At 50.7% G+C, this 57,671-nt stretch carries 47 protein-coding genes, 1 tRNA gene and 2 pseudogenes (2 of these 50 running past the window's edge); 27 read left to right on the top strand and 23 right to left on the bottom strand.

All coding sequences use genetic code 11. The features are described 5' to 3' along the window. Both copA and GC090_RS15335 read right to left on the bottom strand, forming a co-directional pair. On the bottom strand, nt 1–487 hold the beginning of the coding sequence (gene copA, locus GC090_RS15340; RefSeq protein WP_324020312.1) for a copper-exporting P-type ATPase CopA. It extends 2,030 nt beyond the left edge of the window; only the first 487 of its 2,517 coding nucleotides appear in the window; its start codon is at nt 485–487; the stop codon falls past the left edge of the window. 429 nt (nt 488–916) lie between these two features. Beyond that, on the bottom strand, nt 917–1,249 hold the full coding sequence (locus GC090_RS15335; RefSeq protein ID WP_033738713.1) for a seryl-tRNA synthetase class IIa: 333 nt from the start codon (nt 1,247–1,249) through the stop codon (nt 917–919). Nucleotides 1,250–1,649: 400 nt separating this feature from the next. Between GC090_RS15335 and cueR the strand changes: the two genes are divergently transcribed. After that, a complete protein-coding gene (gene cueR / locus GC090_RS15330; protein ID WP_006117867.1) occupies nt 1,650–2,066 on the top strand; it encodes a Cu(I)-responsive transcriptional regulator in 417 nt (138 codons plus the stop codon). Here cueR and GC090_RS15325 read toward each other — a convergent pair. The 5 genes from GC090_RS15325 to tesA form a co-directional block, all read right to left on the bottom strand. Next, nucleotides 2,042–2,500, bottom strand: coding sequence for an NfeD family protein (locus tag GC090_RS15325; RefSeq protein ID WP_324020309.1), 459 nt, complete (start codon nt 2,498–2,500; stop codon nt 2,042–2,044). The genes cueR and GC090_RS15325 overlap by 25 nt on opposite strands. Beyond that, nucleotides 2,500–3,414 carry an SPFH domain-containing protein gene (locus GC090_RS15320; protein WP_006117865.1) on the bottom strand — a complete coding sequence of 305 codons (915 nt, stop codon included), beginning with the start codon at nt 3,412–3,414 and terminating at the stop codon, nt 2,500–2,502. Before GC090_RS15320 ends, GC090_RS15325 begins: the two co-directional genes overlap by 1 nt. A gap of 58 nt (nt 3,415–3,472) precedes the next feature. After that, a complete protein-coding gene (locus tag GC090_RS15315; protein WP_324020307.1) occupies nt 3,473–4,330 on the bottom strand; it encodes a co-chaperone YbbN in 858 nt (285 codons plus the stop codon). A gap of 79 nt (nt 4,331–4,409) precedes the next feature. Next, nucleotides 4,410–5,183, bottom strand: a complete 774-nt coding sequence (locus tag GC090_RS15310) for an SDR family oxidoreductase (protein ID WP_033738720.1) — start codon at nt 5,181–5,183, stop codon at nt 4,410–4,412. 20 nt (nt 5,184–5,203) lie between these two features. Continuing rightward, nucleotides 5,204–5,827, bottom strand: a complete 624-nt coding sequence (gene tesA, locus GC090_RS15305) for a multifunctional acyl-CoA thioesterase I/protease I/lysophospholipase L1 (RefSeq protein WP_174250603.1) — start codon at nt 5,825–5,827, stop codon at nt 5,204–5,206. Between tesA and ybbA the strand changes: the two genes are divergently transcribed. Then, on the top strand, nt 5,795–6,481 hold the full coding sequence (gene ybbA / locus GC090_RS15300) for a putative ABC transporter ATP-binding protein YbbA (RefSeq protein ID WP_324020305.1): 687 nt from the start codon (nt 5,795–5,797) through the stop codon (nt 6,479–6,481). The genes tesA and ybbA overlap by 33 nt on opposite strands. Further along, entirely contained in the window at nt 6,478–8,895 is a 2,418-nt protein-coding gene (ybbP, locus tag GC090_RS15295) for a putative ABC transporter permease subunit YbbP (protein ID WP_324021610.1), read from the top strand. Before ybbA ends, ybbP begins: the two co-directional genes overlap by 4 nt. A 43-nt stretch (nt 8,896–8,938) precedes the next feature. Here ybbP and purK read toward each other — a convergent pair. From purK to ppiB, 4 genes and pseudogenes are all read right to left on the bottom strand, one after another. Continuing rightward, nucleotides 8,939–10,002 (bottom strand): annotated as a pseudogene (purK, locus tag GC090_RS15290) (5-(carboxyamino)imidazole ribonucleotide synthase). Then, nucleotides 9,999–10,508, bottom strand: coding sequence for a 5-(carboxyamino)imidazole ribonucleotide mutase (gene purE, locus GC090_RS15285; RefSeq protein ID WP_006117858.1), 510 nt, complete (start codon nt 10,506–10,508; stop codon nt 9,999–10,001). The pseudogene purK and the gene purE overlap by 4 nt, the downstream one beginning before the upstream one ends. Nucleotides 10,509–10,820: 312 nt before the next feature. Next, nucleotides 10,821–11,537 carry a UDP-2,3-diacylglucosamine diphosphatase gene (lpxH, locus tag GC090_RS15280; protein WP_164483032.1) on the bottom strand — a complete coding sequence of 239 codons (717 nt, stop codon included), beginning with the start codon at nt 11,535–11,537 and terminating at the stop codon, nt 10,821–10,823. Next, on the bottom strand, nt 11,537–12,031 hold the full coding sequence (gene ppiB / locus GC090_RS15275) for a peptidylprolyl isomerase B (RefSeq protein ID WP_006117856.1): 495 nt from the start codon (nt 12,029–12,031) through the stop codon (nt 11,537–11,539). The genes lpxH and ppiB overlap by 1 nt, the downstream gene beginning before the upstream one ends. Nucleotides 12,032–12,246: 215 nt before the next feature. Here ppiB and cysS point away from each other — a divergent pair, with 215 nt between their 5' ends. Together cysS and GC090_RS15265 are read left to right on the top strand one after the other, a co-directional pair. Further along, a complete protein-coding gene (gene cysS / locus GC090_RS15270; RefSeq protein ID WP_054634387.1) occupies nt 12,247–13,632 on the top strand; it encodes a cysteine--tRNA ligase in 1,386 nt (461 codons plus the stop codon). A 42-nt stretch (nt 13,633–13,674) separates the two neighbouring features. Beyond that, a complete protein-coding gene (locus GC090_RS15265; RefSeq protein ID WP_324021608.1) occupies nt 13,675–14,781 on the top strand; it encodes an AAA family ATPase in 1,107 nt (368 codons plus the stop codon). A 26-nt stretch (nt 14,782–14,807) separates the two neighbouring features. Here the strand turns inward: GC090_RS15265 and ybcJ are convergent, their stop codons facing one another. Both ybcJ and folD read right to left on the bottom strand, forming a co-directional pair. Continuing rightward, nucleotides 14,808–15,020 carry a ribosome-associated protein YbcJ gene (ybcJ, locus tag GC090_RS15260; RefSeq protein ID WP_039338457.1) on the bottom strand — a complete coding sequence of 71 codons (213 nt, stop codon included), beginning with the start codon at nt 15,018–15,020 and terminating at the stop codon, nt 14,808–14,810. Beyond that, nucleotides 15,020–15,886, bottom strand: coding sequence for a bifunctional methylenetetrahydrofolate dehydrogenase/methenyltetrahydrofolate cyclohydrolase FolD (gene folD / locus GC090_RS15255; protein WP_006117852.1), 867 nt, complete (start codon nt 15,884–15,886; stop codon nt 15,020–15,022). The genes ybcJ and folD overlap by 1 nt, the downstream gene beginning before the upstream one ends. 174 nt (nt 15,887–16,060) lie before the next feature. On the opposite strand from folD, the gene GC090_RS15250 reads away from it, so the two are divergent. The 4 genes and pseudogenes from GC090_RS15250 (at nt 16,061) to GC090_RS15235 (ending at nt 18,155) form a co-directional block, all read left to right on the top strand. Further along, nucleotides 16,061–16,564 carry a DUF1198 family protein gene (locus tag GC090_RS15250; RefSeq protein WP_054634384.1) on the top strand — a complete coding sequence of 168 codons (504 nt, stop codon included), beginning with the start codon at nt 16,061–16,063 and terminating at the stop codon, nt 16,562–16,564. A 94-nt stretch (nt 16,565–16,658) separates the two neighbouring features. Next, nucleotides 16,659–16,735: transfer RNA gene (locus tag GC090_RS15245), tRNA-Arg, on the top strand. A 164-nt stretch (nt 16,736–16,899) separates the two neighbouring features. After that, nucleotides 16,900–17,007 (top strand): annotated as a pseudogene (locus GC090_RS15240) (Arm DNA-binding domain-containing protein); the annotation flags it as partial. A gap of 701 nt (nt 17,008–17,708) precedes the next feature. Beyond that, nucleotides 17,709–18,155: a hypothetical protein gene (locus GC090_RS15235; protein ID WP_324020302.1), complete on the top strand. Its 447-nt coding sequence runs from the start codon at nt 17,709–17,711 to the stop codon at nt 18,153–18,155. 1,762 nt (nt 18,156–19,917) lie between these two features. On the opposite strand, the gene GC090_RS15230 is transcribed toward GC090_RS15235, so the two are convergent. From GC090_RS15230 to GC090_RS15215, 4 genes are all read right to left on the bottom strand, one after another. After that, nucleotides 19,918–20,127 (bottom strand): hypothetical protein, encoded by a 210-nt coding sequence (locus GC090_RS15230; RefSeq protein WP_033738740.1) that lies wholly within the window; start codon nt 20,125–20,127, stop codon nt 19,918–19,920. 1,062 nt (nt 20,128–21,189) lie between these two features. Then, nucleotides 21,190–22,638, bottom strand: coding sequence for a glucosyltransferase domain-containing protein (locus GC090_RS15225; protein ID WP_324020300.1), 1,449 nt, complete (start codon nt 22,636–22,638; stop codon nt 21,190–21,192). Nucleotides 22,639–22,650: 12 nt separating this feature from the next. After that, the gene (locus GC090_RS15220) at nt 22,651–23,562 is read right to left on the bottom strand and encodes a glycosyltransferase family 2 protein (RefSeq protein WP_262959937.1); all 912 of its coding nucleotides are present in this window, start codon (nt 23,560–23,562) and stop codon (nt 22,651–22,653) included. Continuing rightward, nucleotides 23,559–23,918 (bottom strand): GtrA family protein, encoded by a 360-nt coding sequence (locus tag GC090_RS15215; protein WP_262960084.1) that lies wholly within the window; start codon nt 23,916–23,918, stop codon nt 23,559–23,561. The genes GC090_RS15220 and GC090_RS15215 overlap by 4 nt, the downstream gene beginning before the upstream one ends. A gap of 857 nt (nt 23,919–24,775) precedes the next feature. On the opposite strand from GC090_RS15215, the gene GC090_RS15210 reads away from it, so the two are divergent. Then, nucleotides 24,776–26,377 (top strand): ArnT family glycosyltransferase, encoded by a 1,602-nt coding sequence (locus tag GC090_RS15210; protein WP_324020298.1) that lies wholly within the window; start codon nt 24,776–24,778, stop codon nt 26,375–26,377. Nucleotides 26,378–26,407: 30 nt separating this feature from the next. Here the strand turns inward: GC090_RS15210 and GC090_RS15205 are convergent, their stop codons facing one another. Continuing rightward, a complete protein-coding gene (locus GC090_RS15205) occupies nt 26,408–26,851 on the bottom strand; it encodes an ECs1072 family phage-associated protein (protein WP_039342951.1) in 444 nt (147 codons plus the stop codon). A 1,333-nt stretch (nt 26,852–28,184) separates the two neighbouring features. Between GC090_RS15205 and GC090_RS15200 the strand changes: the two genes are divergently transcribed. The 5 genes from GC090_RS15200 (at nt 28,185) to GC090_RS15180 (ending at nt 41,749) form a co-directional block, all read left to right on the top strand. Next, entirely contained in the window at nt 28,185–29,840 is a 1,656-nt protein-coding gene (locus GC090_RS15200) for a ShlB/FhaC/HecB family hemolysin secretion/activation protein (RefSeq protein WP_324020296.1), read from the top strand. A 54-nt stretch (nt 29,841–29,894) separates the two neighbouring features. Beyond that, nucleotides 29,895–40,373 (top strand): hemagglutinin repeat-containing protein, encoded by a 10,479-nt coding sequence (locus tag GC090_RS15195; protein ID WP_324020294.1) that lies wholly within the window; start codon nt 29,895–29,897, stop codon nt 40,371–40,373. Beyond that, nucleotides 40,360–40,821 carry a hypothetical protein gene (locus GC090_RS15190; protein WP_324020292.1) on the top strand — a complete coding sequence of 154 codons (462 nt, stop codon included), beginning with the start codon at nt 40,360–40,362 and terminating at the stop codon, nt 40,819–40,821. Before GC090_RS15195 ends, GC090_RS15190 begins: the two co-directional genes overlap by 14 nt. Further along, a complete protein-coding gene (locus GC090_RS15185; RefSeq protein ID WP_324020290.1) occupies nt 40,802–41,143 on the top strand; it encodes a VENN motif pre-toxin domain-containing protein in 342 nt (113 codons plus the stop codon). The genes GC090_RS15190 and GC090_RS15185 overlap by 20 nt, the downstream gene beginning before the upstream one ends. 84 nt (nt 41,144–41,227) lie before the next feature. After that, entirely contained in the window at nt 41,228–41,749 is a 522-nt protein-coding gene (locus GC090_RS15180) for a hypothetical protein (RefSeq protein ID WP_324020288.1), read from the top strand. 503 nt (nt 41,750–42,252) lie between these two features. Here GC090_RS15180 and GC090_RS15175 read toward each other — a convergent pair. After that, on the bottom strand, nt 42,253–42,423 hold the full coding sequence (locus GC090_RS15175) for a SymE family type I addiction module toxin (protein WP_324020287.1): 171 nt from the start codon (nt 42,421–42,423) through the stop codon (nt 42,253–42,255). Nucleotides 42,424–42,558: 135 nt separating this feature from the next. On the opposite strand from GC090_RS15175, the gene GC090_RS15170 reads away from it, so the two are divergent. Further along, on the top strand, nt 42,559–42,957 hold the full coding sequence (locus tag GC090_RS15170; RefSeq protein ID WP_289366137.1) for a hypothetical protein: 399 nt from the start codon (nt 42,559–42,561) through the stop codon (nt 42,955–42,957). 15 nt (nt 42,958–42,972) lie between these two features. Next, on the top strand, nt 42,973–43,365 hold the full coding sequence (locus tag GC090_RS15165) for a hypothetical protein (RefSeq protein WP_324020285.1): 393 nt from the start codon (nt 42,973–42,975) through the stop codon (nt 43,363–43,365). A 178-nt stretch (nt 43,366–43,543) separates the two neighbouring features. Here the strand turns inward: GC090_RS15165 and GC090_RS15160 are convergent, their stop codons facing one another. Continuing rightward, entirely contained in the window at nt 43,544–43,699 is a 156-nt protein-coding gene (locus GC090_RS15160; protein WP_162835481.1) for a hypothetical protein, read from the bottom strand. 282 nt (nt 43,700–43,981) lie between these two features. Between GC090_RS15160 and GC090_RS15155 the strand changes: the two genes are divergently transcribed. After that, the gene (locus tag GC090_RS15155) at nt 43,982–45,610 is read left to right on the top strand and encodes an ABC transporter substrate-binding protein (RefSeq protein WP_324020282.1); all 1,629 of its coding nucleotides are present in this window, start codon (nt 43,982–43,984) and stop codon (nt 45,608–45,610) included. A gap of 269 nt (nt 45,611–45,879) precedes the next feature. Here the strand turns inward: GC090_RS15155 and GC090_RS15150 are convergent, their stop codons facing one another. Both GC090_RS15150 and GC090_RS15145 read right to left on the bottom strand, forming a co-directional pair. Beyond that, a complete protein-coding gene (locus GC090_RS15150) occupies nt 45,880–47,424 on the bottom strand; it encodes a methyl-accepting chemotaxis protein (protein ID WP_324020280.1) in 1,545 nt (514 codons plus the stop codon). Between the two features lie 12 nt (nt 47,425–47,436). Continuing rightward, a complete protein-coding gene (locus GC090_RS15145) occupies nt 47,437–47,706 on the bottom strand; it encodes a hypothetical protein (protein WP_324020278.1) in 270 nt (89 codons plus the stop codon). Between the two features lie 138 nt (nt 47,707–47,844). Here GC090_RS15145 and GC090_RS15140 point away from each other — a divergent pair, with 138 nt between their 5' ends. Then, nucleotides 47,845–48,552 (top strand): DUF1868 domain-containing protein, encoded by a 708-nt coding sequence (locus GC090_RS15140; protein ID WP_324020277.1) that lies wholly within the window; start codon nt 47,845–47,847, stop codon nt 48,550–48,552. Between the two features lie 356 nt (nt 48,553–48,908). On the opposite strand, the gene GC090_RS15135 is transcribed toward GC090_RS15140, so the two are convergent. Continuing rightward, a complete protein-coding gene (locus GC090_RS15135; protein ID WP_033738761.1) occupies nt 48,909–49,079 on the bottom strand; it encodes a hypothetical protein in 171 nt (56 codons plus the stop codon). Between the two features lie 216 nt (nt 49,080–49,295). On the opposite strand from GC090_RS15135, the gene GC090_RS15130 reads away from it, so the two are divergent. The 8 genes from GC090_RS15130 to GC090_RS15095 form a co-directional block, all read left to right on the top strand. Further along, nucleotides 49,296–49,430, top strand: a complete 135-nt coding sequence (locus GC090_RS15130) for a hypothetical protein (protein WP_255421286.1) — start codon at nt 49,296–49,298, stop codon at nt 49,428–49,430. A gap of 118 nt (nt 49,431–49,548) precedes the next feature. Beyond that, nucleotides 49,549–50,241, top strand: a complete 693-nt coding sequence (locus GC090_RS15125; protein WP_324020275.1) for a hypothetical protein — start codon at nt 49,549–49,551, stop codon at nt 50,239–50,241. Nucleotides 50,242–51,108: 867 nt separating this feature from the next. Continuing rightward, nucleotides 51,109–52,539 (top strand): sugar porter family MFS transporter, encoded by a 1,431-nt coding sequence (locus tag GC090_RS15120; RefSeq protein ID WP_162286321.1) that lies wholly within the window; start codon nt 51,109–51,111, stop codon nt 52,537–52,539. A 582-nt stretch (nt 52,540–53,121) separates the two neighbouring features. Next, nucleotides 53,122–53,706: a fimbrial protein gene (locus tag GC090_RS15115; protein WP_185199683.1), complete on the top strand. Its 585-nt coding sequence runs from the start codon at nt 53,122–53,124 to the stop codon at nt 53,704–53,706. A 64-nt stretch (nt 53,707–53,770) separates the two neighbouring features. Next, nucleotides 53,771–54,307 carry a fimbrial protein gene (locus tag GC090_RS15110; RefSeq protein ID WP_162286319.1) on the top strand — a complete coding sequence of 179 codons (537 nt, stop codon included), beginning with the start codon at nt 53,771–53,773 and terminating at the stop codon, nt 54,305–54,307. Nucleotides 54,308–54,370: 63 nt separating this feature from the next. After that, a complete protein-coding gene (locus tag GC090_RS15105) occupies nt 54,371–56,860 on the top strand; it encodes a fimbria/pilus outer membrane usher protein (protein WP_324020272.1) in 2,490 nt (829 codons plus the stop codon). A gap of 52 nt (nt 56,861–56,912) precedes the next feature. Next, nucleotides 56,913–57,650 carry a fimbria/pilus periplasmic chaperone gene (locus GC090_RS15100; protein ID WP_324020270.1) on the top strand — a complete coding sequence of 246 codons (738 nt, stop codon included), beginning with the start codon at nt 56,913–56,915 and terminating at the stop codon, nt 57,648–57,650. Nucleotides 57,651–57,665: 15 nt separating this feature from the next. Next, nucleotides 57,666–57,671, top strand: the beginning of a protein-coding gene (locus tag GC090_RS15095; protein ID WP_324020269.1) for a fimbrial protein. Its footprint extends 600 nt past the window's final position; only the first 6 of its 606 coding nucleotides appear in the window; it begins with the start codon at nt 57,666–57,668; its stop codon lies beyond the right edge, outside the window.

The raw sequence follows: 57,671 nt of genomic DNA, 5'->3' as shown, positions 1-57,671 counted from the left end.
CACCGTAACCGGCCGCATCCACGGCAGCGACCAGCTGCTGTGGCTCAACATGGCCCATGACCAGCGCGCTTCGCTCGGCAAGGTTAACGCGTGCCTGCTGTACACCGGCAACCTGTTCAAGGGCTTTTTCAACCCGGCTGACGCAACTGGCACAGCTCATGCCGTCAATAAGCAGGACGTGAGCAGGCAATGCTTCGGTTGCCGGCAGAGAAGAGGACTCCGTTGTCAGCGCCTCCGGCGGCGGCTCTGATGCTGTCAACGGCTCAGGCTTTGGGCGCGCGCCTTCAGGTTTCAGCGTTGCATGATAGCCCGCCTGTTCGACAGTGGCGATGAGCGAAGTGACCTCGGCGCTGCCAGAAATGCTGGCTTCCTGTTGGGTGACCTCGGCCTGTTCAACATCGTCGCGCTGCTCAAGCGCCTCTTTTACGCGTTTAACGCAATGGCCGCAGGATAATCCTTCCAGTGCCAGAATAACCGTATTTGACATCGTTGACTCCTTGGTTGGTGTGGCGGAGTGAGTAGTCAGAAGTGACTGTGACTAAGGATAAACCTTCCATCAAGGGGAAGGTCAAATACAGGCTGTTAAAAGGGACAGAATGCCAGAATGGGTGGGTAAAAAATGTGCAGCCTGTGTCGCGGGTGGGGGTGGAAAAGCAAAAGCCCCGGGTTATCCGCGGGGCTTTTATGCATCGTTTCGGCGTCAGACGAGCTGTGTGACAACTAACCCGAATCGGATTATCTGAGCGGCGAGCCTTAGCCGGAATTACGCAGCAGGGCGCCTTCAGGGCCTGTCCGCTTCACTGTCAGACTTAATCGTTAATGATGGTCACGATACAGGGTTTTTTACGCGTTATCGCGGGGTGACGCACTGGCGCATTTAACGCAAAAATACTCTACAACACCGCTGTGACGTCCATCATCCCTTCGGTCTTGTGAAGAGGACCAGTATGCCCAGAATAATGTCGCCAATCACCCAAATGCCGCCAATAGCCATGACACCTAAACCGGCACCGATCGCAGCACCCGCTCTTTCCGCATCAGAAGCCGCGTTGTTGACCACCTCGCCGCTTCCACTTAATCCGGCAACAAGGCAGTAGATCATGAGAATGTTGAACAGGATGAAAGCCCATTTGATGACTTTGCCAAAGAACGAACGGCGTGGTTTTCTGAGCTGTTTGGCACATGACGGACAACGTAATGCTGAATCACTTACTTCCTTATGACACTCCGGGCAGCTGACTAAAGCCATAATCACTCCTTAATTTATGTGATTAACAGTTACAAATGGGCGGCATTTTATAAGATTTATACGCATTGACAAGATTTATGTGGCTGTTTTTTATGGCGTTGCTTTGAGAGCCGTGTTTGTGCACGGTCGGTCTGGAGCAGGGGAAGTGCTGCCAACGTAAGCAACATAAGGGAAACAGGAATCAACGCGCGGTCTCTGAAGCCTGATGATGAGCAGGCTCAGACCTCAGAAACGGGGTGATGTGCGCTATAGTTTCTCAGGAAAGCGGGTCAACATAGTGAAATGAAACCAGGGTGATAAGGCAGAGGCTAAACAGGTAAACTGAGCATTAAGCCAGCAGCGTGCGAACGTTGTTTTCATCATCCCGCTAACTGTTAAGGGGAAGGGCAGGGAATCCATTATGAATATTAGTGCCGTAGCGAAAAAGACCGGACTGACCAGCAAGGCTATTCGTTTTTATGAGGAGAAGGGCGTCGTGACGCCCCCGTTGCGCGGGGATAATGGTTACCGGCATTACAATACGCATCATCTTGATGAGCTGAATCTACTGCGCCAGGCGCGCCAGGTTGGCTTTACGCTGGATGAATGCCGCGAACTGGTTGCGCTGTTTAACGATCCTGAGCGTCACAGCGCCGATGTGAAGGCGCGTACGCTGCAAAAAGCCGATGAGATTGCTGCGCATATTGAAGAGTTGCACGCCATGCGCGCACGTTTGCTGGCGCTGGCGGCAGCCTGTCCGGGCAACGACAGTGCAGACTGCCCCATCATTAATGACCTGGCAGGTTGCTGCCGTCAGGCTGACGGCAAACGTGGCTGAATACGTAGCGTGATGCTTTCAACGGCCACGATGACCACTTCGGTTCCGGCAGGCAAATTGTGTTCGGCCTGAACGCGCCAGCTGCTGTCACCGATGCGCACATGTCCGATACCGTTTTGCAGCGTCTGTTCCAGCGTCAGGTGTAAACCAATCATCTGACTGCCGCGCTGATTCAGTGAACTGGGCTGCTGCTGACGTTCGCGGTAGCGCAGCCAGCGAGACCATAAAAATACGCTGACCAGTGTGAACAGGGCAAACAGCATCCCTTGTGCGGCCCAGTTCATGGGGAGAAACCAGACTACAAGGCCAACCAGCATGGCGGCCAGCCCGCTCCAGAGCAGATAACCACTGGTACCCAGCATCTCAGCCGCCAGCAGTAAGCCGCCCAGCGTCAGCCAGAATCCGTGCGGATGCGCCACAATTTCGCTGAGCATCAGCGCGTTGACTCGCTACGGGTTTCTTTTAACAACTCACTGATACCGCCAACGGCGCCCATCAGGCTGCTGGCATCCAGCGGCATCATCACCACTTTACTGTTGCTGGATTCGCCAATTTTTTGCAGCGCGTCGGTATATTTCTGCGCCACAAAGTAGTTCACGGCCTGGATATTGCCTGAGGCAATGGCGTCCGACACCATTTTTGTCGCACGGGCTTCCGCTTCGGCCTGGCGCTCACGCGCTTCTGCCTGAAGGAAAGCTGACGTTCTTTCCCCTTCCGCTTTCAAAATCTGGGCCTGTTTTTCTCCCTCCGCGCGCAAAATCTCTGCCTGACGCACGCCCTCCGCCGTTAAAATATCGGCACGTTTGGTGCGTTCGGCCTTCATTTGCGCATTCATAGCACCGATCAGCTCCTGCGGCGGCCGGACATCGCGGATTTCGATACGGGTGATTTTTACGCCCCAGGGATTGGTGGCTTCGTCCAGAATATGCAGCAGGCGCGTATTAATGCTGTCACGCTGGGACAGCATCTCGTCAAGTTCCATGCTGCCCAGCACGGTGCGCATATTGGTCATAGTGAGATTGAGGATAGCCAGTTCAAGATTACTGACTTCATAGGCAGCCCGCGCCGGATCGATAGCCTGAACAAAACAGACGGCGTCGATGGTCACGTTCGCATTATCTTTGGAGATGATCTCCTGGGAGGGAATATCCAGCACCCGTTCCATCATGTTGATCTTATGCCCGATACGATCCATGAAAGGCACGACCAGACTCAGGCCGGGCTGCAGTGTACGGGTATAACGACCAAAGCGTTCAACTGTCCACTGGTAACCTTGCGGCACAATTTTCACGCCGGACCAGACAATGACCAGTGCGACCAGAATAAGAACGGGAATAACCGTGAACATATAACCTCCGGGTTGTCAGCGTGACGGGCCAAGTCGTTCGGCCCGTTTTCTGCTTACCTCAGTAAAGCAGGGAGTAAAGCTGGCGGCGGTAGCGTGCAGCGAGGGCGTCGCCGGTGCCTAATGCAGCCAGAATCTCCTGCAACATTTTACGCGCCTGGCCATCTGCAGCATTCAGATCGCGTTTGATAAAACTAAATAACAGTTCCAGCGCTTCTTCATTGCGTCCGACCTGATGCAGCTGAAGCGACAGTTTGGTTGCCAGTTCGGCGTTGTCCGGATCACTTTCCAGCTGCGACTGCAACTGCTGAATTTCTGGCGTGTCAGCGGCCTGTTTCAGCAGGTCGATCTGCGCGACCAGGCTTTGATAACGGGTGTCCTGATCCTGCAGGGGAACGGCCTTTAATACGGTTTCAGCTTCGTCGCTACGATTTAACGTAATCAGCACTTCTGCCAGCAGAAAGCCGATTTCGCTGTCTTTATTACTGAGCTGCCAGGCGTCTTTCAGCAGCGGCAGCGCGTCCAGCGGTTTGCCTTCCTGCACCAGCGCCATCGCCTGTTGGGCTTTTAGCTCTTCTTCGCGCGGCAGCACTTTTTCCAGCAGGGCGCGCACGGCCTCTTCTGGCTGCGGCCCCTGGAAGCCATCGACGGGCTGGCCATTCTGGAACAGGTAAACCGTGGGAATGGAGCGTAACCCAAACTGTGAGGCAACCCGTTGTTCCTTGTCACAATCCAGTCTGGCAAGAATAAACTGGCCTGCATATTCCTGCGCCAGGCGTTCCAGCAGTGGCGTCAGTTCCTGACAGTGTTGGCTGCGATCCGACCAAAAGTAGAACAGCACCGGAATCTGCATTGACTGCTCAAGGGTCTGATGCAGGTTGGATTCGTTAATGTCGATAATCGAAGCGTGTGGTGACATGACTAAGTCTCTTTGCAGAAAATGTTTAAAGAATATGGGGCCGACCGACCCGGCTTCAAGTTGTATTCGCGGATTCGCCTCACTGACTGCGAATTATGCGATCCAGTATCCAGCCAGGCAGCAGACGTTTCAACAGGCTCATGATATGCGCGACCAGCGTCACCGGATAACGCAGGCGAGGATGGTTGCTCTCCAGTGCGTGGCGCAGTTTGGGTAAAATGGCCTCAGGTGGTAATGTAAAACGTGCCGCAAGGCCCGGATTTTGCACCGGATTATCCTGCTCACCCTGAGTAACATTATCCGTGAAGCGGGTATGAATGGGGCCCGGTTCGATTAAACTGACACGCACGCCACTGGTATGCAGTTCCATACGTAACGCGTCGCTCCAGGCTTCCAGCGCGTATTTACTGGCCGCATAAGCGCCACGGCCCGGCGTCGAAATAATGCCCAGCACCGAGCTGGTATTAATGATTCGGGCATTGCCCCAGGCCTTTAAGGCCGGGAGCAGGCGCAGGGTGAGCTGATGAGTGCCGAACACATTGCTGGAAAACTGCTTTTCCAGTTGCTGGCGCGTCAGGGTATTTAAGGGACCATAGGTGCCAAATCCCGCATTGTTAAACAGCGCAAACAGTCGGCCATGCGTCAGCGCCAGTACCCTGTCGGCAGCGCGATCAACGCTGTCAGGATCGTCCAGATCCAGCTGCAGCCCTGTGAATCCCAGGCTGTCCATCCGTGCAACATCGTCGGCTTTACGACAGGCTGCGATGACGTGATAGCCGCGTGCCAGCAGATCTTTGGCGGCGACCAGACCAATCCCGCTGGAGCAGCCCGTTATCAAAATGGTTTTTTGCATGCATTACCTTTTTTGCACAACTACTGCTTAACTAAGGGAGCCAGCTCTTTTGCCATCAGGTCGGCGATAAACGGTTGGGCATCAGGATTGGGGTGAATCCCATCCTGCTGCATCCATTCCGGTTTCAAATAAACCTGCTCCATAAAAAAGGGCACTAAAGCAATGTCGTACTGTTTTGCCAGTTGCGGATAAATATCGCGGAAGGCATCAGTATAACGGCGGCCATAGTTCGCGGGTAAACGTATCTGCATCAGAATCGGTTTTGCCTTTGCGGCTTTCACCTGATCGATGATGGTGCCCAGCGTTTGCGCCACGTCTTTGGGAGGAAAGCCGCGCAGACCGTCATTACCGCCCAGTTCGATTAACACCCACTGCGGCTGATGTTGTTTTAATAGGGCAGGTAAGCGTGCCAGCCCTTGTGCGGCGGTATCACCGCTGATACTGGCATTCACGACGCTGGGCTGCTGCTGCCACTGTTTATTCAGCAGGCTGGGCCAGGCCTGACTGGCTGACATTTGATAGCCTGCGCTCAGGCTGTCACCCAGCACCAGCAACGTATCGGCCGCAGCAAGACGGGACACCAACAGACAGCACAATAACAGGAAAGGATAATGCCAGCGGAAAACATTCTTGAAGTTCATCATCTTACTAAGTCCGTGGGTCAGGGAGAGCATCAGTTAACCATCCTTACCGGAGTTGAGTTAGTTGTCAAACCAGCAGAAACGATAGCCCTGATTGGCGAGTCAGGATCCGGTAAATCTACCTTGCTGGGCATTCTGGCCGGGCTGGATGACGGCAGCGAAGGTGAAGTGCATCTGTTGGGGCAGCCGTTACATCACATGAACGAAGAACAGCGTGCCGCGTTGCGCGCGAAGCAGGTCGGGTTCGTGTTCCAGTCATTTATGCTGGTGCCCACGCTCAACGCGCTGGAAAACGTCCAGTTACCTGCACTGCTGCGCGGTGAGAGCGATCGGCAGAGTCGCGACCAGGCGCGCGATCTCCTGACGCAGTTAGGCCTGGCCGGGCGTTTGCAGCATCTTCCTGCGCAGTTATCCGGCGGCGAACAACAACGCGTTGCGCTGGCGCGGGCGTTCAGCGGCCGTCCGGGGCTGCTGTTTGCCGATGAACCCACAGGCAATCTGGATCGCCACACCGGCCATCGCATTGCCGACCTGTTATTTTCCCTCAATCGCGATTTTGCCACGACGTTAATTCTGGTTACCCACGATGCGCAGCTGGCGGCGCGTTGTGACCGCCGTTTGCGTCTGCGCGAGGGAAAATTATGGGAGGAAAAATGATCTGGCGGTGGTTCTGGCGTGAGTGGCGCTCGCCCTCATTATTGATCGTCTGGCTGGCGTTAACGCTGGCTGTCGCCTGTGTGCTGGCGCTGGGATCGATTAGCGATCGCATGGAAAAGGGGCTGAGCCAGCAGAGCCGGGATTTTATGGCGGGCGATCGCACGTTGCGCAGCAGCACGGCTGCGCCGGCGGCATGGCTGGATAAAGCCCGCGAAACGGGGTTGTCAGTCAGCCGACAGTTAAGCTTTATGACCATGACTTTTGCCGGTCAGACACCGCAGTTGGCTGCGGTGAAAGCCGTAGAAAACACTTATCCGATGTTTGGTGAGCTGAAAACGCAGCCGCCAGGCCTGAAGCCCCAGCCCGGTACCGCGCTGGCCGCGCCGCGTTTAATGGCACTGCTTAATCTGCACGTCGGCGATGAACTGGATGTGGGCGATACCACGCTACGTATTACGGGTGAGATTATCCAGGAGCCAGATGGCGGTTTTAATCCGTTTGAGATGGCCCCGCGTTTACTGATTAACCTGGCTGACGCGGATAAAACCGGTGCCATCCAGCCCGGCAGTCGCCTCACCTGGCGCTATAAATTCGCAGGCAAGCCTCAGCAACTGGACACGTATGACCGCTGGATAACGCCACAGATTAAAACCGGGCAGCGCTGGATCAGTATTGAAAATTCGGAAGACGCGCTGGGCCGCTCCATGCAGCGTGCCCAGCAGTTTTTGCTGTTATCTGCTCTGTTAACGCTGATGCTCGCCATTGCCGCGGTGGCGGTCGCCATGAGTCACTACTGCCGCAGCCGCTACGATCTGGTGGCCGTGCTGAAAACGCTGGGTGCCACGCGCGGCGCGTTACAACGATTGATCATCGGTCAGTGGCTGGCGGTGTTGCTGCTGGCCGCCCTGGCCGGTGGCGCAGTCGGTCAGGTGGTTGAAGCCATCCTGATGGCGATGTTGAAACCGGTGCTGCCGGCGTCTCTGCCAGCGGCCAGCCTGTGGCCGTGGGTGTGGGCGATCGGTTCGCTGTTTATGATTTCCCTGCTGGTGGGATTACGTCCTTACCGCTTGCTGCTGGCGACACAGCCGTTACGCGTGTTGCGACGCGATGCCGTTGCCGCCGTCTGGCCGCTGAAAATCTATCTGCCCGCGATGGGCTTACTGGTGGTGGCGCTGCTGGCGGTACTGGTCGGCGGCAGCAAAATGCTCTGGGCACTGCTGGCGGGCGTAATGGTGCTGGCAGGGCTGCTGGCCCTGCTCGGCTGGGGCACATTACTGCTTCTGCGTCGTTTGTCCGTACGTAATCTGGCGCTGCGGCTTGCCATTAATCGTTTACTGCGTCAGCCTGCTATGACGCTGAGTCAGCTTGCCGCCTTTTCCCTGTCGTTTATGTTACTGGCGTTGCTGCTGGTGATGCGGGGTGATCTGCTGGATCGCTGGCAGCAGCAGTTGCCCGCAGACAGCCCGAACTTTTTCCTGCTCAACATCACGGCGGAGCAGATTCCGCAGGTGCGTGAGTTTCTGCAGTCGCATCAGGTTAAACCTGAAACCTTTTACCCGATTGCGCGCATGCGCCTGAGTGAGATTAACGGTCAGCCTGCCGATCCCGCACGGGACAACGCGCTGAACCGCGAACTGAATCTGACTGCGCTGGCAACGCTTCCCGATCATAATCCGCTTGTCGCGGGGAGCTGGCCGCCGAAAGCCGGAGAAGTGTCCATGGAGGTGGCGCTGGCCGATCGCCTGGGGGTAAAACCGGGCGACAGTTTGACCTTTGAGGGCGATACGCAGCGGTTCAGCGCCAAAATCACCAGTCTGCGAAAAGTGGACTGGGAAAGCCTGCGCCCCAATTTCTTCTTTATTTTTCCCCCCGGCGCGCTGGACAGCCAGCCGCTGACCTGGCTGACCAGTTTCCGTCTGGACAACCGTGCCGCATTACTGGCGCAGCTTAACCGCACATTTCCCACGCTGAGTCTGCTGGATATCGGCAGTATCCTGCGTCAGATTGGACAGGTTCTGACCCAGGTCAGCCAGGCACTGGAAATCATGGTGGTGCTGGTCACGGCCTGCGGTGTATTACTGCTCATGGCGCAGATTCAGGTGGGGATGCGCCAGCGCCGACAGGAGCTGGTCGTCTATCGCACGCTGGGCGCGGGCAAACGTCTGCTGCGCACTACGTTGTGGTGTGAATTTGCGCTGATTGGCGTCGTCTCGGGCATTGCGGCGGCGCTCGGTGCTGAGGCCGCACTCTGGGCATTGCAGCGTAAAATCTTTGATTTTCCGTGGCAACCCGACTGGACATTGTGGCTGGCCTTACCGCTGGGCGGCGCGCTCTTACTGTCGCTCTGTGGTGGCTGGCTGGGCGTGCGTTTGTTGAAAGGCAATGCGTTGTTCAGGACGTTTGACGCGACGTAAAACCGACCGGGCGCGATGATACTGCGCCCGGTCGTGAACAGATTTACAGCTTGGCTGCTGCCCAGCGAATACCGCTGGCATACCCGGCAGGTAACAGCGGCAACAAGGCCTGCAAGGCGGCAGCGAGACGGCTCTGGTCGCTGTCGGTCAGGTTGAGGTGACCGACTTTGCGTCCTTCACGCACCGCTTTGTCGTACCAGTGCAAATGCACCAGCGGCTGCTGGAGCCAGTCAGTATTTAACGCTGTGCCAATCAGGTTAACCATCACTGAGGGCGCAATGACCACGGGCTGTGGCAGAGCCAGACCCAGAATAGCGCGCAGGTGAAGTTCAAACTGACTGATTGAGGCCCCGTTCTGAGTCCAGTGCCCGCTGTTGTGAACGCGAGGTGCCAGTTCGTTAATCAGCAATCCCTGCGGCGTGACAAAGCATTCCATGGCCATGACGCCGACGTAGTTCAGCTCGTGCAGGATGGCGCTTAACATCGCCTCAGCCTGCTGTTGCTGCGCGGCATCTGCCTGCGGGAACGCAACGCTGGTACGCAGAATGCCTTCTTCATGCAGATTATGTGTCAGCGGATAAAATACGGTGCTGCCATCATGGCCGCGCGCGCCGACCAGCGACACTTCCCCGAGAAGTTAATGCCTTGTTCGACAATGCATTCACCATAACAGTCGTCGGGTAACGTATCGGTTTCACCGGCACGTAACCGCCATTGACCACGACCGTCATAACCGCCCGTGCGGCGCTTAACAATAGCCAGTTCGCCCAACGTTTTGAAAACGTGCGGCCATTCACCTTTATCCGCCAGCAGTTGCCAGGGGGCAGTCGCCAGACTGAGCTGATCCAGCAGCTGTTTTTGCGTCAGACGGTCGGCCAGCCGCGGGAAAATATCGCGATTCACAAAGGCCGGGTGGCTCGCGAGTTCGCGCGTCAGTGCCGTCTCGGGCCAGCGTTCGATCTCAGCCGTAATCACGCTCCCGGCGATAGGCAGGGCAGCAGGGTCGGCATCCAGGCCAACCGGATGCACGGCAATGCCCATAGGCTCGCCCGCCTGACGTAACATACGGCCAAGCTGTCCGTTACCCAGTACGCAAACCGGCTTCATGCTTCCTCCCGCGGGTCCGGATTGTCCAGTACCTCATCGGTCTGTGACTGACGCCAGGCGGCCAGACGTGACGCCAGCGCGCTGTCATGAATCGCCAGAATCTGCGCCGCCAGCAGGGCTGCGTTAGCGGCGCCCGCTTTGCCAATGGCCAGCGTGCCGACCGGAATGCCGCGTGGCATTTGCACAATCGAGTAGAGGCTGTCGACGCCGCTCAGCGCGGCGCTCTGTACCGGCACACCGAGTACCGGCAGCAGGGTCTTGGCAGCCAGCATCCCTGGCAAATGCGCCGCGCCACCGGCACCGGCAATAATCACCTGAAAACCGTTGTCCGCTGCGGTTTCCGCAAAGCTAAACAGTTTATCCGGGGTACGGTGCGCTGACACCACTTCCACATGGAAGGGCACGTCCAGGCTGGTAAGGATTTCCGCAGCGAACTGCATGGTGGACCAGTCACTTTTGGAACCCATAACAACTGCGATGCGGGCCGGGGCGGCATTCGACGACATGCGGTCAACTCCTGTGAATAAAAACACACCTGACCAGGCGGACAGGTTTTGAAGGGCACAGAGAATACCATGAGAAAGGCGGAAGGAAAACGGTTGCGTCGGGCGGGTTAGCGTCAGACGATAAGCTTATCGCATCAGGAATGCATACGGCCTGAGTGAGACAACTCAGCTCACCGCAGGGCGGGGAAGGCAGGCGGCAGGGCGTGAACGCGTTTCACTATGCTGGCCTGCCGCCCGTTCGCACAGTCCCCGGGTACCTTGCGCCGCTCGACGGGCCTCAGCGCAGGTGTGCAACGCGATGTCACCGGACGACTAAAAATCGAAGTCGATGAGCTGGATGCCGTTTGCATCCAGTTGGATCATTGATCCCCGGCTGTGCCAGGCACCCAATACCGCGCGCTGTGCGGGGGCTCCGTTCAGCGACACATCATGGATGGCGGGGCGGTGCGTATGACCATGAATCAGTAAAGGCACCTGCTGACGTACCATCGCATCGACCACGGCCTGTTGATTGACATCCATAATCTCCAGCGACTTATGCTGGTTGGCCTGTTTACTGTTGGCGCGCATCCGTGCCGCAATCCGTTTACGAATAAACAGCGGCAGCGTCAGGAACAGACGTTGAATCCAGAGATTATGCACTTTCGCCCGGAACTGCAGATAACCCGCATCGTCGGTGCACAACGTATCGCCATGCATAATCAGAAGTCGGTGACCATAAAGCGTCAGAACCTGCTCCTCGGGCAATAAGGTCATGCCGCTGGCGCGGGCAAAGCGTTTGCCGATCAGAAAATCGCGGTTGCCGTGAATAAAAAAGACCGGCACGGGCAGGGCATGAAGGGCGCTGGCAACCTGTTGATGCAGCGGATTCGGATCGTCATCACCGATCCAGGCTTCGAACAGATCGCCCAGAATATAAAGCGCGTCGCAGTGAGGCGCTTCGCGCTGCAAAAAATGCAGAAAACCGGCGGTAATCGCCGGTTCTTCCTGACACAGATGGAGATCTGCGATAAACAGCGTGCGCGACATTACTCGCTAACGGTCACTTTCTGAATGATGACGTCATCTTTCGGTACGTCCTGATGCATACCGCTGCGACCAGTTGAAACCGCTTTGATTTTCTCTACCACGTCCATCCCTTCAACTACTTCAGCAAATACACAGTAACCCCAGCCCTGCAGGCTTTCGTCACGGAAGTTCAGGAAGTCGTTGTCTGCCACGTTGATGAAGAACTGTGCGGTCGCAGAGTGCGGCGCAGAGGTACGGGCCATGGCCAGCGTGCCTTTGGTGTTTTTCAGACCGTTGTTGGCTTCGTTACGGATCTCTTCTTTGGTGGCTTTCTGCTTCATGCCAGGCTCAAAACCGCCGCCCTGAATCATAAAGCCGTTAATCACACGGTGGAAAATGGTGTTGTCGTAGAAACCTTCACGGCAGTAATCCAGGAAGTTCTTTACGGTTGCGGGCGCTTTGTCATCGAAGGTCTTGATCACGATATCGCCATGGTTAGTCTGGAAAGTTACCATTTTTTTCGTCCTGTAAAGGTTGTCGTCAGTAGCATAGGGTGTGCTTTTAAGCGCACACGCCTTTTTCTCGAACGTTCTTATATCATAATTTCCGATAATACGTCAGCCAGGCAGCGCAGTTGGCTTGCTTTGCGTCGCGTGACAGATAAAAATACGGCACAATAACAGGATACTCAAAACGGTGCGTTACGCACGCCTCACTACGGAAACCCCCAATGCTGAAGATTTACAACACCCTGAGTCGACAAAAAGAGGAATTCACCCCTATTCATGCTGGCAAAATCGGCATGTATGTCTGCGGCATCACGGTGTATGACCTCTGTCACATTGGGCACGGGCGCACGTTTGTGGCCTTCGACGTGGTTTCGCGCTATCTGCGCTACGTCGGTTATGACGTCAATTATGTGCGCAACATTACCGACATTGATGACAAAATCATCAAACGAGCCAATGAGAACGGCGAGAGCATCGAAACGCTGACCAACCGTATGATCGGCGAAATGCACAGCGACTTCGATGCGCTGGGGATTTTACCGCCGGATGTGGAGCCGCGTGCCACGCGCCATATTCCTGACATCATTGCGCTGGTGGAAACGCTGATTGCCCGCGGTCACGCCTATGTCGCGGATAACGGCGATGTCATGTTTGATGTCCTGAGCGATGTTGATTATGGCGCACTGTCGCGTCAGGATCTGGAGCAGCTACAGGCAGGTGCGCGTGTAGAGGTTGCCGACGTGAAACGTAACCCGATGGATTTCGTGCTGTGGAAAATGTCCAAAGCGGACGAACCTTCATGGCCATCGCCGTGGGGCAACGGTCGTCCGGGCTGGCACATTGAATGTTCGGCGATGAACTGCAAACAGCTGGGTGCGCACTTTGATATTCACGGTGGCGGTTCTGATCTGATGTTTCCCCATCATGAAAACGAAATCGCCCAGTCGACCTGTGCCCACGATGGTCCGTATGTGAATTACTGGATGCATTCCGGCATGGTGATGATTGACCGTGAAAAGATGTCGAAGTCACTGAACAACTTTTTCACCGTGCGCGATGTGCTACAGCATTATGATGCCGAAACCGTGCGTTACTTTCTGATGTCGGGCCACTATCGCAGCCAGCTAAATTATGGTGAAGATAACCTGAACCAGGCACGCGCCGCGCTGGAACGCCTTTACACCGCGCTGCGTCATACTGACCGCACCGTAGCAGCCAGCGGTGGCGAGGCGTTCGAAGCCCGTTTCCGCGAAGCAATGAACGACGATTTCAACACGCCAGAAGCCTATTCGGTGCTGTTTGATATGGCGCGTGAAGTGAATCGTCTGAAAAGTGAAGACATGACGGCCGCCAGTGCGCTGGCAGCAAAACTGCGTGAAATCGCCAATGTATTGGGGATTCTGCAACAGGAGCCGGAAGTGTTTTTGCAAAGCAGTGCCCAAGGCAATGACGATGAAGTGGCTGAAATTGAACACTGGGTCAAAGCCCGCGCCGATGCGCGTGCGGCGAAAGACTGGGCGCAGGCGGATGTGGCACGCGATAAGCTTAATGCGCTGGGCGTGATTGTGGAAGACGGCCCGCAGGGTTCCACCTGGCGACGTAAATAACACGCAACACAGGAGAGGGCGAGCAATCGCCCTTTTTTGTCGATGACGATAAAGCAGATTCACATTCGCGGTTTCCGTTCGGTACGCGATCTCATGCTTCCGCTGCACCCGCTCAACGTGGTGAGCGGTCCCAACGGCTGTGGTAAATCCAATCTTTATAAAGCGGTGCGGCTGCTACACGAGGCGGCTAACGGACGGCTTGCGCTGGCGCTGGCCGAAGAGGGCGGGGTGCAAAAAGTGATGTGGGCGGGCGGATTGCGCCGTGGCGACCGCCGACATGATCCTAAGCGGCTCATCCTGGCCGTGACGATGGATGATATGGATTACCAGCTGGAAACCGGTTTTCCTGAACCGCTATCAACCAGCCTGTTTAACCTGGATCCGCTGGTTAAAGAAGAACGCATCTGGCTGAGTGGCCAGCAGCGCCGACCGTCTTCCTGCATTATGCAGCGCACTAATCAGACCGCCTTTCTGCATAACATCGACGGAGAGCGCGTCAGTTATGCTGGCGTACTGCATCCTGAAGAATCCCTGTTTGGACAGCTGGGTGAGCCGCACCGCTATCCCGAACTTTCCCGGATGCGTGAACGCCTGAAAGCATGGCGCTTTTATCATGAGTTTGCCGTCTGGCCAGGTTCACCGATTCGTTCGCCGCAGATTGGCGTGCGCGCACCCGTTCTGGCCCATGATGGCAGTAATCTTGCCGCAGCATGGGCAACGATAGTGGAACGTGGGCATCATGAACTGTTGTATAAAGTGATGAAAACAGCCTTCCCGGACACTGAGTTTCAGGTGGATGTGCAGAACGGACGTTTTCAGATGCTGATGCAGCGCCAGGGCATTTTGCGCCCGCTGGAAAGCGCCGAATTTTCCGATGGTACGCTGCGCTTCCTGTGCCTGGTCGTGGCGCTGCTCAGCCCGCGCCCGCCTGCCTTTATGGCGCTGAACGAGCCTGAAAACAGCCTGCATGAGGATTTACTGCCTGCCCTTGCCGCCCTGATTGCCGAGGCCAGTCAGTTCAGTCAGTTATGGATCACCAGCCATTCACCCCGGCTGGCAACGCTGATTGCACAACATGCAGAGGTCAGTCACATTGCGCTGGAGCTGGTTAACGGTGAGACGCGGATAGTGGGAGAGGCGCGGATTTAAGGTGCCCCGCCAGGGGCACCAGCGGATCAGGCAACAACGGTAACGCGCTGCCCGGCAAACTCGACCGTTTGCCCCTGAAAGATTTTGCAGCGCTTACGGGTTTCGACTTCGCCATCGACCCGCACGTCGCCGTCACCGATCGCCACTTTAGCCTGTGCACCGCTTTCTACCCAGCCTTCAAGTTTCAGCAGATCGCAGAGATCAACGTGGGGAAATTTCCCCAAAGAAAACGTAGCCATTATGCCTGCTCCCCATCATGAAACGCTTCGCATGCCTGCAAGGTATTTTGAATAAGTGTCGCCACGGTCATTGGCCCTACGCCACCCGGAACCGGGGTGATATAAGAAGCACGTTCAAAGGCAGCCTCATAATCCACATCCCCGACCACTTTGCCGCTTTCAAGACGGTTAATACCGACATCGATGACGATTGCGCCCGGTTTAATCCAGTCGCCCGGAATAAAATGGGGTTTACCGACCGCGACAATCAGCAGATCGGCGTGTTCAACATGGTGGCGCAGATCGCGGGTAAAACGGTGCGTGACGGTGGTTGTGCAGCCGGCTAACAGCAGTTCCATGCTCATGGGACGGCCCACAATGTTTGATGCACCGACAACCACCGCATTGAGCCCGTAAGCATCAATGTTGTAGCGCTCCAGCAGTGTCACAATGCCGCGCGGGGTGCACGGGCGCAGTTTTGGCGCACGCTGGCACAGGCGACCAACGTTATAGGGATGGAAACCATCAACATCTTTATCGGGCGTGATGCGCTCAAGCACTTTGACGTTATCAATGCCGGCTGGCAAAGGCAGCTGCACCAGAATGCCATCGATCGTGTTGTCGCTGTTCAGAGTATCAATCAGCTGCAGCAATTCCGCTTCACTGGTGGTGTCGGGCAGATCGTAAGAGCGGGAGATAAAGCCGACTTCTTCACAGGCGCGGCGTTTGCTGCCGACATAAATCTGTGAGGCAGGATTCTCACCTACCAAAACTACGGCCAGACCCGGTGCACGTTTACCGGCGGCCAGGCGTTGTTTCACTTTTTCTGCAACCTCAAGCCGTACCTGCTGCGCAATCGTTTTACCGTCAATAATTTTTGCTGCCATCAGAGCGTAAATCCACTGTGTTGAGTTTGAATCGGGAATGGCGCCTATTTTGTCAGAAGCACGTCCGGCTGTCAGGTAGAGATTCTGACCACAGTGTGGTTACCGACATTTCGCCGTGACGAAAGTATGGGTTAACGCTTATGATGCCAGACAGAGAAATGAAGGGAAGACGTAATGATTTGGTTAATAATCGCCACTTTAGTTGTCGTGTTTGTTATAGGCTTCCAGCTGCTGACCGCCGGTTCGCGCCATGCCGCGCAGGCGCTCAGTAAGCGTCTACAACTCCCGCCGGTTCATATCGAATCCATGCTTTCCCTGATGGGAAAGGAGGCGGCAAAAGAGTTTACCGACTACATCAGCGGTGATAATGAAGCACATCTGAATAATGGTGCGGCAGTGCTGGTAATCTGGCAGGTGATGATTGTCGATGGCAGCGATGAAAATCTCTGGCGCTGGCACGGCGCACTCAGCCGGGCAGGCTTTACCGCGACGATTTCCCGCCAGCAGTTGTTGCTGGCGTTGGGCTTTTTGCGCCAGCTGGAACCGGATAGTCATGAGCTTAATGCGCTACGCGAGCAATATAATACGCGCGTGACTCAGCAAGGCGTTGAGCTGGAAGGTGAAACCGCCGAGGTGAGTAACCTGGTGTCGCTGAGCGCCTGGCGAGACAAACATTAGCGAAAATTGGTCATTACCTGGGCACTCACCGCGTCGGCGCGGCAAAAACGTTGACGTAACAGCGTTCAACCGTATAATTCGACCCAACCTCTCCGCGCCCTTAGCTCAGCTGGATAGAGCACCGGCCTTCTAAGCCGTAGGTCACAGGTTCGAATCCTGTAGGGCGCGCCACTTTCTCTTCTATTCACATCCCTTAAAGTCTATTTTTCCCTTAAAAATCAGAACATAAATCTCTTAACTGGTCCATTTCGGTCCAGGGTCACCTATTGCGTTCTTAACCAATATGGGGGCACGATAGGGGGCATCGACAGGTTCAATGGAAATGATGCCCCCAAATGAAGCTAACAGCCCGCCAAATCGACTCTGCGAAGCCCAGGGAAAAGTCATACAAACTTTCCGATGGTGGAGGTATGTATCTTGATATATCTCTAAACGGAGCCAAAAGCTAAAGACTGCAAGCGGTTATGGTCCGAACTTCTTACTGAAAATTCAGACGGACAAGCGCATCTTTGGTATATAACTTTGACATGCATGGAGCAAAATTAACTAAATGACTGGTCTAAAGGCTTGCCATACGTAGAAAAGTAATTTGATTTTCTTTTCCTGTTCCCGTAATTGTTCATAACAATACCTTTCTTTAACCATGGTTAACAGGTCTTAAAGTAACCTGAGTCTATCAAGAAAAAAGCCCTATCGAAACAGATAGCGGGTAAGGAACGTCTGGAATCGAGGTGATAAAAATTGAGTGGTAATGGCTCTCATTTTGCCCTTTGTATCAAGTGATTTAGGACACCTATTACTCCTTTCAAATTATTTATTCAGCATTCTGGTTTATATAAAAAAAGATCAATGTCAGATGCTGGAGCATATTTTCAGTATCGAAAATTGGTTATGTAACCAATTTATTCTCACTTTAAAGTTGCTGATATAAAATTTTAATGAGTCTACATCAGATTTCGTAAAATAATTGAATTTTATTATTCTGAGTTGACGGTTTGATGACGCATAAAAGCTTCAGGCTAAAATTTTAGGCCCCAAAAGGTGTTTTGTTGTGTAGTTCACCAGTAAAGTTTATACCCTTAACAACTGAGTCAGATACCGATATATATAAGAGGCTGGTTGACTCACTTAAGGAAATTAAACCATGATGAAAACGTTGAAAGCCTCTATCTTAACTGCTTCTGTAATAGCATCTTTTTCAGCTATGGCAGATTGGCAACCCTATAAAACTGTTTCTTTAGATGGATATAATAATACGGTTCCCGGTGGGAGTCTTTATTACGAAACTAATGTGGCTTCTGGAGTCTATCGTTTCCGTATTGATTCGGCTTCGGTAGGGATTGATTATGCCACTGGACAAACAGGAAATACAAACTCAAAATCTGCCGCATTAAGAACTTACGATCGTACAACAACTGCAGATAAAACCGCCTCTGTAAGCTATTATGGTTTAAACAATGATGGGCTTCAATCTTCATCTCTTATCCATGCTTTTTCCCAGGGCGGCGGGTTTGACTTGTATTTAGAAGACTGGCAACGTGCGGATGATTCTGGCTCTGTTAATGTGATTATTGAAAAGTGGCAGAATTAATTTTTCGGTAAATTTTTATTAAAATCAAGCGCTCTTTATTTTTCTATAACTTATATAGGGCGCTGTTTTTTTCAACTCACGTTAATGTAAAAATCGTATCGAAGATATGTCTGATAGCCTCGTAAGTGTAAATATTCAAAGAAAATTACAGAAAGAGGCTGGAATGGATTTTTTTTCTCAAGATATAACTGAGAATTTATTGAATCGCCATAGGTTTTTACAGACATCTTAGTGTTATTTAATATGAGTTAAGATATATGTCCATGAATGGTAAGTGTTATCCTAAAATGTTTGAAATTTAAGCGGACAAACAGGTCGTTGATTGCACTCATTCTGTTTCCATGGTAGCAGCATGTCTCTATATCGTCACGCATACTTTTAATGCCTGGATAAAGAAGCACGGTCTTGATTCTTCGTTTAATAATGTACAGCAAGAAGCTAAGGCCGAGAGCCCCTGACTCCAGAAGTAACGGAAATGGGTTATCGATAAACGGTACATGATAAAGTTATGCAGTGTACTTCGTGAATTTGCCCGACAGAGAATTAGCTCCTGTCCATGACAATACGCTTTACTGGGCTGTTCGTCTTTTCTGTCAGATAATGGATGCTCATCGCAGTGACTTTTAAATCTTCCTTCACTATATAACGGGAGTCTATACCCAGAGAGAATTTTAAAAGCGCAGGCTTTTTATTTACGAAGGTTTAACTTCACATCTGATTTTTGTATGTTAATTTATCTATCGATAAATAATTGATTTGAATGTTATTTTTTAATAATTAATGACGGTTTGAAGGTTGCGCATTGAAAAAGGCTGGCTGTTGCATTTGATGCGATTTGCTACAGACATACTGTCTTCGCCATCATTTTGTCATATTTTTAAGTTCATACTCACTAGTGCGGTGTTGAACTACCAATACTGCTGAAAAAATGGCTTCGTTGGCAAGGAATGACAGCTGATTGCTATCCACAGCACCCTGGAAGAGCATTTTTAGCGCCTGATGCAAAGCAAAATGGTGCTGTCTAATAAGCGTTTTACACTTACCACACCATACTTAACGATAATGTTAGTCTTTTTTCAGCTTTTTAAGCGCTGCGCTAAGAAAAAGACATGCATTAATTATGCTTTATAAGCTGACATGCAGTACCCTTGGAATTAATCACGTAACGTTCATAGTGAAATTGATTAAGCTTGTTGCCGTATTTAGCACTGGAAACACTATTGCGCTGGTTCACGATTTTTTTCTTATTGCTACAAGGTATACCCATTCAGAACTCGCTAGCGGATATAGGGTTATCGGGGTTGTGACAGATGTCAGTGAGCCACCTCGCAGTTAAACTCGATGACGGAGAAAAACATAATGCAGCCATTAAAGAGTGAGAACCGGCCAAAGCTGACCCCCGCAATGCTGTTACTGCCATTCGACATTTTAATGCTGTCTCAGCGTTTCGCTAAAACGGGTCACAATAAGCACGTATCAAAAGACCGTAATTTACTCGCTTCAATCAGAATGTCTCCGCGAGTGATAAACGTGGTGCTTTGTGTCGTTCTGCTACTGCTTACGGGCTGTACCGGCACGCTGAACTGAGATGTATAAGGATTTTGACGGGTCAGGCAGCACTATACCCGGTTTTACTGGAGGGATTTCCAGCGCTATTCAAAAAGCAAGCCGGGAAAAAACACCTACTGACTGTCGTTGCGTGTATAAAAACGCGGTTAGCGTCTCGATCGTTAAGACCGCAGTCAGCAGGCAAAGAACAGAATTACTCTGGGTCGGAGACCGAAGCGGAAGGCTTCAGTTTAACGACAAAGTGTTCTTTTTTTAGAATTTTTGCCCCTTTATCACACCAGTGATCGGTGAATCTGAAAAACTCATCCGTGGTCAATTCAAAACACAACTCAACATTCTTCGCCAGTCCTTTGGACAGTAATTCATTAGCCTGTTCTAAAGAGTGGGCTTTTGTCGTTTTCATGTAACAACTCCAGTGCGTTTAAGAAGAGCGTGTATAACCCCTCAGAGAACCTATCACAGGATGATGACAATTATACGACGATATGAAACATACATGGGTCCGGCGAAAGAGGATTCAGTGAAACCAGGATAAGGGGTGAACTGGCACCAAGTGCTGTACGTGGGAGAGCAGAACGGGTCAGTTTGCAGCGCAGTAAACTCGGTTAATATCAATTTTTCTGATGATTTTATTCTTTCCGGGGGCATGGAGTCAGTCTGAAGGCGCTTGGAAACGACGTGCTGGCAGAGCATAATGCTGCTCAGGCGTTTGTGTGGTTAATTAAAGGTGATGAACAAAAAACTCAAGCGCAAGCCGAAGTTAGCTCGAGATAGTTATCGCTTATGTAACTGATTGCAAAGTGATAATGCTTCGTTAACTATACTTTAGTTTAGTTTTTTTTAATCTAAAGTCTAGTTGTTATGAAGGGGGTTAAGGTTCAATATAATTTATGATTTAAAAAAGAAACCCTCACACCACCAGTGGTCTCGGAAACCTCAAAGGTTGATGTGAGGGTGGCTAACACAGCCAACACCAGGGAATACTCCGCGCTCATCATACACTTTTTATAAGAAATAGATAAATTTTTTTGAATGGTTATCAGCCCTGCTCGTTACAGGGCTTTTTTCGTTTAGGGGAGTTTAAAAAAATGTATGCAAATCGCTCAGCACTTTCCAGTCCATAATGAATTTCCGCTATCTTCCGGCATTCCGGGGGGCCAGTCTCTCATGCCGAAACCTTCGTTTAAGCATAAAAGACGCTGGTTCAATTTTTTAGCAGGTTAAATGCCCTGTACTCTGATTTAACATATCCTGCCTGAATACCGCACAATCATATCAGCGTTGTCGTAATCTTTCCCAGTCTTTTTATTTTAAAGGAAAATAATGCCTGAAGAGAAATCTAACTTTTAAGTTGGTCTGTATGAAATGCTTTGAGGACAAATAGTTATGAGTGTTTATAATGTAACATGTAAAGCATGGATGCTCTCTTCATAACACAATATATTATGAAGAGAGCAATGAGATATCAGAAATCAATATCGGAACTTCCCAGTTTTACAAGGGCGGTGTTTTTTTCGATATAAAGAGAATAAGCCGAATTAGACACAACAGGTATTATCCCCTCTTTAAGCATTTTCTGGAGTTGCTGGCGATTATCGTTTTCCTCGCCATACCCATGCTTAGTCTGAGGCAGCCCCTTATTAATTAGCTGGAATGATGCTAAAAACTCGGACGCAGGGCTGAGAAAGTAGCGTATAAGTGGTTTGTTTTTTTCTAATAATTTTGCTCTTTCATCAATATTGACCTGGCCAACCGTGCGTACAGTATCGATATCTTTATAGCTTATAATTTTCTGAGCAACCATATTGAAAACGAATTCTTCATATTCCCGCTGAGATTTCAGGGCGCTACTTAATTGAGCGCTGAAAGCGAAGCAGGTGATCACTGGTATTAGCGAGATATATTTCATCCGAGGTAAGAAATATACGACAGGAATAGCAATCACGATTAAAATAGCTGAGAAAGATGTTATAGCCCGAGGTGCTACCGGAGCATCCTTAAGCAAAATTGTAGGACCCATTAACGAAGCAAGAAAGATCAATGCTGCAATGAAAAAGTACCCTGCTAAAGGAAGGATTTTGTTTTTATTTTGGCAATGTCTAAAAAAAATAACGAAGAGTGTTATTACGACTGGAATCAGGAAGTAAATATAAACGGGGCCGTGAAAATAGGAAGTGACGAGATCTTTAAGTGAAGATATTGTATTGAAAAGATGATTCATTCCTTCTCTGTTTGGTGGAATAAGTTCTCCGCGCGAGTTGTTCTTAGATGAGAAAAAAAGCATATACAAAATAACAAAGGAAATAAATAATATTGCTTTATTAAATATAAGCTTGGTTAATTTAGCTAAGTTTAATTCGTTTTTAACAGCTAATATGACAATATCAACGGCAAGAAGCGCGATAAAAATATTAACGCAGGGTTGATATAAGGTCAGCGACAGCACACCTGATATGACTTTAACGGAGCGTCCACGAATACTGCTAACAGTAGTGTAAGTGTAGGCTGTAACCGCAAGAAAAAAGGCGATTGCCATTCCCAAACAATCATACCTGTAGGCCATATTTTGTAAAAAAAAGGGATTGAAAATCAGAAGTGCAGCAACCAGATTTACATGAGGAACATCGTATCGTAACAGGTGCTTAGCCAGCATCAGTGATGCACCTCCAATGAATACTGATGATGCAATCATCGTAAATGGAAAAAGATCGAGGTTAGAATGGCCGCTCGCAGACAAAATTTTCATGATTATATCGGCCATCGGGCGACCTAATCCACGCCAACCGTATTGCCCGGTGATAGCTCTGTCTAAATCATCTCTGTAAAAAACACCTGCCTGTATTAAAGGGTAAATAAAAATAAACGCTAAAGCGGAATAGATTGCCAGCATTTTTTTATCATCTCTAAACATCATTTAAAATTCCATTTACTTTTTTAGTATATAACGCGGTCGGTTCTTACATTCAATGTATATTCTGCCAATATATTCACCCAGAACGCCAATACCGATTAACTGAACGCCGCCGAGGAAGAGTATTGATACCAGAATTGAAGGATAGCCTGGTACATTATTGCCAAACAGCATTTTATCCAGAATCATCCAGGCACCATAAAAGAAGGATAATCCAGCAACGATCAAACCGATGTAGGTCCACATACGGAGTGGAAATGTTGAAAAGCTGGTTATGCCTTCGAGAGCCAGATTCCAGAGTTTCCAGCTATTAAACTTCGAACCGCCAGCAACGCGTTCTGCACGAACATACTCTACAACGTCGGTTTTACCCCCCACCCACGAAAGAATCCCTTTCATAAATAGATTTCTTTCGGGCATCTTTTTTATATTTTCTACAACATGTCGTGACATCAGACGAAAATCGCCTACATTTTCCTCAATCTTAGGGTTGCTGATTTTATTGTGTAGACTGTAAAACCATTCGGCGGTCTTTCTTTTTAGTCTTCCATCTGTCGACCGGTCGGCGCGCTTTGCCAATACAATATCAGCACCATCCTGCCATTTCGCGATCAATAAAGGGATGACACTGACAGGATCTTGTAAATCTACATCAATCGGGATAACTGCATCCCCTGTAGCATGCTCAAGTCCCGCGAAAAGTGCGGGCTCTTTTCCAAAATTCCGGGTAAAAGTGAGCGGGACGACGAGGGGATCGGAAACCGCAAGCGCATTGATAATAGCTTCTGTTGCATCCTTACTACCATCATTGATAAAAACAATTTCAACTGTATGTTTTTTTAATGACTCAAAATCACGAACAGTTTTATAAAAAACAGGAATAGCGTCTTCTTCATTATAAACAGGGACAACCAACGATATCTTCATTTTGAATCTCTGAACACGATATATTTAGAATAAAAGAAACCACAGATCAGGCTAATCATAGAGAATATTACTAATGTGTATAAAGGTGGAAGCATACTTTTATCAGATATCCAACCGACAAGAGAGGCGATTGAACCCATAAATAACACGTAGATCATGTAGCGAATCGTCGATGCCTCAGAACTGAATGTCCATTTTGCATTAACAAAAAATGAAAAAGTGACTGCAACACAGAAACCCCCAAAGTTAGCGAGGGTTTGTGACGAACCTGTAGCATAGAGGCTTGAAAAAACCACCCAATGAATCAAGGTGTTAAGAATGCCTACTGAGAAATATTTTGAAAAAAGCGTTATCATCATCACCACCATTTGAAGTTAGCCGATCTTATCCATCCTGAGCCACAAGGCAACAAATCTCTGGTGAAAAAAAGATAAAGGCGTGAAAATCAGCTGGATCTCCATAAACCCCGGACTTTCAGACAAATGTGCATTATAGAGAGAACCTTCCAAAGATCAGCTTTTTTGCCTTTCTGACAACCGCTCCTCTTGCTTAAGCCATCCTTATGGTCTTACGTGCCAGCCTTAAAGGAGCTGATGATGCCGTGAGATATAACCTGATCTGTACAGGATGCTTGTGAGTGAGACAACTGAGTAGTTTTACAAGCACCGACGTATTGAACGCAATTGTAAACAGAATGAAATGATGAATTATCGACCATGTGGCATTAGATACGTGGCATAAAGGATTTTTTGCGAAAGTGTAAAGTGTTGATTTGTCGTTTATCTCGCCTTCTTTATCTTATTTAATGTCGAATTCTTATCCGAAAACTCATTATTCAATCTCCGTACTTCGCCCGGACCGTTTTGAGTTGAGTTTTGTTACCTGAGCGGTACTGTAGGCGCTGACATAACGATAGTAATGAGACTGCTGTATTAGGTTGGAAATGTGCATGAACTATTAAAGGCTAACGGGCTGAAGAAAGCATTCTCTCAACCTGAAAGTAGTCAGAACAAGCGAGTAACGCGTGAACACAAAACATTTTCAGGTTATTTTTCCTGCTACACGGGCCGCTGCCCCGGATGCATTTATACCTCTGACATCCACAAACAGCAGCGACACTCGCACGCAGCGTATTCCGATCCTCTTTCCTCTTGCGCAGCAAATTCCCTTATTTTTATGCTTTATTATTTTTAGCTGCTGGTTATTACCAGGATTGGTAGGACATGAACCCTGGAAGCCTGACGAAGCTTATACCTTTGGGTTAATTCGCCACATCGCGCAGACCGGTGACTGGGTAGTGCCTACGCTGGCAGGTGAGCCTTTTATGGAAAAGCCGCCGCTCTATTTTGTGGTGGCGTCGTTTTTCCTTCGGTTGTTCAGTCCGTTATTAGGCGAGCCGGATGCAGCGCGTCTGACTACGGGCTTCTTCATCCTGATCGCCTGTTACGCTATTGCACTATCTGCCAGAGAGTTACTGGGTAAGGGCGCCGGACGCTGGGCTGTTCTTATTCTCTTTGCCTGTGTCGGCTTTCCCATTCGGGCGCACCAGATGATTACCGATACGGCTTTGCTGGCGGGCGGCGCCATCGGCATTTATGGTTTCGTGTTGGGGATTCGACGCCATGTTGCTGGCGGCATTGTACTGGGCGTGGGCGCTGCCGTTATGTTTCTCTCAAAGGGGCTACTGGGTCCCGGGATTCTGGGAGTAACGGCAATGGGGTTACCGTTGCTCAATACTGAATTTCGCAACAGGCGCTACGTCATCTTTTGTGCCATTGCTTTTTTGGTTTTTTGCCCGCTGGTCGCGCCCTGGCTTTACGCGCTCTGGATGCGTTCAGAAAAGCTGTTTTCAACCTGGCTTATGGTGAATAACTTTGGCCGATTTGACGGTACCGCCAGACTGGGTCCGAAAGCGAAGCCGTTCTTTTATCTTAAATTGCTTCCGTGGTATGCATTTCCAGCGCTTCCTATGGCGGTATGGTGGTTATGGCGCAGCGGGGCAAACGGCATTAGCCCGGCAGTCAAAGTCCTGTTGACGTTTTTTGTGGCAGGGTTTGCTACATTGTCTGCCGCCGCAGATGCACGCGAACTCTATGCCATGCCGTTGTTGCTGCCACTGGCAATATTAGCGGCGGGGGCGTGTCAACGAAAAGCAGAGTGGGCTGAAAAATTGCGGCCCTGGTCTCTGGGCCTGTTTTGTCTGCTTCCTGCGGTGATGTGGGGCGCGGGGATCATACTGATAACCGGTTGGCCTGTCCCGTTATGGAATAAGTGGGTGGCGCCAGGCGCACCTGGATTTATGCCTGAGTTCCATCCGCTTATGTTTAGCGTGGCACTGCTGGTTACCCTGATGATGAGTGGCATCGTATTTTTCCATCGGGCAGCGCGACAAAGCCCCTTATATATCTTCACCAGTTGTATAACCCTGTGCTGGGTGTTGGCCATGACGCTTGGCATGCCTTATCTGGATTATACGAAGCGTTATTCAGACGTCTTTATCCCGATGCGAGCCTGGCTGCCTAAAGATGAGTGCGTAGCCAGTCGGCACCTTGGCGAGCCGCAGCGCGCGTTACTGGAGTATTACGACGGCTTAGTCACGCTAAGGGAAGGAAAGCACAGAGGTGCGTTTCGCTGTCACTGGCTTCTGGTACAGCACGATAAAAAGCATCCGCAGGAATTTGTGGATGGCACGCTTGTCTGGCAGGGGGAAAGACCAGCAGATAAAGAAGAAAGTTACCAACTTTATCGGCTTGATGGCCAGGACATTTTTTCTTTAGCGCCAACTGTGCCTGGGATAGTCTCACAGGCACAGTGATATCACCTACGGCATCCTGTTACGTTTGTCTCAGGGAAGGGACAGATGTACCTCGTTTTCCTTAGGTGCCCAGTCTCTGTCTGAAAACTCATCAAGGGGATAAGAGACATTTCGCAGTCCCTGCGTGCCCAGAAAGTTTCTGACGCCCTCCTGTAGATTGCCATCGCGAAACAGTTCTGCGATAACAAAAAGTGCATCAGAAAGTGAAAGGGTTCTGATTTGTGCCGGTAACCAGTTCGTGCGCGTAAAGATCAAATGATAAAGCGCTTCTTCGCCGGATAACGGGAAATAACGCGTGCCAAATTGTTTACGATGTTTATCCAAAATGATTTCAAGAATAAATATCTGCGCGGTGCGTTGTTTCACCTGGTTAACCATCAGATTATCGGAATGGCTCATATCCAGCGTTGAGGCATCATTGTTCTGCTTAACGCGCGTTTCGATAGCATTCCAGAGGTTGTCATACTGATTCATAGCTTGCCTTGTCTGAAGTTAACGTTTTCATAACAAAGTTAGCAGAAGTCAGACGCAGGGCAAAGAGCGCTGACCTGAACATCGCAGACCTTCCGTTAAAATTTTCATGTCGTTGCACGTTCAGATACCGCTTAGCGCTGTGACTCTGCAACGAAGAGATAAGGCAGAGCAGGTAGAGGGCGTTATAATATTGACCAAAATGGCCACAAATGGCCATATCGTGGATTTCCCGCGCAGCTAATGGATGACACCGGATGTCGTCAGGCAAAGGGCACAAAAAGCAACGCTGAATGCAGCAAAACCAACCAGACCTATTACGACGAAACCGAAATTTCTCATATCGACCTCCACCGTGTCCACATGGCACCTTACAATCATAAGTCTGGTGGGAAAATAAGTATATACTGTAAAAAAAGACATAGGAAATATTGCTGTGATATTCAATAAATAGTCACTTTCAGCGCTGGCAGACTGTTTTCAAATTAATCATGAGTGCCATTTTTTTGCTATGATTTTTTTGGGCGATTTCGCATTAAAAATTTCATGTTCGTTCATAAATTGGCTTTGCCTGTTTAAAAATAATAGTTACCGTATATGCTTTGACGCTTTCTTACCGACGGATAAATATTTTCACCGTGATTTCATCTCTTTCCCGGAACTAGTTAAAATGTAAAAACGGCAATCGGGATATCATTTTTTCATAATTTTTTAGTAAAAAAGCGATATAAGTAGTGTCATTTCCTTTACTCCCAATAGTCATCCCCTCCAGATATAATTAGCGCTTTGAAGATTAACACAATAACGATGTAGCAAAACCTGTGCTGCCAAGGTTAATTCTACCCCTGTTTAATCATCACTCGCTGTCGTGATAATGATTAACGCATCTGGGGCACAATTTTTATCGTCGATAAAACTGACTTAAGACAGTTTTTCATTCTGTTTTACTGCAGATGGTAGCCTGGCTCGTCGTTTTTAGTTTCGGCAAAAATTGTCATTTGATGCCCAACTCTAAAACTGTGCTTATCTTTCATTAGTATTTGAAATTATTTAATTGCCTGTTATTTAAGGTCTTTTCTGGATATGGGGTTGCGGAAGCTTTTTGTTACAAATCCATACAGAACCCAGCAAACGCTTGAATAGTTTTTCTTCACTCATCAGGAACCCTTAAGTCATATCTTGTTTTTTTTAAGACTAACGTTAATAATGCGCATCTTTGTTACATATTATTACTATTTATAAAATGAACGTTAAGGTTAAAAGGACTTTTCTTATTGTGCCAGGGGTAGGGGCAGGGTTGGCGAGTAAGTGGTTTTCATCTTTACTATTCTCCCTGATGTTCTTACCTGCGCTTGTTTATGCAGCAGAGGATGGCGCATTAATCGCGGCCTCCGACATAAGCGCAAATGAACAACTTCGCCAGCAGGCGCGTGAGCGTGCTCAGCTTGAGCAAAATACACCGCATGCAGATATCCGGCTTGAGCGTCCGGATGCCGTTTTGCCTGATTATCCCCCTAATGAAAAACCTTGCTTTGTTATAGATACCATCGCGTTGCAGGGTGAGGCTTTACAACAATTTCAGTGGGCGTTGAAATCCGTAGCCGATACCAGAGGCCGTTGCCTGGGCGGTCAGGGCATCATGTTGATTATTAAAAAAGTCCAGAATGCGATTCTGGCAAAAGGCTACGTTACAACGCGGGTCATGGCTCAGGAACAAGACCTGACAAAAGGCCTGCTAGTGCTTACGGTACAGCCGGGCAGAGTGGCAAAAATTCGTTTTGGCAATGATGTCTCCTGGCGTGGCAGGCTCTGGAATGCTGTGCCTGCCTCGTCTGGCGATATTCTTAATCTGCGTGATGTTGAACAAGGCCTTGAAAACTTTAAACGTGTTCCCAGTGCAACAGCAGATATCAAGATTGTTCCCGGAGAGCGGGAAGCAACCAGTGATTTAGTGGTGAACTGGCAGGAAACACGACCTGTCAGATTAAATATTGGTCTTGATGACAGCGGTTCCCAAAGTACCGGTCGCTATCTTGGGACGGCAACGCTTGCTGTGGATTCTCCCCTGGCGCAAAACGATTTATTTTATGCCAGCATCGGGAAAAACATGTTTGAGCAGGGGCCATTTGGCAACCGTTCCCATGCCTTGAATTACTTCTTTCCTGTAGGTTACTGGGCGTTCTCTGCGAACTATAACGACTACACCTACCACCAGAACATTCCCAACGCGAATGAGATCCTGAGTTACGACGGAAGAAGTGAAAACGTTGTCCTGACGGTTTCCAGGCTGCTTTATCGCGATCAGTCCAATAAAACTACCCTCAACATGCGTACGTATCGCCGTCGTTCCTCAAACTCGGTTAATGATATTGAAATAGATCAGCAGAGACGACGCACGGCAGGTTGGGAGTTGGGTGTAAGTCAGCGCAGTTATCTGGGGAGCACTACCCTGGATGCCAGTATTAACTGGCGCCGTGGTACGGGTGCCTGGGGGGCAACGCCAGCCCCTGAAGAATCAACCAATAGCGGCAGTGCACGTGCGGGCATGTTGTTCGGTGATGTTGGTCTCAATCATCCCTTTTCTTTGGCGGAACAACCTTTCCGCTATTACACAACGATACGGACTCAGTGGAGCAGCAGCGCGCTCACGCCTCAGGAACGGCTGGCGATTGCCGGGCGTTATACCGTTCGGGGCTTTGACGGCGAACAGATGTTGTCAGGAGAAAAAGGCCTGATCTGGCGCAATGAATTAGGCTGGAACGTTTTCGCAAGTGGGCATGAATTTTATATTGCTGCCGACTATGGACGGGTCGATGGCCCGGGAACGCGTTACCTGGTTGGTCATCAGTTGGCAGGAGCGGCAGCAGGTATCAGAGGCACCCTGATTCAGCGCGTCAGTTATGACCTGTTTACGGGCATTCCTTTAATGAAACCCGACGATTTTCACACATCAGGCGTAACAGCAGGATTCAGCATTAACGTCGAAATTTGAGTCGATGCCTGTACTGACACCAATGACATCCTCATGGATTTGAGAAGCTAAAACATGAACAAACACTGCTACCGCATCATTTTCAGCCGTACTCACGGCGAACTCCGTGTTGTCTCTGAAATTGCCCGCAGTTGCAGTAGTGAGCCTGGACAGACGCGTGGAACCGGCACTGCTCGCGTTTGGGTTACTGTCCGCCGACTGGGCTGGCTGATGAGTCTGGTGCTGTTCAATCAGCAGGCATTAGCTGAAGGCATTGTTGCCGACACTAACGCAGCAACTGGCATGCGTCCTGAAGTCATTAATACGCAAAATGGCCTGCCGCAGGTCAATATTACGACACCTAACCAGGCGGGTGTTTCGCATAATCAGTACAGCCAGTTCGATGTTGATCAAAAAGGCGCCATTCTCAATAACTCACCAGTCATGACCTCCACTCAAATGGCAGGGATGATTCAGGGGAACCCCAACCTCAATCCTGGAAATGCAACTGCCCGGGTGATTCTGAACGAGGTTAACAGCACCAATCCCAGTCAGCTTCGTGGCTATATGGAAGTGGCGGGAGGACGTGCGCAGGTTATTGTCGCGAACCCTTCCGGTATTGTTTGTAATGGCTGCGGAACGATCAACGCAGGCAGAATGACACTCACGACAGGTAAACCACAGTTGAATGCTGATGGCAATATTGCGGGCTACCAGGTCGAGCGAGGTGTAGTAAGCATTGAAGGTGGTGGGCTTAATGGCGATCCCCGTCATGATACTGAATATGTTGATGTTCTGGCGCGAGCCGTTAATGTGAATGCCGGTGTCTGGGCGAAAAAAAAGATCAATGTTGTCGCCGGAAAAAATACGGTTAGTGAAGATGGAAATACCGTGACGCCTTCCAGCGCGCCAGACGGCACCAAGCCTGAACTGGCAATTGATATGGGTGACATGGGCGGCATGTACAGCGGTCAGATTCGTATGATTGGCACCGAGGCCGGGGTCGGTGTACGTAATCAGGGCGGGCAATTGCAGGCTGGCCAAACCCTGACTGTCAGTAGCGAAGGCCGATTGGTATGGCAATCCGGTAGGCAGGAAGCTGTTACCCAGGCGGGTGAGTCAGTCACTCTTGTCGCAAGAGACACGATTGAACACGCCGGAAAACTTCATAGTGACGGTACACTTACAGTGCAAAGCCGCACGGGCGCAATTAAACAGTCAGGGACGATGGCCGCCACAGGCGATGTTCACCTGACCGCAGCGGACAGCATTGAAAACACGGGCCATCTGCTGGCGGGCAGTGACGTCAACAGCACGCTGACCCGGGAAGCCAACCTCACCTTAAGCAGCGAGGGCACTATACAGTCCAGCGGTAGTCTGCTGACGAAAAAAAATCTTAACCTGTCAGGTAACCGCGTCGATCTCGGGCAAGGACAACTTGTCGCAAAACAGACGACGGTGAGTGCTAAAAAAGGCGGTGTTGGCTTAAAACAGGCACAGGTCGACAGCCAAAAACTCGATATTAGCACTACAGGTGATATTGATGCCCGCCAGGCACAGATTAAGGCAGGGCGCTGGGACGTCAATGCAGACAATCTGTTTAATCAAAAGGCGGTCTGGTCACAAGTGGATGCCGGAGAAAGCCGTTTTACACTTCAACATCAACTCGACAATACGGGCGGTGCGGTTGAAGCACAGAGCCTCCTTCTTGATGCAGGTGGATTAACGAATCAGGCAGGAAGACTGGTTTCGCTTGACGGTAGCAATCAGCAGTGGCGCATATCAGGCGTGCTGGATAACACGGCAGGTGAACTGGGCAGCAATGGCAACCTGTCGGTAAGCACGGGAAGTCTGATTAACCATGATGGAACAGTAAAAAGTCTGCTTTCGTTGCAGGTTGATGCTCAGAACAGGCTTGATAACAGTGAAGGTAAGCTTCTGGCCGCGAATAATGTGACGCTGCGGGCAGAAAAACTGATTAACCAGGCCGGTATAATTACTGGTGATGCAGTAAAAATGACCGCCCGGCAAGTGGATAACGTGCACGGTCAGATTGCCAGCCAGCAAGGTCTGGAAATGAACGCACAACAAAGCCTCGACAATCAGCAGGGCGTTATTGCTGCCGGTAAGAATGCCGACATTCATACGGAAGGAGCCTGGAACAATCAGGGAGGAACTGTACAGAGCGAGACGCAGTTAAACCTGTCTGCAGGCGATTTTAATAACGATCAGGGCAAGACATTGTCAGGTAACCTCCTCACCTTTGATGCCGGTGAAATCAACAACCATTCAGGTGAGATAAGCGGTAACGCGGTGCAGTTGAGCGCGCTGAATCTGTTAAATGATAAAGGTAAAGTTATTGGTACCCATTCAGTCGACCTGAATGCGAAAACGGCCCTGGATAATTCACAAGGGTTGATTGCCGCAGGCCAGACAGTGACCCTTTCCACCGAAGGCATGCTGAGCAATCTGAACGGCGGCATCAGCGCAGCCGATATCGATCTCACCGCAGGTCAACTCGACAACACGCAAGGAAAAATCATTGCGGAAAAAGGCCTGAACGTGTGGGCTCAGCGCGCTCTGGATAACACTCTCGGTTTGCTTGAAGCGGGTGAAACGCTTGAGGTCAGTACCCAAGGTAACTGGAAAAACCAGCAGGGCACGGCGCAAGGCGGCAAGGCCGTTATCGCTGCCGCGCACGATTTTGATAACACGGGCGGCAGGCTTCAGTCTGGTGGGACGCTGCAGTTTGACAGTGTCGGCGATGTCATCAATCAGGGTGGGAAGCTGACGGCACAGAAAGACCTGACGTGGCGTGGCACAGCCAACAGCCTGTTCAATAACGATGACGGTTCGTTGCAGAGTGGGAACAGCCTGTCCGTAACGGGAGGCCGGTTGACTAATCGCCAGCAGGGCATTGTGCTGGGGCAGGACGCCCTCTCATTTGATTTAGCGGCCGCTCTTGATAATCAGGACGGTCAACTGACAGGCGGTGGTCAAACGTTACTGCGAGCAGGCAGTCTTACGAATGCTGGCGGCAAGATCAATTCTCTTGGCAGTCTGGAGATGCAGTTCAGTGGTCAGTTGGACAACAGCAACGGTCGTATTTTCAGCCAGCTATCCCAGAAGCTGACTGCCGGTAATATTGCCAACGAGCAAGGCTGGATAGGAAGCCAGGGAGAATGGCGCGCCACTACAGGTCATTTCGCTAATACGCTGGGCAGTGTGCAAAGCGAACAATCGGCATGGCTTAATGCGACCGCGTTGAATAACCAGCAGGGGCTGGTGCAGTCTGCTGCTGCGTTGACGATGAGAGTGACACAGGGAATAGACAATCGCGCGGGTAAAATCAGCGCCCAAACGCAGCTGGATGCACGCGGTGATGATAACGGGGCGAGCACGGGTGCCATTAATAATGCCGGTGGTCAGTGGCTGGCGGGCGAAGTGTTAAACCTTGCGGCACAGATGCTGGACAATACCCAGAATGGCCTGCTGTATAGCCAGAAACAGCTTCATCTTCTTTTCAGTGACACGCTGAGTAATCAGCAGGGAAAAGTGCAGAGCGGAGAAAGCCTGACACTCACTGCACAGTCATTGCAAAACGATGCTGGATCGATTGCCAGCCAAAAGCAGTTAACGCTCAATGTGACGGGTGAGCTAAGCAACCAGGGCGGCACGTTACGCAGCAATGGTGTCCAGCAGGTCAGCGCAAATCATATCAACAATCAACAGGGCACAATCAGTAGCCTTGACGATCTTGGCGTCAACGCCACGCAACTTGATAACGCAGTGGGCACCCTGATAAGCCGGGGCACAGGCATTTATCGTATTGATACGCTGAATAACCAACAGGGCAAAATTCATAGCGGCAGCGGCATGACGCTGAACGGTAACGTGGTCAGTAACCAAGGCGGCCAGTTAGTTTCGACCCAGGATATGATCATCACGGCGGCGCAAATCACCAATGCCAGCCGGGGAACAATCAGCAGCCAGGGGGCGCTGGATGTGCAGGGCAGCACACTGGATAACCACGACGGCGGCCTGATTCTGGGCACCACGCGCACGGGCATCTCGGCCAGCGAGGTGAATAACAGCACAGGCCGACTGCAAAGTGCGGGGGCCATGACGCTGGCAGGGCTGTCACTGCTGGATAACCGCCAGGGCAGCATCGTAGCAAATGGACCACTCAATATTAATAATGGCAGTAATGCGCGTTTTGCCCGACTCGCTTTCTCCGCGCCTTCATTAGCTGTACTGAACCAGAACGGCGTTGTGCAGAGTGGCGCAACGATGGCGGTTAATGCGCGTACCCTGGACAACCAGGGCGGAAAACTGCAAAGCCAGCAGGATCTTACGTTGGGCGTACAGCAGGATTATGTGCAGCGGGCGGGTGATATTTTAACCAGTAATGGCACGCTCACGATGTCGGTTGCGGGCATATTTACCAACCTGAACGACTGGCTGCTGCCTGGGAACCTGAACCTTACCAGTGCGCATTTTACTAACCCGGGCACGCTGGTCAGTAAAATCATGCAGATTACAACAGGACAGTTCACCAACCGTGGCCGTGTTGAAGCTGATACGATGACGCTTAACGTCGACATGCTGGACAACCCCACGGCGGTGATGGGCGACAACATCACCGTTAACGCACGCATTATTGATAACTACGGCGCGGGTGGGGTTATCGCGGCGACCCAGTTGCTTAACCTGCGCGGCAACGAGCGGCTGACGAACCGTGACGGGGCGTTGCTGTTCAGCAGTGGCAATATGCAACTGGGCAGTAACGACCTGATTGAAAACCGGGCAAGCGCCCTTGAGGCAAGTGGCGATCTCACGGTAAACGCACAACGTTTAATCAATCAGCGCATCGGGTTAAATATCGCCCGTGATGCAGAGTCTGAATCGTATAAATGGCATCGTTATAACTATTACTGGCGCTCCTATGACTCGCCTGTAAATAATGATAAAAATACGATGGCACCCGTTAAAACCTCCTTAACTTTCCAAAATGAATCAGCGGCGAGCAGCAATATTTACGGCACCATTATGGCCATTGATGCGAGTAGTAGCCGTGCTCAGGTACGAGTGAAGGACGCAAGAGGGCAGCTCACAGACTTGTGGGTCAACTATCTGGCCCTGACGCCAAATGCTGATGGCAGTTATGCCATGACTTTTTATGCTACACGAGGTTTCAGACAAAATTATGTGCCAACGCCATATCAGAACACGGTGTGGCGTGAAGTTGACCAAGGCCGTCTGGAACAGTGGGATCCGACAAAACACATCGATATCTACGCGGCGCCTAACGTCAACGATTATAACAATTTACGTGAGCGTACAGTGACTGGATCACTGACGCGTGACCGGCTCTTGTCTGAAGGTACAGGGGCACGCATGCTGGCTGGGGGCAATATGGCTCTGCATGTTGGCGGTCAGTTGCTCAACGACGCGAGCGTCATTACAGCAAATGGCAATCTGGGGATTGACGGTGGCGGTAGTGTCGATAACCGAGGCTATTCGGTCAACGAGTACCGAAGCGAAGTTATTGTGGACCACTATGACAGAGACACAAATCACTGGTACCCCACGTCTCATTACGATGGAACTACAGCGATTCAGACCATTGATGGCATCATCTCTGGCAATGGACAGGTAAGCATCACAGGAACGAGCATCTCGAATACCACTGTCAATCAGGCACAAATCAGCAGCGTTGAGGCGGCGCTTAAGGCCGTGGATGCAGAGCGGGCAGAATGGGAGCGCAATCCACTGGCGTTTAGCGTGAGTGGCGCAGGTGGACAGCATGCAGATACTCAGCTGTTACCTGCCGGTCAGGTAAATGCAGGTCAACCTTCCTCGTTTGGGCGCCCGTTGCTTCCGGCGGAACTGGCCTTCACGGCCAGGCAACACCTGGCAAGCGTGGCAACGAACATTCCTAATAATGGCCTGTTCCGCCAGTTTCCGGCAAGCGGTAGCCCTTATCTGGTGGTTACCGATGCGCGCTTTACCAGCCGCACCCGGTTTATCAGCAGCGATTATCTGCTTTCACGCGTGGGTTATGACCCGGCGGCCGTGCATAAGCGTTTAGGGGACGGGTTTTATGAGCAAAAACTGGTACGAGATCAGGTGTTGAGCCTGACCGGACGCCAGTCAGTGCACGGTGAAGACGCAATGGCGCAATATCAGGCGCTGATGAATAACGGCGCGAAAGTGGCGCAGGACTTCAGTCTGGTACCCGGCATAGCCTTAACGCCCGAGCAGATAGCTTCTCTGCAGCAGGATATTGTCTGGCTGGTGAGCGAAACGGTCAATACAGAGAATGGCCCGCAAACGGTATGGGTGCCAAAGGTCTATCTGGCCCAGTCCACATTGCGTCTCACCGGAGAAGGGGCACTGATTGCGGGTGGCGGTTTGCAGCTTTCTGCTAACAGCGTCACGAATGCCGGTAATCTGCTGGCAGACAAGGCACTGAGCATTGATGCTGCAGCGTTTTCTCACCAGAGTGGTGATATCAAAGCAGAAAGTATTAATGTGCATGCGGACAGTCTGAGCATGAGCACCAATCTGCAGGATGCATTGCGCCAGGCCACAATGAGTGCAGGCGATATCAACCTGAGCGGTAATGATATTCGCCTGCAAGGCGCGAAGGTGACTGCAACCAATAACCTGGCGCTTAGCGCACGTGACAACCTGGAAATCAGTGCTGCGAAAAGCAGTTACAAAGCGGATGTTAAGGTCATTTCCGGTGCAATGGGTAACCGAAGCAGTGCAGGAATGGAAGCAGCAGGAAACCGCATGGCGCAAGTCAGCGGTGAATGGCAGCTAGCCCAGGGAAGCGAACTGAATGCGGGCGGCAATCTGGTGATGAAAGCCGGTAAAGACATCACGCTCCAGGGCAGTCAGGCACAGGCTGGCGGGAAAACGGCGCTTCAGGCGGGTGGCAATGTTCATATACAGGCCGATAAAACTACTAACAGTACCCATCTTGAGGCGAACAGCCGTGTTTCTTCTGTCAGCAACAGCCGTGAAGAAGATAAGCTTTACCTCAGTACGCTGAGTGGCGATAAGGGCGTGACGATTATTGCGGGCAAGGATTTGCTTGCCGAAGGTGCGCAGATTGACAGTAAAGCAGGGGCCATTGGGATTGGTGCGAAAAATATCACCATCGAAGATGCCCGACGCTCAACACATGCCTACGATAATGAGCAGTCGAGTAACAAAAAACATACGCGTATAGAAGAGACTTCAAAAGAAGACGTGATCGGCAGTACGCTCAGTGCACAGCATGGTATTACAACGATTGCTCGCACGGGTGACATCACGGTGACTGGCAGTACCCTGCATAGCGAGGAGGGGGCAATCGCTATGCAGGCGAAACACGACATCACGCTCAATAGCGCGACGGAGCGTGAATCACGTTATCTGGATGAACGTTCTCAGAAGAAAGGTTTTCTGAGCAAGAAAAGCAGTCATACGGTGCAGGACGATCGCGTGACGCGTGAAAAAGGCACGCTGATAAGCGGCAATAGCGTCAAGATTGATGCTGGAAACGATCTTAATGTGCGGGGTTCAGCAATTGCCTCCGACCAGAATGTGGATTTACAGGCGGGTAATAACGTCGATATTTCTGCCGCAACGGAAACCGGTTATCACTATCTGCTTGAAGAGAAGAAAAAGAGCGGCCTGATGGGCAGCGGGGGGATTGGCTTTACGGTGGGCAAGCAGTCCACACGTCATGAAGTGAATGAAGACGAGATCGTTCAGAGCCAGAGCTTCAGCACCATCGGCAGCAGCCAGGGGAACGTTAACATCACCGCAGGTAATAAACTGCATATTGGTGGCGCGGATCTGATTGCCGGTAAAGACCTCAACCTGAGCGGCGACAGTGTGGATATTGACTCTGGTTTCGACCGCACCAACCGCACGGAAACCTTTGAGTCTAAGCAGAGCGGCTTTACGCTGGCGCTGTCAGGAACCGTGGGCAGTGCCCTGAACACGGCCGTCAGCGTGGCACAAGAGGCACGAAAAGAGGGGGATGGCCGACTTCGCGCACTGCAGGGAACCAAAGCCGCGCTGAGCGGCGCACAGGCCGCGGCGGCTTATGAGAACGACAGCGCTATTACCGAGGCGGCAAACGCCAAAAATGCAGCGGCAGGTATCGATCCCAGTTCTAAGGATGCGGCTCAGGGCGCGACAAATACCGTCGGCATCACGCTTTCATATGGTAGCCAGTCGTCGAAAAGCGAGTCTCACAGCCAGAGTAGTCAGGCGCAGGGAAGTACGCTCAACGCAGGCAGAAATATCGCCATCACAGCGACCGGTAAAAACAAAGGCGAACAGAGCGGTGACATTACGCTTGCCGGTACCCAGATGAAAGCAGGCGGGGAGATGACGCTGGATGCGGCCCGCGATATCAACCTGCTGTCATCGCAGAATACGCAGCAGACCGACAATAAAAACAGCAGTAAAGGCGGATCGGTCGGCATCGGCATCGGTGTGGGATCGGGCGGCTATGGCATCACTGTCTCTGCCAGCGTGAACAGCAGCAAGGGGCGTGAAAACGGCAACGCGCTGACGCACAATGAAACCACACTGGATGCAGGTGGCGGCATCAGTCTGAGCAGTGGCCGCGATACCACCCTGAAAGGGGCGCAGGTTAACGGTGAAACGATCAAAGCGGATGTCGGACGGAATCTGACGCTTACCAGTGAGCAGGACAGCGACCGCTATGATTCCAGACAGCAGAGTGCCAGCGCAGGCGGCAGTTTCACGTTTGGTTCCATGACGGGCTCGGCGAACGTCAACGTTTCCAAAGACAAAGTCCACAGCAATTTCGACTCGGTTAAAGAGCAGACGGGCCTGTTTGCCGGTAAGGGCGGCTATCAGATAACCGTCGGTAACCACACGCAGCTCGACGGGGCTGTCATTGCCAGCACGGCGGATAAAGACCTCAACGTTCTTGATACCGGCACCCTGGGCTGGAGTGATATTCAGAATCAGGCCGACTATAAATCCGAACACCAGAGTGCCGGTTTTAACAGTGGTGCACCTGTTGGCGCTAATATGATAAGCAATATGAACGCGCTGCCGATCTCGGCGGCGGGCAGCAGCGGCCATGCGGAAGGCAGTACGAACGCGGCTGTCAGTGCGGGGAGCGTCATCATACGCAACAGGGATGTGCAGCAGCAGGATCTGTCGGGCCTGAGCCGCGATACGGAACACGCCAACGACGGCAGTATCAGTCCGATTTTCGACAAAGAGAAAGAGCAGCGCCGCCTGAAACAGGCGCAACTGGTTAATGATGTTGCCACTCAGGCCCTTGACGTTTACAACACCTACGAAGCCACCCGCGCCACCCGGGCCGCCACGGCCAGTCTGGCAAACACTGATTCGCGCACTGTGCTGGAAGCGCAGGCAAAGGCAATGCTGGATAAAGCGCATGAGCGTGATCCGAAAGTCGACAACGGCAGACAGGCGGTGGTCAGTAAGGCATGGCAGATGGCCTACGATCAGGCGATTGTTCAGCAGGGGGCGGACATGGGCGGAAGCGTCCGCACCGGCGTGAATGCGGTGGTTAATGCTCTGCAGGCACTGGCGGGGGGCGACATCAGGGCGGCACTGGCGCAGGGCGCCGCACCTTATCTGGCCGCGAAGGTCAAGGAACTTACCACGGATAATGCGCCTTACAGCGAACTGACAAATACACAGAAACTGAATAACCTGATGGCGCACGCGCTGCTGGGCGGCGTGGTGGCAGAGCTGAGCGGCGGCAGTGCCGCAGCAGGCGCCACCGGCGCGGTAACGGGGGAACTGGCGGCCCCGGCCATCGCGCTGGCGCTTTACGGCACGGCAGACAGCAGTAAACTGAATTCTGACCAGAAAGCGAACCTGAGCGCGTTGGCGACGCTTGCCTCGGGAATAGCAGCAGGCGTGAGCAGCGGGAACACGGCGGGTGCGGCAACGGGCGCGCTGGCGGGTAAGAATGCGGTGGAGAATAATTCCTTCAGTGATGGCTGGAATAATATATTGCCATCAGGAGGTATGGATTACGGTAAGGCAGTAAAATCCTGGAACCAGTATGCGGAAGCGAATGATCTGACGCCGGAGCAGAAACAGGCGGGTCTGAATCGTATTGCTGTTGGCGAAGGGCCTTCTTGGGGTACTGAATATAAGGTTAAACCTAATGGAAAAATTGAGGTTTCAGGTGGTGTGGGACTTGCTTTGAAAGGAGGATTTGAGATTAATAATGATTACTTCTCTATTTCTACAGGATACACTAAAGAATTTGGTATTAAGGCTGGAGCTTCAATCGGTATTGACTTTGGCCCATATTTTCCAGGATTATTTGGAGGCTTAAATCGTGATTATTCAACTAGCGTAGGTTTTGGTCCCGGTTCTGTAGGAATGTCTGGCGGAAAAGATGGCATTGGTATCTCATTTTCTATTGGACCAAGTATCGGTTTTACAGGTTCTACTACTGGTTCTCATGACGAAAAAATAGATCTGAACGGTGATTCCACTAAGGAAATATATCACTATGATTTCAACTGATATTATTTTTAATGCATCATCATTTATGTTATTGCTTTTTTTAATTTTATGGGGAGGGTGTTTTTTCATTTTTGTTTATAAGAATCTTGGTGGCGCTAAGATAGGTAAGGATTCCTTACTCTATTTCAATTACATGTTTTTTAAACGAGATTTTTTATCAAATTGCGCATTGGTTTTTCTGGTTCTTGGATATATTTCGGCAGCGATAGCTGAATATAGAAGGAGTAGCGATAGCTTATTGTTGATATCTAATTTGTGTGGAGGGAATTCATTTCTTCTCTTTGCACTCTATGGAAAGTATTTTCACCAAGGATTAACTGATGATGAAAGGCCATTTTATTTTATTAAGGTTTTTTTGACAAAGTCAGACCTGTCTTTTGGCTCAATTTTTCTTTGGCTGTCAAGGCTGGCGTATATAACATGGCTGATTGTATTTATTAGCAATTAAACAATGTAGCGGAGAAAATTTTCTCAGTTCTAAAGAAGTTCGTCAGTTCGATAAGGAAATGCAGGCCTGCAAAGCATCCGGAGAAGACTGTACTAAGGTTGCTGAGTACATTGAAATTAGCAATAAAAACAGTAAAGAAATTCAGGGAGCCTTTACGGGCGGAGGTATTACCTGCATTACCAGGAAGGAATTAATAAAGGATTCGAGCAAAGTTGCAAATGATGCCAACCCTCCCGGCAGTACGTTGGCGGCGGCAACGGGCGCGCTGGCGGGAAAGAATGTGGTTGAGAATAATGCGCTGAGCGATATTGCGCAGGCATAGTCTGAAGGCAAGACGCTGGAGCAGAAGGCGAGTGAGTACGTTGAGGCCGAAAACGAGCGCTACAAGAAGGCAAACTGCGGCGGAATGAGCGCCGAAGCCTGCTCTGTGAAGATGTACACAGAGCGGCGCGAGGTACTGAAAGAAATGGCCTCAACTGGTGTGAATTTTGTGCCGGTTGTGGGTGATATAAAGAGCTTTGCGGAAGCGCAGTCGGCTCTTGATTACCTTGCCGCTGCAATCGGTTTAATCCCTGGCGCAGGTGATGTGGCTGATGTATCGAAGCTGATTAATAAGGCAAGCGATGAAGTATCTGCAACACTCCCTATGGGAAGTAAACGCAATCCGATGAATAAACCAAACAATCTATCTTATCAACCTGTAAGAAATCAACCAGAAACGATTAGTAATCGAGAATATTCAGGACATGCTTTAGATAAAATGCAGGATCGAGGAATAACTCCTTCTGTGGTCGAAAATGCGATTAAAAATGGTAAATCAATGCTCAGCCGTGGTGGGATAACAGGACATTTTTATCCTGAAAGTAAAGTGTCTGTGGTAACGAATGAATCTGGAAAGATGGTAACGGTTAAATATGGCGACAAGTAAAAAGAATGCTATTTGCGAATGTGCGTTTAGTTCGTTAAATGACGTTATTAACTTTGCAAAGTTTGTCAGTTATGCGGAAGATCTATCTCAGTTGAACGAGCTGTTTGAAGATGAAAAAAGCATAGATGATTACCAGCAAATATGGTTTTAATTGGAAATCGTCAATGCACTTGCTTTTTCAGAATGGGAAAACGAAGGACGTCCTGTGGACTGGAAATCTCGCTGGGAATCAGAATATAAACAAGACGCTTCCGAGCTAATTGCTGAGTTACTAAGATCATTGAAGTAAAAACCCCAGCCAGTAAGGGCTGAGGTTTTTACTTCAGAAGCAACCGCTTAGCCCAAGCTGTGCCACTCAGTTACCCCATCAAGGATCTGGCGTGGCCGCTTCTGCTTGCGGGTCTGGAGCTTTTTACAGGCCTTACGCAGTGTGGTCACCACTTTCGGCTCGGCGGGAAGCTCCGGCTGCGGCTCCTGACGGGTCATAATCAGGCATTTCTGCATCACCCGGACGTTAACCGAAGTCCCTGTCCCAATCCGACCTCTTCCAGCCAGTGGCACTTCAGCATGATGGATGGCAGTTGCTGATACTTCGCATCACTGACATAACCCACAGTATCACAACGGGGTATGGACGTGGCGGCCGCTGGCTTATGATGTGTCTCAGCCATCATCAACTCCTCGTTAGTAGGTTGTGGTCAGCGCGTTGTTAGTGTTAGCGCACCTTCAGCCCGCGCTCATATCAATCCTTCTATTCAGCCGTACCTCTGCCAACACGTTCAACAGCCTGAGTAATCTGGCTTCTGACGATGATCGCATCCAGCGCCGCCTTAGCGACTTCCCGATCTTCTGCTGTCATTGCCAGCACGGCGGACAATTACCGCAACGTTCTTGATACCGGCACCGTGGGCTGGAGCGATATTCAGTATCAGGCAGACTATAAATCCGAACATCAGAGCGCGGGTTTCAACACCGGCGGCCCTATAGGTTCTAATCTGTTAAGCAACGTCGGCGCACTGCCCATCAGTGCTGCCGGTGGTAGCGGACACGCTGAAGGCAGCACAAAAGCGGCGGTCAGCGACGGCAATATCATTATCCGCAACCGGGATGCGCAGCAGCAGGATCTGTCAGGCCTGAGCCGCGACACGGAGCATGCTAACGACTGCAGCATCAGCCCGATTTTCGACAAAGAGAAGGAGCAGCGTTGACTGTAGCAGGCGCAGATGGTCAACAAGGTTGCCATCCAGGCGCTTGACGTTTACAACACCCATGAAACCGCACGCGCCACGCGTGCCGCCACGGCGAGCCTGTCGGATACGGATACGCGTACTCCGCTGGAGGCGCAGGCGAAGGCAGTACTGGATAAAGCGCATGAGCGTGATCCGAACGTCGACAAAGGCAAACAGGCGATGGTCAGTAAAGCATGGCAGCTGGCCTACGATCAGGCGATTGTCCGGCAGGGCGCGGACATGGGCGGAAGCGTGCGCACCGGGGGCAGCGCTGTCGTTAATGCCCTGCAGGCGCTGGCGGGCGGTGACATCAGGGCGGCACTGGCGCAGGGCGCGGCCCCTTATCTGGCCGCGAAGAACAAGGAGCTTACTACGAATTTTGGGTAGTAATATGTGGGTATTTTCATTTGGGTGCCTTGCTTTATTTTTTCACAAAGAATTAATAGTATTTTTTGTCATTAATCTAAGCGTCAGAGCGTAATGTAACAAAGCGGCGTATTATTTCTGAAAGCAATAACCTCTAATGACTGGAAAACAGCCTCTTTAAGAGGCCGTTTTACATTACTCAGCCGTGCGGGCTACCGCCCGGACCACCACCGGGTCCGCCGCCCGGTCCCATATGCCCTGGGCCGCCACCGCCCGGTCCCCAGAACGGCCAGACACAGCCCGACAGCGCCGAGACGCTGGCTAACGCAATCACTAACAGGATGACTTTTTTCATACAGGCTCCAGATTGATATCCTATTACTCTATCAATTTGGCTGTGTCGAGGTGTGAAGCGGGTGAAAAAGGGTTGCTGGCATAGCGTAAAAGTTCTGTTAATCGCAACGGGGCAGACGGCACAGCCCGTTTGTCATTTTGCATCAAAACTGTGCAGTGATAACGCTTTTTACCACCTGACCTTTGGCAGACTGGCGCAGTACAGCGCCTCGCCTCTGGCCCATAAATTGCAACATTGCTGGCGCGAAGTCACATAATAATTTATCCAACAGGAGTCAGACGAATGCCAGTAAGCCGTTCATATGCTATCCGTTTATGTGGGCCGGTTATTTTTACAGGGCTGCTATCTTCCTTTCCCGCCATAGGGGCAAACGTGCCAGCCGGGGTGACGCTGGCTCCCTTACAGGAAATCGTGCGCGGTAACGGTGACGAACCTCCCACTCTGGATGTTGAAAAAGCGGAAACGAATGACGCCTTTGCGATCCTTTATGACCTGTTTGAAGGACTGGTGCAGACTATGCCCGACGGTAAGGTGGTGCCCGGGCTGGCAGCCTCATGGGAAACGGCGGATAACAAAGTCTGGACCTTTCACCTTCGCCCGGATCTGACCTGGTCCGATGGTTCGCCGCTGACCGCACAGGACGTCGTATTTAGCTGGCGTCGTCTCACCGATCCCAAAACGGCTTCGCCTTATGCCTCTTTTGCCAGCTATGCCCACATCCTCAATGCGGATGCGGTGACGAGCGGAAAAAGCCCGACTGACAGTTTGGGAGTTAAGGCACTGGACGACCATACCGTTCAGGTCACACTCGATCAGCCGGTGTCGTATTTTTTGCAGTTTGTCGCTCATCCTTCCCTGTTTCCTATTAGCGCAAATAATGTCAAAAAGTTTGGAGAGGCCTGGTCACGACCCGGCAATATGGTCAGCAGCGGAGCGTTTAAGCTGGACCAGTGGGTGGTAAATGAAAAAATTACGCTTGTCCGTAACGATCGCTATTGGGATAACGCACATACGGTAATTAACAAGGTCACTTTTTTACCCATCCACGATCTGTCTGCGGAGCTTAATCGCTATCTTGCGGGCGGCATTACCATCACGGACAACATTCCAGCCGTTGACTTTTCTCGTATGAAAAAAGAACGGCCAAAAGAGGTGCGCAGTACACCGATATACAGCGTGTTCTATTTCCAAATCAATAACCGCAAGCCGCCCTTTACGGATGTGCGTGTGCGGCAGGCGCTCAACCTGGCGCTGGATAAAACCATTATCGCTGATAAAGTCATCGGTATGGGCCAGCAACCGGCCTGGGCTATGCTGCCCTTATCTATGGGGGAGGTGACGCTCAAGGCACCAGCATGGGCGGGCTGGACGCAGGAACAACGGGTGAAAAAAGCCCAAGCGCTGCTCAGTGAAGCCGGTTATTCCGCCAGCCATCCTTTAACTTTTACTCTGCTCTACAACACCAATCAGGATAATCAACGTATCGCGATCGCTGCCGCGTCGATGTGGGGGAAAGTGCTGGGCGCCCGGGTCACTCTGCAAAACCAGGAGTGGAAAACCATGGTGGATAATATGCATCAGGGGCAGTTTGATCTGGTGCGCTATACCTGGGGCGCCGATTACAGCGAACCGTCTACTTTCCTTAACACCTATCGTACCGGCGACAGTCAAAATACGACGGGTTATGCCAGCCCGGCCTTTGATGCCGCTGTAAAAGCCGCAGGCATGGATACCAGCCCGGATGCCGTGACCCGGGATTATCAAAAAGCCAGTGATATTATTGCTAATGATACACCAGTCATTCCGGTCTTTTACGGCGCTCTGAATCAGATGGTCAGTCCAAAAGTAGGCGGCTACGCGCCATCGCATCTGCGTTTCTACTATACCAAAGACCTGTATCTGGTTAAGTAACGTAGTCTTTGCGTGTGATGTTCTCAGCACAACGAAAATGTCCGGGGTCGCTCATCGGCCCCGGCGAATGTAAGCGACATGAAGGTAGCGAACGTGGCTGCCCGGTCCCGCACTTACTTAAAACCATAACAGCATGTCCGATATTCACTGTTGGTCAGTGCGATGTTTATACAAATGAAAAAAAGCCCGGCATCCGGGCTGGTGGTGATACGATAAAGAGGGCGGATTGCTGCCCTCAGGCGAATAACCGTCTCGCCGCGTCATGATAATCAGACCCGGAAGGTTTCCACCATGCCCCGAAGCGCATGGGCCTGAACTGACAGGGACTGTGACGCGGAAGAAGACTCTTCTACCAGTGCTGCGTTATTCTGCGTCACGCTGTCCATCTGGCTGACCGCCACGCTGACCTGAGAAATACCCTGCATTTGTTCTGAAGAGGCCAGCGACAGGTTGTCCATTGCGCTGGCAAGCTCTCCGACCATGCCGACAATCTTCATGATGCTTTCGCCCGTGCCTGACGCCACTGCAACACCGCTTTCAACCTGGCTTACGGCCTGTTCAATTAACGTTTTGATATCGCGGGCTGCGGTAGCGCTGCGCTGCGCCAGCGTTCGGACTTCGCCCGCCACCACGGCAAAACCGCGTCCGCCTTCTCCGGCGCGTGCCGCTTCCACTGCCGCGTTGAGCGCCAGAATATTGGTCTGAAAAGCGATGCTTTCGATTACCGCGGTGATGTCCCGCACTTTGGTCGCGCTGATGGCAATCGCGTTCATGGTATCCGACATGCGATTCATATCCGTTTCGCCGGAACGGGCAAGTCGGGCGGTTTCGCGCGCGGATTCAGCCGTCTGCTGCGCACCAGCGCTGTTGCTTTTCACCGTGGCTGTGAGTTGCTCCATGCTGGCGGCAGTTTCCTGCAGCGCGGCGGCCTGCTGCTCGGTGCGTGAGGACAGTTCGGTATTGCCCTGGGAAATTTCATCGGCGGCCTGAGCAACAGTAGTAGAGGCATGTTTAATCTGCGACACCAGGCCGCGCAGATTTGCCTGCATGGTATCCAGAGAAGCGAGCAGACTGCTCCTGTCGTGGCGGCGTAACGTAACGGACGTAGTCAGATCACCCGCCGCAATCGCGGCGGCCAGCTGCTGGGCCTGAGCCGGCTCTCCACCCAACTGCGCCATCAGTTTCCTGCTCATTAACACACAGATCACGGCGCCAGAAATCAGGGACGCCAGAACCAGAAAAATAAAGATCTTAATGATGCGGCTGACAGAGTCATTGCTCTTCTCTGCCGTTTGCTCTGCAAAGGCCCGCTGCATCTCGGTCAGTTCATTAAGGCTGCCAATAAGGATTTGCTGGGGCGGGCGGACAACATTGGTCAGATAGTCCGCCAGTCCGGTCAGTTGCCGCTGTCTGCCCATTGTGGCCGCTGCCGCCAGGGTGGTAAGTGCGGCGTTTTCATTTTCCTGCACTTTTTTAAGCAGGCCGAGCTCTTCGGGGTTTTTGTTGATTTCAATCAGCGAGGCCAGTTCAGCGCGTTTTTGTGTATAAACGGCCTTCTGACCTTCGAAACGGCCCCATTCATTCTCAATGGCTTTGGGATCAGAAAACAGGGCCATGTTCCTGACTTCGACCAGCATATTTCGCAGAGCCGTTCCCGCATCATTCGCCAGCGTGACTTTTTTCAGATTAGTGTTGACGATTTCGTTGATATTTTTTCGGGCTTCAAGCAGATGATTCAGTGCAACCCCAGAGCTAATGACGAAAAACAACATTAAAAAAGCAAATCCAGCAGATAATCGCGTCGATACTTTCATTTTTCACCCCAGTTAAGATTTTATATGGCCCATGATGTTTTCGGCAAAAGCCTTCCGGGCATAAGCGGTAAATGGCGTGAAATTTGTTGCAGAATGAAACTTCATCGCACGCGCGTGCGACATGGGTAGCCAGCACAGGAATACAACGTCTGTCCGGCGCAGCAGGGTAAAGAGACATAAAATTTTAACAGTCTTTGCGCGCCCCTTTCCGCTGCTGATATGCAGCCACCTTGCACGACGGCGCTCGTTGCCTGCTTCGGGCAGCGCAATAAAAACGGTCATGTTTCGGCATTATTGTCATAAGCCCGTGAGGCCACACTTTTCAGGCGTGGACGATCATGTTGTGCGGCGCTGTCTTTTGTTGTGCGAAGCACGCGCGCCTCAAACGCAGGCATTTATCCATTGATTAGGGCAGAAGCTATGTCAGAAGTGCTTGAGTACGACGGCTGGAAAGAGAATGCTATCGGTGAAAAATTTGCGGCTGATGGTGCATATTTGCCTTTCAGAGGTAACACGCTCATTTGCCAGCTGGATCAGGGAAGCGAAATCGTTAGCGTGATCTCTGAGATGGTGGAGGCCATGAAGGCGGAAGGACTGGTACGGTGTTATACCTTTCTGCCGTCGGCGAGCTACCACATGACCGTCTTTAATGGTGCGAATGACAGGGCGCGTTATTTGCCGGCCTGGCCCGCAGACCTGAGCCTCGATGCGCCCATGTCGGCGTGCGATCGGTTATTTGCCCAAAAGCTGACCGACTTTAGCGTAACTGAATTTCCCGTAAAAATGCGGATTGGGGCTGTTGTATTAAAGCGCGGCGTCTCGATCTCGTTGGCACCAATGAATCAGGCGGAAGAAACAAAAATTCGCGGGCTGAGAGATCGTCTCAGTCATGTCCTGCGCTGCAGACGACATAATCATGATGTTTACGAGTTTCATATCAGTGTGTCATATCTGATTAACCCGCCGGTCGCCGAGGAGTGCCGCCTCCTTCAGAGGTTAAGAGCGGTTTATCTGGAAAAGCTTATGCGGGTTTCTCCGATCATTGAACTGAATGCACCGGCGTTTTGCGTGTTTGAGGATATGACGGAATACAGACCGGTTTTCCGGCTGTCGTCGTCCATTCAGTAGGGCAGGAGAGGTTGACGTTAAAGCGGACTGCCATGGGGGTTGTCAGTCCGTTGCGCGTTACTGAAATAATCATGTATTGAGATACCGTGTTCGCGCCAGGTCTTATATTGCCTGAAAATGCTTTCGTTATCGTGTGCCACAGATATGACGGGGATTATATCCCGTATCCGGTGTGACGATACCTTTAAACGCGGTGTGAACCCACATTGTGCAATTGTTACAGCACGCAGCAATATGACCATTGCCGTTAAATACTACGCAGGAGTAATGTCGCGGATGATGGTTACGTGCATAAAGTTCAAGCCACAGGTGGGCTTCTGCGCAGGCATAAAAAAACCGGCACATGGCCGGATTTTTTATGCCTGCGGCTGGCCAACCGGCCCTTTACCCAGTGGACCGCCAGGCACTGACTGACCGCTTGGCGCATGCGGGCGACCATCGTTGCCGACGGCGCTGCTGTCCTGCTGACAACCCGACATCATTAAAAGGCTGGAAACAATTAACAGACCGCTCAAAATGCTTTTCATCTCTTTCCCTCGTGATTAACACACTTAAAAAACAGCTCGCCTGATAAGTCTGGTCGGTATTTTCGCTAAGTCAATGTAGCGCAAAAAAAGCGCGTGATATCAATGCTTTTATGAAAACGGATACGTGCAGCGCCATCCCACGAGGGGAAGCCGCTGTGCTTACCCGCTTTTTGTGAACCAGACTTAGTGTTCGGTTTGCTAACCAGAGAGGCCTGTATGACAGAAAGACCAGTAGAGGGTGACCATCCGGATTATCAACCGGGGAAAAAAAGCCCGTCACAAGGCGGCACCGACGGCGCGGAAGATGATGTAACCCACGCGCCTGAATCCGGCGATAAACAGCCAGATTAAGTCTGCCGGCCCACCTGCGTGAAGTGGGCCGGAATATATCCGCTGTAGAAAGTGCTGTATTTCCCCGCTCGTCTGGCTATGCTGTGGACACATCGTTCAGGGACATTCAGGAGAGAAGGTGAAAAAGGCGGCTTATTTTGACGCTCTCTATGCAGACCGAAACAGTGAAACCCTGCGGCTGTGGCAACAGGAAAACAGGCAAGCGCATCACCATGCTGAAAAATTCTTTTACCCTGACGGGCTTAAAGCGCTGAGCTGTGGCATTTTGCCTGATCTGAATCCCGACATCCTTGCTCTTCTTGACGACATCCGCCGTTTAACCCGCGATGACCCACTTGCAGATGTTATGCAGGCAAAAAACTTTCATGTCACCTTCCTGCCGCTTACGCCAGCCCGTTATCACGAGCGCCAGCAAATCCCGATGATAAGCGAAGTGACTGGCACCTTCCGCCAGTGCGTAACGGATTCATCACTCAGGGTAGAGGGATTGCGTTTGCTCGCGCTTCCCGATCAGCTGTTGCTGGCAGGTTTTCCTGACGGCAGCGCAGTCGCGCAAAGAGCTGCGTTCTGGAATGCGTTGATGTCATCAGCGACGTGGCGGGATTTACTGCTCGAAAGGCACGGTGGAAAAACGACCCCGCCTGAATTCTGGCATACGACGTTGCTTCGCTATCGCGCTGCCAGCTTGCCCGACTCGCTTAAATCGTATTTTATTGACAATATGCACCGTAGGTATGGGAGCGTAGCTGGCGATATCCGGCTGGTCTTTGCGGTTTATAACTGGGCTGATCCAGAAACGATAACGGTGTAAACAGGTCGGGTGGTCATGAACGATTATAAGCGTTCAGGTTGAAAGCCATGACAGAAATACGAAAATTTAATCGTAATCCTCACTTTCATAATGAGGTGAATAACGCTCATCAAGCACTTCCTGAATCAGAAGCAAGATGAGAATGAGCAGTAATAATAAAATGATGCCGGTCATGACTAATTTCCTGTGTTCACTTTTCTCCGCAACTGAAGCATGTATTCACGGCAGCCCGTTCTGGCAACGGTTTAAACGATCATTCAGTAGATCAGGTTATGCTCAGGGCTCCAACAGCACAGTCATTAAAACAGGTTGAACCAAAACGGCGCACACCATTTCCTTCGTCCTGTCATATCCTGATAAACGTTATGCATTTTGCTGAGCAGTATTGTATTTCCGTAGTGCGGCGAATAAACCCTCGACAACGAAATAAGCCCGGAACGAGATTCAAGCGGGCGAGTCGTGGCTGGCTTTCATTATAAAGGGGGATTCTGTTATGAAGGGTGTCTGGGCGATACATCATATCGTCAGACCGGTTGCGGCCAGGGCAGATTTTTAGCGATGTTGACAGCGCTTTAATTCATATACTGCGTCAGTGGTGAAGTATTGCAGAGTGTCTGCCGGACCTGAACAGTCCGCCGCATTAAGCGGCCCATCAATGGATTGTTTTACACATTATCGCCAGAAAAGACGTGTAGCAATATTACGTCATAAAACGAAAAACAGACGCTCACTCTGTCGATGAGATCTCCATCACACTTAGAGTGAGATCAGTAAAATCGTCCATATCCAGACCTTATTTGCCCTCATCGCCCGCTGTCTCTGCTTTATATGCTGCATGGACACTACATGTTGTGTGAGCGGAGCTTAATGATGTCTCATGTAAATACTTTCAATCTTCAAAGCGAACATAAGCAAAAAGTTCGCCGTATGAACCTGTTTATCTCTGTTTCCGCTGCGTTAGCAGGACTGCTGTTTGGACTGGATATTGGCGTGATTTCAGGGGCACTGCCGTTTCTCACCCATCACTTTAATCTGAGCAGCCATGAGCAGGAATGGGTGGTGAGCATCATGATGCTGGGTGCCGCAATAGGGGCAGTATGTAATGGCTGGGTATCACATCGTCTTGGCCGCAAATACAGTCTGATGGCGGGCGCAGTGCTGTTTGCTATTGGATCGCTGGGTTCAGCCGGTGCAACCAGCGTTGAAATGCTCTTGATCTTTCGCCTCCTGCTGGGCCTGGCTGTGGGCGTAGCCTCCTATACCGCACCGCTTTATCTGTCTGAAATGGCAACCGAAAACGTCCGTGGCAAAATGATCAGTCTGTATCAACTGATGATTACATTGGGCATTGTACTGGCTTTTGTATCGGATACGGCTTTTAGCTACAGCGGTAACTGGCGAGCCATGCTGGGCGTCCTGGCTATCCCCGCCGTCGTACTGTTTGTCATGGTTATTTTCTTGCCGAACAGCCCGCGCTGGCTGGCAGCAAAAGGCATGCATGTTGAAGCAGAAGATGTCTTGCGGATGCTGCGCGATACGTCTGAAAAAGCCCGTCAGGAACTGAACGAGATTCGGGAAAGTCTGCGCATGAAGCAGGGGGGCTTTTCGCTGTTTAAAAGTAACAGGAACGTCAGGCGTGCGGTCTTTCTGGGCATGTTATTACAGGGCATGCAGCAGTTTACCGGGATGAACATCATTATGTATTACGCGCCGCAGATTTTTAAAATGGCGGGTTTTAAAAGCACACAGGAGCAGATGATCGCCACGGTCATTGTTGGCCTGACCTTTATGTTTGCCACTTTTATTGCTGTTTTTACCGTAGATAAAGCGGGCAGAAAACCGATTCTGAAAATTGGTTTCTCAGTCATGGCGTTTGCTACGCTGGTGCTGGGCTATTGCCTGATGAAAGCGGGACAGGGAGAGATCAGCCATGGGTTATCCTGGGTTTCTGTGGGCATGACCATGTTGTGTATCGGTGGATATGCGATGAGCGCAGCGCCTGTCGTCTGGATCCTGTGCTCTGAGATTCAGCCGCTTAAATGCCGCGACTTTGGTATCACCTGTTCGACGACCACTAACTGGGTGGCAAACATGATTATCGGTGCCACCTTCCTGTCCCTGCTGGGCAGCATTGGCGCGGCGGGCACGTTCTGGCTTTATACCGGCTTTAATCTGGTGTTTATCGTAATAACGGTTTATCTGGTGCCGGAAACCAAGAATGTCACGCTGGAGCGGATTGAGAAGAATTTGATGGCGGGTGAGAAGTTGCGGGATTTGGGAAATAACGTGACAGTTTAATTATATTAAGAAATGGCATCGATATAATACGATGCCATTTTTAGCCAATATCTTGTGCTTTCAGATATGCAACGCTGTTAAGGACTGAGAGTTGGTATTGCTTACGTACCTTATCCACAAAATATCAGAGCCAAACGCTTTTTGTCTAAGCTCAATATTTACCCGAAAAAAATCGATATGTTTCGCTCACCCCAAATTAAGCACAGGGATTGTCTGTCACTCACGGTGTATTAAAATTTTTAGTTTGATGCTATGAGCTTTCTGTAAGACAGCATACCTGTTGATTATTTCTGACGATGTGTCATTCTTTTTTTTAGTGTGAATTGTGTCATATTTTTGCTTTTTATGCTGTTTTTGATACTTTTGTAGAGTAAAAATGTCGTTTTTTGTTTTTTCCCTCCCTCTTTCTCTAAATTCAATTCGATTTATAGATAATTCTACTCGCCAATTATGGGGTGGGTAGAATTGTCCTTTACCCGACAATAAAAACGTCTCCCACCAGAAAAGAACTTCTTATAGAGAATCTCTACCATTTTTGGGACTGAAATTTTAGCAAACTGTTAAAACATGGGATTGAATGTAATGAAAATGAATAAGATCGCGTCTGTTCTGGCTATCGCCCTGGGTATGGCTGCCGCTGCAAACGTTTATGCCGCTGATGAAGTTGCTAACCAAGGCCAGGGTCGGATTACTTTTACTGGTTCAATTATTGACTCAGCATGCTCTATCAGCCCTGAAACGTCCGATCAGGAAGTCTCTCTGGGCCAGATCGCGGCTTCTCAACTGGCAGACAGTGGCGTTTCGACACCTGTCAATTTCGAGATTGGTCTGCAGCACTGCACCATGAGCAGCACCACATCAAAAGATAAAGATGGCAACGACGTTACCACCAGCACTGCACCGTCAGTGAAAGTCACCTTTGGTGGTACCCCTGCGGTTGCAGGTGACAACACCTGGTTCGGCATCACCGGCACCGCTTCTGGTGCAGGCGTTGTCATCACCGATGGTTCAAGCAATATCATTCCAGTCGGCGGCACTTCATCTTCACGCGAACTGATTGAAGGTGAAAACACCTTAGGTTTCTCAGCATATCTGCAGGGTTTGGGTGACAAAGTCACGACAGGTGAATTTACCTCTATTGCAGACTTCACACTGGCCTACGAATAAGTCATAGCCATAGCTGATAAAACACCCCTGAGCATTGACCAGGGGTGTTCCGACGGAGGCTGTTATGTTCCTGCGCATATTTTTTCTGATGACTTTTTCAATGATATGGGCTTCTGCTCAGGCCGCAAAATGGGTCGATCACGGTCATGGGCGCGTGCATGTAAACGGTCAGATTCAGGAGTCGGCCTGCAGTATTCATACTGATGATGTCTGGCAGGAGGTTACTTTTCCACCCTTTTCTTCAGCGTCATTAGAAAGCAGTGGACTGGCATTGCAATTACCGTTTTCGCTAAGGCTGGTTAACTGCGATCTGAAACGTGACAGCGGTGGGGAATGGAAGAGCGTTTCGGTTACCTTTGATGGCGACAGAGTAGAGAGCCACCCTGAGTTATTTGCGGTTTCAGGTGAAGCCCAGGGATTCGCGCTCACGGTGTCGGATACTGTCGGTCATATTGCCTATCCGGGCGAAATGATGGAAGAGGTGCCACTTAATAAAGACGGCACGGAATTACGCTATCGCTTAGCCGTGGTTCCGACGGGCGATGATTATGAAGAGGGGAAATGGTCGGGAACCGTACGCTTTATGGTTACCTACCAGTAAAAAAATTTATTTTATTTCTATTCAGCTTTTGACTAAATGCTGCAAGTTAAGAAGATTATATAAATGGGTAAATCACTGTTATTACCGCGTAATAGGCTGGGAGCGTGTATTCTTCTGGCGTTATCGGGTTACATTTTTCCAGCTTTTTCCGTTGAGTTTAATATGGATATTCTGGACGCTGAAGACCGTAATAATATTGACTTATCTCATTTTTCTGAAGCCGGTTATATTATGCCGGGGAAGTATCTGCTTACGTTAAAAATAAATGGCAGCACTGTTGGTGACCAGGAGATTTCCTTTAAAGAAGCCGCCTTTCAGGGAGATGAAAAATCGCTTATCAGAGCCTGTTTAAGTCGTGAACAGGTCGCCATGCTGGGGTTACGGCCCGATGCATTAGCCAAAATCATTTTCAATGACGAGGGGACCTGTGCAAATTTCGACGGCCTTGACGGGGTAATACTTAAAGGCGATCTGTCGCAATCGACGCTGGACGTTTCAGTTCCTCAGGCATGGATGGAATACCAGGATGCAACCTGGCTCCCGCCTTCGCGTTGGGAGAATGGTATCCCTGGAGTGATGCTGGATTACAGCCTGAATGGAACGGTAACCAAAACCGCGCAGGGAGCACGTTCGCAGACGGCCAGCGGCAGCGGTACGGCTGGCGTAAATCTGGGAGCGTGGCGTTTTCGCGGTGACTGGCAGGGCAACTACAGCGAAAGTGGTGGTCGCAGCGGCTCGGCAACCAAAAGCTTTAGCTGGGGGCGATTTTATGCCTATCGGGCACTGCCTTCTGTCATGGCAAAACTGACGCTGGGTGAGGATTACCTTTCATCCGATCTGTTTGATTCCTGGCGCTTCACTGGTGTTTCACTGGTGAGTGATGAAAGCCAGCTTCCACCTAAATTACGCGGCTATGCACCGGAAGTCAGTGGAATTGCGCGCACCAATGCCAAAGTCACTATCAGTCAACAGGGGCGGATTATTTATGAAACCACAGTGGCGGCGGGGCCGTTCCGCATTCAGGAGTTAAACAGTGCAGTCAGTGGCGAGCTGGATGTGCAAGTCACGGAGCAGGACGGTAGCGTTCAGCATTTTCAGGTAACCACTGCAACCATTCCTTATCTGACCCGGCCCGGGCAGATTCGTTATAAGTTTGCCACCGGTCGATCATCAAATTACAGCCACAATGTGGAAGGACCGCTATTTGGTACGGCAGAGGCATCATGGGGCATAAGTAATAGCTGGTCTTTATATGGTGGTGGGATATTCTCACCAGATTACAAAAGTCTGGCAGTGGGCCTGGGCCGTGATTTATTTCAGTTCGGCGCGCTCTCGGCAGATATTACCCAGTCTATGGCAAATTTACCGAATGAAGGGGAGTTGCAGGGACGTTCTTACCGGATCAGTTATTCTAAACGATTCGATTCAATTAACAGTGATATTACATTCGCGGGTTATCGTTTCGCCGAGCGTAACTATATGACCATGCCGGAATATCTCGACAGCCGTTATCACGGCAGCACCCGAGGTAACAGTAAAGAACTTTACACTGTCACCGCCAGTAAAAGCTTTACCGATCTTCGTTTATCGGCCTACTTGAGCTGGTCGCATCAGACTTACTGGAATAAGCCTGAAACGGATCGCTACAGCCTGTCATTAAGTCGTTATTTCGATGTGGGTGACTGGCACAATATTTCTGCATCACTCTCTGCGTCGCGCAGCGATTACAACGGTAAAAAGGATGATGCGCTGTGGCTTAGCCTGAGCATGCCTTTAGGCTCTGGAACAGCAAGCTATAACGGTAACTATGGCGGTAAAGCGTTCAGCCAGACGGCGGGCTGGTATCAGTCGCTGGAAAACGGTGACAGCTACCGTTTGACGGCAGGAACACGCAGCAACAGAGATGGCAGCGACACCACCACGCAGGCCAGCGGTATGTATAACCATAATGGCGATCATGCTGACATGACGGCGAATGTGAGCTGGCAGGAAAAAAGTTATACCTCTGCCAGCCTTTCGGTCAGTGGGGGCATGACGGCAACGCTGGAAGGCGCGGCGCTTCATGGCGCCAGCAATCGTGGCGGTACGCGAATGATGATCAGTGCCGATGGTGTAGCGGATGTACCTATTGGACATGATGGCAATACGAATATGTTTGGTATAGCAGTGATGCCTTCCGTACCAAGTTATTACCGCTCTTCGGTCAGCGTGGATGTGAATCGACTGCCGGACGATGTTGAGATGGGGGATTCACCGGTTGTAGAAGCTGCACTGACCGAGGGCGCAATTGGGTTTCGCCATATCGATGTGCTGAAAGGCGCCAAAGTGGTGGCCATTTTGAGTATGGCGAACGGCGAGCATCCGCCCTTTGGGGTCTCAATATTGAATGCGAAAAAGCGTGAAGTAGGAATGGTGAGCGATGGTGGATTAGCCTGGATCACGGGTGTTAATCCGGACGAAAAACTCACTCTGCAATGGAGCGAGAACAGGCAGTGCACGGCGACATTACCGCATATTATTCCAGCCAGCCAGTTATTACTGCCGTGCGAATGATTAATATCTTTAAATGAACTTTGCTAGTCAATATTATCTGGATAAGAGAGCCATGAACATTAATAAACGATTGATATCAACCCTGTTGGTAACCGGTTCTATGTGTCTTAGTTTTAGTCACCAGGCTTTTTCTGCCGTTTCACTGGACCGGACTCGTGCGGTATTCAACGGTACTGAAAAAAACCTGATAGTGAATATAGCAAATGACAGTACCAAAAAACCCTATCTGGCGCAGGCATGGCTTGAAGATGCGCACGGGAAAAAGCTCACAGATTATTTGATGGTTACACCGCCGATGCAAAGGCTGGAGCCATCCCAAAAAAGTGTTATTCGTATCACGTCGTTGCCTGCAGTAAAGAGTCTGCCACAAGACCGTGAAAGCTTGTTTTATTTTAGTGTGAGAGAAGTACCACCAAAAAGCGACCATCCGAATGTGTTACAGCTGGCGCTGCAAACAAAAATTAAACTTTTTTACCGCCCGGTAGCCATCGTGGCTGAACGTTTCAGCGAGCATGATGACCAGCTTGTCCTGCATAAAATGAGCGGCGGATATAAAATCGTTAATCCCTCACCTTATTACATGACCGTGCTTGGTATCACCGGTAAACCGGGTCAGGCGGTGGCAAAAGATTTTAAACCCGTCATGATTGCACCCAAATCCAGTGAAATGGTGCGATCGGCCGTTTTCTCTGAGCCGCATGTGATTACAATTAATGATTTTGGCGGCAAACCCGTGGTGCCTTACAGTTGTCACGGTGATATTTGTCAGGCCAAAGCGAAACAGGCTTAAACTCAGGATGGATGTATGAAC

The organism is Pantoea sp. JZ29 (assembly GCF_035190385.1).
In the GTDB taxonomy this organism is placed as follows: Bacteria; Pseudomonadota; Gammaproteobacteria; order Enterobacterales; family Enterobacteriaceae; genus Pantoea; species Pantoea stewartii.
This window is presented reverse-complemented; position numbering and strand designations above follow the sequence as displayed.

Bases quoted from the DNA above. Each gene is read 5' to 3' on its own strand.
- GC090_RS15335 (WP_033738713.1), bottom strand. From the start codon at position 1,249: ATGGCTTTAGTCAGCTGCCCGGAGTGTCATAAGGAAGTAAGTGATTCA.
- cueR (WP_006117867.1), top strand. From the start codon at position 1,650: ATGAATATTAGTGCCGTAGCGAAAAAGACCGGACTGACCAGCAAGGCT.
- GC090_RS15325 (WP_324020309.1), bottom strand. From the start codon at position 2,500: ATGCTCAGCGAAATTGTGGCGCATCCGCACGGATTCTGGCTGACGCTG.
- GC090_RS15320 (WP_006117865.1), bottom strand. From the start codon at position 3,414: ATGTTCACGGTTATTCCCGTTCTTATTCTGGTCGCACTGGTCATTGTC.
- GC090_RS15315 (WP_324020307.1), bottom strand. From the start codon at position 4,330: ATGTCACCACACGCTTCGATTATCGACATTAACGAATCCAACCTGCAT.
- GC090_RS15310 (WP_033738720.1), bottom strand. From the start codon at position 5,183: ATGCAAAAAACCATTTTGATAACGGGCTGCTCCAGCGGGATTGGTCTG.
- ybbA (WP_324020305.1), top strand. From the start codon at position 5,795: ATGCCAGCGGAAAACATTCTTGAAGTTCATCATCTTACTAAGTCCGTG.
- tesA (WP_174250603.1), bottom strand. From the start codon at position 5,827: ATGATGAACTTCAAGAATGTTTTCCGCTGGCATTATCCTTTCCTGTTA.
- ybbP (WP_324021610.1), top strand. From the start codon at position 6,478: ATGATCTGGCGGTGGTTCTGGCGTGAGTGGCGCTCGCCCTCATTATTG.
- purE (WP_006117858.1), bottom strand. From the start codon at position 10,508: ATGTCGTCGAATGCCGCCCCGGCCCGCATCGCAGTTGTTATGGGTTCC.
- lpxH (WP_164483032.1), bottom strand. From the start codon at position 11,537: ATGTCGCGCACGCTGTTTATCGCAGATCTCCATCTGTGTCAGGAAGAA.
- ppiB (WP_006117856.1), bottom strand. From the start codon at position 12,031: ATGGTAACTTTCCAGACTAACCATGGCGATATCGTGATCAAGACCTTC.
- cysS (WP_054634387.1), top strand. From the start codon at position 12,247: ATGCTGAAGATTTACAACACCCTGAGTCGACAAAAAGAGGAATTCACC.
- GC090_RS15265 (WP_324021608.1), top strand. From the start codon at position 13,675: ATGACGATAAAGCAGATTCACATTCGCGGTTTCCGTTCGGTACGCGAT.
- ybcJ (WP_039338457.1), bottom strand. From the start codon at position 15,020: ATGGCTACGTTTTCTTTGGGGAAATTTCCCCACGTTGATCTCTGCGAT.
- folD (WP_006117852.1), bottom strand. From the start codon at position 15,886: ATGGCAGCAAAAATTATTGACGGTAAAACGATTGCGCAGCAGGTACGG.
- GC090_RS15250 (WP_054634384.1), top strand. From the start codon at position 16,061: ATGATTTGGTTAATAATCGCCACTTTAGTTGTCGTGTTTGTTATAGGC.
- GC090_RS15235 (WP_324020302.1), top strand. From the start codon at position 17,709: ATGATGAAAACGTTGAAAGCCTCTATCTTAACTGCTTCTGTAATAGCA.
- GC090_RS15230 (WP_033738740.1), bottom strand. From the start codon at position 20,127: ATGAAAACGACAAAAGCCCACTCTTTAGAACAGGCTAATGAATTACTG.
- GC090_RS15225 (WP_324020300.1), bottom strand. From the start codon at position 22,638: ATGATGTTTAGAGATGATAAAAAAATGCTGGCAATCTATTCCGCTTTA.
- GC090_RS15220 (WP_262959937.1), bottom strand. From the start codon at position 23,562: ATGAAGATATCGTTGGTTGTCCCTGTTTATAATGAAGAAGACGCTATT.
- GC090_RS15215 (WP_262960084.1), bottom strand. From the start codon at position 23,918: ATGATAACGCTTTTTTCAAAATATTTCTCAGTAGGCATTCTTAACACC.
- GC090_RS15205 (WP_039342951.1), bottom strand. From the start codon at position 26,851: ATGAATCAGTATGACAACCTCTGGAATGCTATCGAAACGCGCGTTAAG.
- GC090_RS15200 (WP_324020296.1), top strand. From the start codon at position 28,185: ATGTTCTTACCTGCGCTTGTTTATGCAGCAGAGGATGGCGCATTAATC.
- GC090_RS15195 (WP_324020294.1), top strand. From the start codon at position 29,895: ATGAACAAACACTGCTACCGCATCATTTTCAGCCGTACTCACGGCGAA.
- GC090_RS15190 (WP_324020292.1), top strand. From the start codon at position 40,360: ATGATTTCAACTGATATTATTTTTAATGCATCATCATTTATGTTATTG.
- GC090_RS15180 (WP_324020288.1), top strand. From the start codon at position 41,228: ATGAGCGCCGAAGCCTGCTCTGTGAAGATGTACACAGAGCGGCGCGAG.
- GC090_RS15175 (WP_324020287.1), bottom strand. From the start codon at position 42,423: ATGATGGCTGAGACACATCATAAGCCAGCGGCCGCCACGTCCATACCC.
- GC090_RS15170 (WP_289366137.1), top strand. From the start codon at position 42,559: ATGATCGCATCCAGCGCCGCCTTAGCGACTTCCCGATCTTCTGCTGTC.
- GC090_RS15165 (WP_324020285.1), top strand. From the start codon at position 42,973: ATGGTCAACAAGGTTGCCATCCAGGCGCTTGACGTTTACAACACCCAT.
- GC090_RS15160 (WP_162835481.1), bottom strand. From the start codon at position 43,699: ATGAAAAAAGTCATCCTGTTAGTGATTGCGTTAGCCAGCGTCTCGGCG.
- GC090_RS15155 (WP_324020282.1), top strand. From the start codon at position 43,982: ATGCCAGTAAGCCGTTCATATGCTATCCGTTTATGTGGGCCGGTTATT.
- GC090_RS15150 (WP_324020280.1), bottom strand. From the start codon at position 47,424: ATGAAAGTATCGACGCGATTATCTGCTGGATTTGCTTTTTTAATGTTG.
- GC090_RS15145 (WP_324020278.1), bottom strand. From the start codon at position 47,706: ATGACCGTTTTTATTGCGCTGCCCGAAGCAGGCAACGAGCGCCGTCGT.
- GC090_RS15140 (WP_324020277.1), top strand. From the start codon at position 47,845: ATGTCAGAAGTGCTTGAGTACGACGGCTGGAAAGAGAATGCTATCGGT.
- GC090_RS15135 (WP_033738761.1), bottom strand. From the start codon at position 49,079: ATGAAAAGCATTTTGAGCGGTCTGTTAATTGTTTCCAGCCTTTTAATG.
- GC090_RS15130 (WP_255421286.1), top strand. From the start codon at position 49,296: ATGACAGAAAGACCAGTAGAGGGTGACCATCCGGATTATCAACCGGGG.
- GC090_RS15120 (WP_162286321.1), top strand. From the start codon at position 51,109: ATGATGTCTCATGTAAATACTTTCAATCTTCAAAGCGAACATAAGCAA.
- GC090_RS15115 (WP_185199683.1), top strand. From the start codon at position 53,122: ATGAAAATGAATAAGATCGCGTCTGTTCTGGCTATCGCCCTGGGTATG.
- GC090_RS15110 (WP_162286319.1), top strand. From the start codon at position 53,771: ATGTTCCTGCGCATATTTTTTCTGATGACTTTTTCAATGATATGGGCT.
- GC090_RS15105 (WP_324020272.1), top strand. From the start codon at position 54,371: ATGGGTAAATCACTGTTATTACCGCGTAATAGGCTGGGAGCGTGTATT.
- GC090_RS15100 (WP_324020270.1), top strand. From the start codon at position 56,913: ATGAACATTAATAAACGATTGATATCAACCCTGTTGGTAACCGGTTCT.